We start from the raw sequence: 56,887 nt of genomic DNA, 5'->3' as shown, positions 1-56,887 counted from the left end.
AATGAAAGTCAAGACATGATTTACCTGGGCGAAATCGACTTCCGGCTCGGAGCCACGCCGATCGATAGCGTAGGTTATCCGTGGAATTCCAGGTACACGATCGCAAGCGGCAACCTGCTCGCCGACTTCCGAGCGAATCTGAATGCCGAATCGCAAAGCCGGCTGCAGGTCGTTCGACTGTATGAAGTTCCGAATTCGGAAGGGGCGCTACTTCAGCGCCCCGCACTCATAAGCGATGTCCATGGCACGTTGTCCGTTTTCCGGGCGGACGATGGCGGTTAAAATAATGTCCGTCCCCGAAACCATATTCCCGGGTCCCCCGGCGCTGAGTCCGCTTGCGCTGGCGCTCGCCGCGGCCAAGATGCCGGGGTCCCGGCTGAAGTCCCCGCCCAGCGTCAGCGATCCGAGGCTCGGAATATCGCCCGTAATCGGATTGCCCGGGTCGGCTCCGTCGCCGGGAACCCCGTCGAACCGGTCGATTCGGGCTTCAATGACTTCGAACTCGCTTTTCATTTTCTCCAAAGCTTCTTGAGCCTGTTCCGGGGTATTGAAGTATACGATAACCGCCTTTTCGTTTTCGGGCAGCATGTCTGGGCTCCTTTGCCGAAATTTTGCGTCGGGTTCATTGTGCCCTATTTCGGCAAATCTAACCAAGTCCGGAGAACGTCTGGAAAAGAACCGCCGATGAGCTCCCCCGAATCGCTGCTTCGATTCGGCCCTCCATCCCTTCCGGCGGAAGCCATGCGGCGAGCTCCTTCACTTTGGGGTTCCATCATCAGCATACCGTTTTTTTGAGCGCGGCATTTCTTGCGAATTGCGGGGTCGCGTCATCGAGCGGCCGTCCCCCCGACGGACTTACGCTTCCCGTCTTACGAAAGGTCCTGGGGAAAATAAAGCGTGACCGCCGTTCCCCGTCCCGAACGGCCGATCATGCGCAGCTTCGAATGGGGGCCGTATTTCAGCCCGAGCCGGCGATAGGTGTTCGCCAGCCCGACATGGGCGGAGGGGCCGTCGTCGGACGACAGCATCCCCTCGATCTCGGCCAGCCTTTCCGGGCCGATGCCGGGCCCGTTATCGATCACGGTGATTTTCAGCGTGCGCTCTTCCATCCGAAACCGGATCTTGACGGCAAGCCGTTCCGCATCGCCCTGCTCCAGGCCGTATTGAATGCTGTTTTCAATGAGCGGCTGCAGGCTCAGCTTCAGTACCCGGCAAGTTTCCAGCCCTTCGAACGATTCCCATACGACCGTCAGCCTGTCCGGGTGGCGCATCTGCTGGATATGGACGTAATTGCGGCAGTACAGCGCTTCTTCCTCGAGCGAGACGAGGTCTTCGGCCGTGCGAACCGCATAGTCGAGCATGTCGGACAGCTGTTCGATCATGCGGCTGACGGCGTTCGGCGATCGGGTCAGCTCGACGCTTTTCCAATACACCGAGTGCAGCGTGTTGGACAAAAAGTGAGGATTCATCTGCGATTGAAGCGCGCGCAGCTCGAGCACCTCCTCGCGGTATTTGCGCTCCGATAGCTGGATTTTCAAATAACGCTGCTGCAAAAACGCTTCCAAAATTCGCTGGACGATCAGCTCGTACAGATCGCGTATCCGTCCGCCTTCCTGCGGCAGCGTCTGCTGATCGGCGGAATTGAGCGTGCGGATAATGCCGTCCACTTGCCGGTAATGCTTGCGCGTCATCCCGAAGGCGAACAGGCAGCTGATGAGCACGGAAAACAGCGACAAAAGGACGGTAAACTCGGTCAACGTCCGCACGGGACCGTAAAGCGACCGGCTGGGCACTGACGTCGCCAGAAACCAGTCGAGCCGGGGAATCGGCATGACGGTGACATGCCGGCCGGCTTCCGCGAAGGAAACCGGCGAACCGCCGGCTGCCTCGGCGGAACCTTCGGCGGCTTGCTTCAGCCGGGCGGCCGCGGCGCCGGACAGCTCGGGGCCCGAAAGTAGAAACGGCCGGAAAGCTCCGTCCGTGACCAGCAGAGTCTGATCGGGGAATTGGCGTTGTTCTTCGAACGAACGCGCGAAATAGGAGGGATCGACGTTGATCGCGATCACCCCTTTGCCGGAGGCGATCGGTTTGGAAACCGTCACGATGTCGCGCGTCGCGCTCGCGAGGGCGAACTCCTGAATTTGCCTGGCATCGGTCCGCATTTCTCCCCGGAACGGGCGGCCGACCGTTTCGAGCCAGCCGCCGTCGAAGAACGAATCCGGGTGGGTCAATCCCTCGCGCGACGACAGGAACCGGCCGGCCGGGTTGTCGTAATAGACGTAGATCGAATGGATATAAGGCTTGGAATTGGCCGGCACTTCGATGACGTTCCGCAGGTAAAACAGCGCTTCCCGCTCATCGTAGCTGAACGATGGCTTCGTCAGTACCCGTTTGAGCATCATTAAAATTTTCGGGTCCTGGTCGAACGACAAGCTAAGCGAGTCCATCTCGCCGGCGACGATTTGCAGAAAATCGCCGTATTGCCGAAGCGTCTGCTCGTTGTCCGCTTCGATGCCTTCGCCGATGTACCGCTGCGTAATGAAAATCGACAGCGAGCCGAGAATCAGAACGGGAATAAGGCAGAACAGCAAAAAACGAAAAAATTGGATAAGAAAAAAACGGCGGCGCAGGGAAGGGCGGATGAACCGCCGGACGCTGCTACGCTCGTCGATACTGGCCAGGGGTTTTTCCGAAGTAGTCTTTGAAAGAGCGAATGAAGTTTTTGACATTGGCATACCCCACCATTTCGCTGACCTCGAACATTTTCCAATGCGGCTCCTGCAGCAATTCGGCCGCCTTTTCCATTTTGTAAGCGAGTACATATTCGGAGAAATTCATGCCGGTCGCCTTTTTGAAGTACGTACTGAGGTACGTCGGGTTCATATGAACGACGCCGGCCGCGTGCTCCAGCTTGACGGAGCGGTAATGGAGCGCCACGTAGTCCGTGATTTTGCGGATGATCGGGTCGTCCGCGTTGTTCAGCATGGCGTTCGCGTGACTTTCCCCGGGAGCGGCATCGGGTTGATCTTGCGAATGGCGTTCCCGATCCAGCGTCTCCTTCAGCTCGCGGAACACGTCCATCAATTCCCGGTACTTGGCCGGCTTGACCAAATATTGCCGCACGCCGTACGCCATCGCCTGGCGGGCGTATTCGAAATCGCGGAACGCGCTGAGCAGCACGATTTTCACCGGCAGGTTTCGCTGATGAATTTCCTTCGACAGCTCCAGCCCGGACATCCGCGGCATCCGAATGTCGCACAGCACCGCGTCGACCGGGTGCGTAAGCAGATAGCGCAGCGCATCCTGGCCGTTGTCCGCCTGTTCCGCGATTTCGAACGAGACTTGATCCCACGGAAACGAACTGCAGAGCGTCTTGCGGGTATCCGTGTTGTCGTCGACCACGAGCAGCTTGTACACCGTCATGCCCCCCTTTTTTCTACTTCATCATAATATAAAAGCGCACGGCTGTTAATCGCTTCAAAACGAGGACCCAAAGACGTCAGTGTTTTCCAAAGAAAAGAAACCGCTTTATTGGAAGCGCTTAATGTTCGGCCCCATTTCCAAACTTCCACCCCTTAGCAGAAAGAAAGCGCTATGATACGATGACGTTGGCGCCAAAAATCGACACGAATCAGGGGGAAGGATGCGAAAATGAAACGAAAACCTTGGGCTGCGCTCGCCGCGCTACTGGCCTTGATGCTCATGCTAGCCGCATGCGGGGGGCAATCGGGAGGCGGCGCGAACGGAGGCGACACGGTGCCGGCGGGCGAAGGCGGCGCGTCGGCGGAGGGCGGCAAAGCCGATCCGGTCACGATCCGCTTCTCTTGGTGGGGCAGCGGTCCCCGGCATGAGGCGACGCTCGCGGCGATCGAGAAATATATGGAGCTGAACCCGTATGTGAAGGTCGAAGCGGAGTACATGGGATTCGACGGCTATTCGAAAAAGCTGGCCACGCAGTTCGCGGGCGACTCCGCGCCGGACTTGTTTCAGTACGTGAACTCGTTCAACGACCAGCTCGGCGACTACTTGATGGATTTGAAGCAGGCGGAGATCGACACGTCGACGTTTCCCGAATCGGCGCTGCGCGATTTCGCCACGTACGAGGACAAGCTGATTTTCATCCCGACCGGCCAGGACACGTTCGGCGCGATTTACAACGAAGCTTTCTTCGAAAAGCACGGCATTCCGCAAGACAAGTCGTGGACGTGGGACAGCCTGATCGAAATCGGCAAAAAGGTTCACGAGACCGACCCGGACGACTACTTGCTGACGGCGGACATCGACGTGATCGAAAGGGAGATCATCATCCCGTACGTCACCCAGCGGACGGGGAAAATCTGGATCAACGACGACTTTACGCCGAACTTTACGGAGCAGGATCTGGAGGGCGCCTACAGCTACTTGCTGCAGCTCTATGAAAACGGCGTCATGGAGCCTTTTGGAAACAGCACCGCGTTCGTCGGCAAAATGGAGCAAAACCCGAAATGGGTCAACGGCGAAATCGGCATGCTGTTCGACTATGCGGGCGCGTTCGGCAAATACGAACAGTCGGTGAGCGGCGCCAGCATTTCGATCGGGCCGTTCCCGGAGCATCCGGACGCGAAGCAAAGCGCGAATCCGATCACGGCGGGGACCGGCTTCGCCATCAACGACTCGTCGAAGGTGAAGGAAGAGACGGCCAAGCTGCTCGACTGGCTCGTCAACGATCCGGAAGCGGCCGTGATCCTCAATACTCAGCGCGGCATCCCGGCTTCCGGCAAAGCGCTCGAAGCGCTCGGCGCCTCCGGGCAGCTCAAGCCGGAGATCAAGGCCGCCGTCGAATACGCGGGCACCCGGACCGCTCTGCCGATCACGGTGCTGAGCGACAACGCGAGCATCCGCGTGGCCCATGAAGACGCGATCCAAAAGGTCATCTACAAAAAGCTGACGCCGCAGCAAGGCGCGGCGGAAGCGATGGCCAACATCAAGGAAAAGCTGGAGGAGCTGAAGGCCGAAGCCCGTTAACGGGCGGCCGATCCCGGCTTCCGCGGCGGCGGCCCCGCGCTTCGGGCGCAGGAGCCGCCGGTTTTCTTCGCCGCGCGCAAGGACCAGCCGAAAGGAAGTGACCCGTCTCTTGAAAAACAGAACGATGCGGCATGCCCTGTGGGGGCTGCTGTTTATTTCGCCGTGGCTGCTCGGCTTTCTGGGCTTTCAGTTTTACCCGCTGGCGATGTCGTTTTACTATTCGCTGACCGATTCCAGTCTCGTGAAGACCGGCGATTTTATCGGGCTGGACAACTACGTCAAGCTGTTCTCGCAGGACAAGGATTTTTTCCCTTCCATGCGGGTCACGCTTCTGTACACGTTCGTCGCGGTGCCGATCAAGCTGGCGTTCGCCTTGCTCGTCGCCGTTCTCCTGAATCGGAACAGCAAGGTCATGCACGTTTACCGGACGGTTTATTACTTGCCGTCCATCCTGGGCGCAAGCGTGGCCATTTCGCTGCTTTGGCGGTTCCTGTTCATGAACGAAGGCGTCGTCAACAGCCTGCTCGGCAAGCTGGGGCTGCCCGGCGTCGACTGGCTCGGCGATCCGGACGTCGCGCTCTTTACGATTTCCCTGCTCGTCGTATGGCAGTTCGGCACCTCGATGGTGCTGTTTCTCGCCGGGCTGAAGGGTATTCCTTCGGAACTGTACGATGCCGCGAAGGTCGACGGCGCGGGCCGTTTCCGCACGTTCGGCGCGATTACGCTTCCGCTGCTGACGCCGATTCTGTTCTTCAATCTCGTCATGCAGCTGATCGGCGCGCTGCAGGAGTTTACGGCCGCTTTCGTCGTCACGAACGGCGGTCCGATGAAGGCGACCTACCTGATCGGCCTTAAAATCTATGACGAAGCGTTCCTGGAGATGCGCATGGGGTACGCTTCCGCCGTCTCCTGGGTGCTGTTTTTGTTCATCCTCCTGGTGACGCTGATCCTTTTCCGCAGCTCGAACCGGTGGGTGCATTACGAGGATGGGGGGCGAAAATGATGCCTACGGCTTCGCGCCGACTCGCCAAAGCAAGCCTTCGCCATCTGGGGCTGGCGCTGATCGGGCTCGTGATGGTGTACCCGTTGATCTGGCTTTTTTTCGCATCGTTCAAAACCAATACCGACCTGTTCGGATCGCTCGGACTTTGGCCGGAACGGTTCGTGTGGGATTCGTACGCCAAAGGGTGGCAGGGCACGGGCCAGTACACGTATACGACGTTTTTCCTCAATACGTTTCTGCTCGTCGTTCCGACGGTGCTGTTTACGGTCGCCTCCAGCCTGATCGTCGGCTACGGCTTCGCCCGGTTTTCGTTTCCGCTGCGCAACGTCCTGTTTGCCGTCATGGTCGCGACGCTGATGCTGCCGCAAACGGTCATTCTGATTCCGAGGTACCTGATCTTCCGCAACCTGGGCTGGCTCGACAGCTACTGGACGTTCATCGTGCCGGCAATGCTCGGCTGCTTTCCGTTTTTTATTTTCATGATGGTGCAGTTCATCCGCGGCCTGCCGCGCGAGCTGGACGAGTCGGCGGTTATGGACGGCTGCGGGCCGGCCGGCATTTTGTTCCGGATTCTGCTTCCGCTGACCGTGCCGGCGATCGTGTCGGGAACCATTTTTCAATTTATTTGGACTTGGAACGACTTCTTCAACCAGCTCGTTTTTATCAGCAGCGTCAAAAAGTATACGATTTCCCTCGCGCTTCGCATGACGATCGATTCGACGGGGGGAGCGACGGACTGGAATCAGGTGATCGCGATGGGGATTCTGTCGATCGTTCCGACCGTCCTGGTCTTTTTCCTGGCGCAGCGGTACTTTGTCGAAGGCATCGCCACGACGGGCATCAAAGGATAGAGAAAAATCGGACAAAAGACGGGGAGTTGAAAACGAATGGAACGAGAGGAAAGCGAATCCGGCGTTTCGCCCTGGATGCCGGATCCGGGGGACGGCACCTATCGCAATCCCGTCCTGCATGCCGATTATTCCGATCCGGACGTGATCGGCGTAAACGGCGACTTTTACATGACCTCGTCGAGCTTTCACCATATTCCGGGCTTGCCGATTTTGCATTCGCGCGACCTCGTCAATTGGCGTCTGATCGGTCACGCGCTGCGGAGGATGCCGCTTCCGGGGTACGGCCGGCCGCAGCACGGCAGGGGCGTATGGGCGCCGAGCATCCGGCATCACGCGGGGAAGTTCTGGATTTTTTACGGCGATCCGGACGTCGGCATCTTCATGACGACGGCGGAAGATCCGGCCGGCGAGTGGTCGCCCTTGCATCTCGTTCAGGCGGGAAAAGGGCTGATCGATCCTTGTCCGCTTTGGGACGAGGACGGGCGGGCTTACCTGGTGCATGCGTTCGCCGAAAGCCGCAGCGGCATTCGGGACAAGCTGCGCGTCTGCCCGATGGATCCCGACGGCCGCCGTATCGGCGAAGGACGGATCGTATTCGACGATCCGGTTAACCATCCGACGATCGAAGGCCCGAAGTTTTACAAGCGGAACGGTTATTATTACATTTTCGCCCCCGCGGGCGGGGTCCCTCAAGGCTGGCAAACCGTGCTTAGAGCCTCGAACCCGTACGGCCCTTACGAAGACAGGATCGTCCTGCGCCAGGGCGGCTCGCCGGTGAACGGCCCGCATCAGGGGGGCTGGGTGGAGCTGGAAAACGGCGAATCGTGGTTCCTTCATTTTCAGGACAAGGACGCGTACGGCCGCATCGTCCATCTGCAGCCGGTCGCGTGGGAGAACGATTGGCCGCGGATCGGCGAACCCGGGGCGGACGGCGTCGGAACCCCGGTTCTTCGGTTTCGCAAGCCGGCGGCCGGCGTTGGTTCGCCGGTTGCGGCGCCCGCCGCGACCGACGAATTCGCGGCGGGAAGGCCGGGCCTGCAATGGCAGTGGCAGGCGAACCCGTCGCCGGAGTGGACGCCGCCCGGACCGGCCGGCGGCCTGCGGCTGCGCGCGATGCCGCTTCCGGAAGGCGCCGCGACGCTTTACGACGCGCCGCATCTGCTGCTGCAAAAGTTTCCGGCCCCCGCGTTCGAGGCAACGGTCGAGCTGGATGTCGCCGCTTTGAAGCCGGGGGACGAAGCGGGGCTCGTCGTGTTCGGCTTCCGCCACGCCCGGCTTGCGGCGGGGCGGGCCCGCAGCGGGGACCGGTTCCTTGCCTATACGGAGGGCGATCCGGCGGACGAGCGCGTCCTTTGGCGCATGCCGCTTACGGACGACCGAATCGGGCTGCGGGTATCCGTGGCCGAAGGCGCCGTCTGCCGATTCGCCTATCGCTCGGCCGGCGGGCCGTTTCGCCCGGTTGACGCCGGGCCGTTCGAAGCCGCTCCCGGCCGGTGGGTGGGGGCGAAGGTCGGGCTGTTCGCGGCCGGCGCGGACGGCGATGCCGGTTATGCGGCGTTCGGGCCGTTCCGGGTGACGCCGTGATCCTTCGCCCTGCGGAGGAGAGCTTCTCGCTAGCGCCGAAACTTTGCGATACCCGAACGAAGGGGCTTCCCGAATGGTCGAAAATCGACCTGAGGGAGGCCCTTTCTATTTCATTTTAGGAGGGATGCTCCGGTCGAAACGATTTTGACAACCTTCGCGTCCTTCATGGATAATGGACCCATGAGAGCGGCCCGCGCGGCGGCTTCTAGATCGCAAGGAGAATGGAGCGTTGTCATGAAATCACTCGTACTGGCCGAGAAGCCGAGCGTCGCGAAGGAAATCGCCCGGGTGCTCGGCTGCGGGCAAAAGCATAAAAGCCATATGGAAGGTCCGAATTATGTCGTCACCTGGGCGCTCGGCCATCTCGTCACGCTGGCCGAACCGGAGGATTACGATACGAAATACAGGACATGGAACCTGGAGGAGCTGCCGATCCTCCCGGAGCGAATGAAGCTGAAAGTGCTGAAGGAGACGTCGGGCCAGTTTCGCGCGGTCGCCCAGCTGTGCAAACGGTCCGACCTTGGCGAGCTCATCATCGCGACGGACGCCGGCCGGGAAGGCGAACTGGTCGCGCGCTGGATTATGGAGCTTGTCGGTTGGCGCAAGCCGTTCAAGCGGCTGTGGATTTCTTCGCAAACCGACCAGGCGATCCGGGACGGTTTCCGCGATCTGAAGCCGGGCCGGCAGTACGACGCGCTCTACCGGTCGGCGGTATGCCGCGCGGAAGCGGACTGGCTTATCGGCCTGAACGTGACGCGCGCGCTGACGACAAAGTACGATGCGCAGCTGGCGGCCGGCCGCGTGCAGACGCCGACGCTGTCCGTTCTGATCGAGCGCGAGCGGGAGATCCGAGAATTCCAGCCGAAGCCGTACTGGACGGTGGCGGCCGATTTCGGCACGTTCCAGGCCGTATGGCGCGAGAAGGACGGCCACGACGGCCGAATATGGGACGAGGCGCAGGCGCGGGCGATCGCGGAGCGCGTCGGCGGCCGAACCGCCAAGGTAACGAAGCTGCGCACGACGGAGAAAAGCGAGCCGTTTCCGCAGGCGTACGATTTGACCGAGCTGCAGCGGGACGCGAACAAGCGGCTCGGCTTCTCGGCGAAAATGACGTCGAACGTGCTGCAGCGGCTGTACGAGCAGCATAAGCTGGTCACGTATCCGCGCACCGATTCCCGCTATATATCCAGCGATATCGTGCCGACGCTGAAGGGGCGGCTGGACAGCATCGCCATAGGGCCTTATGCGGCGCTGGCCCAGGGCCTCGTCAAAGTCAGACTAATGCGAGGCCCCACTTAACATTTTAAAGATCGCTGGCTTTTTCCTCGAAGAACCGATACAATGAGCTTAATACCCATTTTATCGGTTCCATAAGGGGCAAGTATGACGAAACAAATCGAGCTGACAGCGCTAATCGTTCGACCGATTCAATCTCACGAGGAAGCACAATGGAACACGCTTATGCGAACTCATCATTATCTTGGATTTCGCCAATTGGTCGGCGAGTCGATCAAATATGTTGCGGAAATCCAGGGAAGATGGGTCGCTTTGCTGGGCTGGGGAACGGCTGCATTCAAATGCAGCTGTCGGGATCAATGGATTGGCTGGTCCAAAGAGCAACAATGGAGCCGGTTGTTATTTATCGCCAACAACCTGCGCTTTCTCATACTTCCTGGCGTACACATTCCCAACCTTGCTTCCAAGGTACTTTCCTTGAACGTAAAACGGTTGTCGGCGGATTGGGTCGCGGTTCACGGACATCCGTTGATTCTGGTCGAAACGTTTGTCGATCATGCCCGGTTTGCAGGGACGTGCTATATCGCAGCGGGATGGTTGCGACTAGGACAAACCCGAGGCTACGGACGGAACGCCGGACAATACTACTATCATGGGACAACGAAAACCGTTTTGGTGTATCCGCTCCATCGGCACGCCCGCACGTGGTTGTCCGCTCCTTTTTTGGTGCCGGAATTGCGCGGAGGCGGAGTGCCTGTGGTGAATTTGAATGGCGTGAACCTGGATCAGAATGACGGGTTGCTGGAACGTTTGAAACAGCTCAAGGATCCACGCAAGCCCCGTGGAGTTCGCCACAGCGTGACATCCACCCTCGCAGTCGCAATCTGCGCAACCCTCTCGGGTGCCCGCAGTTTTCTGGCAATCGGCGAATGGGCGGCGGATTTGTCCCAAGATCTCTTGCGTCGCCTGGGGTGTCGGTACCATCCCGAGCAACGTCGGTATATCCCGCCCAGTGAACCGACCTTGCGACGACATCTGCAAAGCGCGGATGCGGAACAACTCGACCGCATCTTGAACGAGTGGCTGACAGCTCAGACGGATCCGGAAGCGATCGCGGTCGACGGAAAGACGGTGCGCGGTGCCAAAGATGGTGAAGGCAAAGCACTGCACTTGCTTTCCGCTTTGTTGCACAAGGAAGGCGTCGTCGTTGCGCAACGGGCGGTGGACAAGAAAACCAACGAGATTAGGGAATTTCAATCGGTATTGGACCCTCTGGACTTGCGAGGGAAAGGGGTCACCGCCGATGCGCTGCATACGCAAGTCGAGCACGCCCGGTATTTGGGGGAAGAAAAACAACCCGACCCCTTCTTCACCGCCAAAGGGAAGAAACCGAATTCGAAAACAGCGATTGAGGACCTCGACGACAAGGATTTTTCCCCCTGAATATGTGACACGCGATAAAGGGCACGGGCGCATCGAAGTGCGCAAGCTGCAAACGAGCACGAAGTTGAACGACTACGTGACGTTTCCGTATGCGGCGCAAGTTTGCCGAATCCACCGAATCACCTACAATTTGCAAGGGGAGTGGATGCGGGAAGAAACTGTCTTTGGCATCACCAGCCTATCGGTCGAACGGGCCGATCCCGCTCGATTGTTGAATTTGAATCGCGGACATTGGTCGATTGAAAATCGGCTCCATTGGGTACGCGACGTCACGTTTGACGAAGACCGTTCTCAGATTCGAACCAAAGAAGGGCCGCGAGTCATGGCCACCTTGCGCAATCTCGCAATTAGCTTGTTCCGCTTAGGAAATCAATCCAACATTGCGAAAGCGACCCGCCGTTGTGCCAGAAAACCAGAAAGGGCTTTGGAACTGATCGGAGCTTAAAGACGACAAAGGACATGTCTGAGCATTTATCAACCTGACTTTGACGAATCCCTGGGCGCTGGCCCGCAAGGCATTGCGGGGAACGCTTTCGGTGTCCAAGCGCTTGGTCGACGACAGCAAAGTAAGCGACCACCACGCGATCATTCCGACGGAGCAATACGTCAACCTGTCCGCGCTGTCCGGCGACGAGCGCCGCCTGTACGACTTGATCGTGCGCCGCTTTATCGCATTGTTTTACCCGCCGTACCGATACGACGAAACGTCGGTCGTCCTCTCGGTCGATGGCGATCATTTTCACGCCAAAGGCCGGATCGAGAAGGATGCCGGCTGGAAAGAGGCGTACGCCGCCGGAGCGGGGTTCTCGGCCGTCGACGACGGGGACGACGAGGACGAAGGCGCGGAGCGCGGCGACGCCCAGCCGGCGCAGCGATTGCCGGAGCTGGCTTCCGGGCAGACGTTTCCGGTGAAAGCTTGCCGCCCGAAGGAGCTGCGAACGCAGCCGCCGGCCCGCTACACCGAAGCGGCGCTGCTCGCCCGGATGGAAAAGCACGGGCTGGGGACGCCGGCTACCCGCGCCGACATTATCGAGAAGCTGCTGTCCACCGACACGATCGAAAGAACGCAGAACCGGCTTGCTCCGACCGGCAAAGGAAGCCAGCTCTACGAGCTTGTCGTGAACGAGCTGCGCAGCCCCGAGATGACGGCGGAGTGGGAGCGGGAGCTGGAACGGATCGCCAAGGGAAGCGGCAACCCGCAAGCGTTCATGGCGGGCATCCGGGAGCGGGCGCGGTTATGGGTCGAGGAAATCAAACGGGAGTCCAAGGAATACAAGCCGCACAACCTGACGGCGTATCGTTGTCCGTCCTGCGGCAAGCCGCTCAAGGAAGTGAAGGGCAAGCGCGGCAAATCGTACGTCTGCTCCGACCGCGAATGCGACTACCGCCGGGCGGCCGAACCCGCGCTGACGAATCGGCGCTGCCCGACTTGCCGCAAGAAGATGGAGCTTCGCGACGGCAAAGCCGGGAAGTTTTTTCACTGCCGGCCGTGCAACGTGATCGAGAAGCTCGGCGACAAGCAGGGCGGAGGCCGGGCTGCCAAGCACGAGCAGCACAAGCTGATCGAAAAGTACAGCGACAACGCCGCGGCGACAAACAGCTTGGGCGATGCCCTGCGGGCCGCCTTGGGGCAGAAAGAGGATTAATGTTTTTTCTCGCCTGAGATTTGCGATGGATCTTAACCAATTACAGTTAATTTTGCTTTTGACACCAGAACACCTGTTTGGTATAATTTGTCTATATAGGCCGAGCCTCCTTGCCCATGGAGGATATCACCTGACGTATAGCTGTTATTGGTGGGATTTATTTTGCGTGAGCGGGAGGCACGGACGATGAGCGAACGGTTATTGGAATCGATATTGGACGAGCTTAGAGGCGTGAATCGGCGATTTGACGGGATCGATCAGAGGCTTGACGGCATCGATCAGAGGCTTGACGGGATCGATCAGAGGCTTGATGGTATGGATCAGAGGTTTGACGGGATCGATCAGAGGCTTGATGGTATGGATCAACGTTTCGATGGTATCGATCGGCGGCTCGATCGAATGGAGGGAACGCTGAACGAAGTGAAGGTTGCGGTGCTGGAAACGCACAAATGGGTGGAAAATATCGCCGAAGTGCAGCAACAGCACGCGTCTGCGATCGAATCGTTAAAGACGGAGCAGCAACGGCATGGCAAGATCATCGAGGCTCTGGCCGTGAAGTCGTTTGAGCATGACTCGGATATTCGCGAGCTGAAGAGAGCGAGATAAGGTTTATGGAAGTTGCCATTGCGAAATTTAAGCAGCCCTCCGACAGGGGGCTGCTTTTACTATAGGCGGGTTGCGGGCGATAATCCGGCATTACGGGGCCGGACATTCGACTTCCGGGGCGAAGCTTTTCTACCGCGCAAAAAGACCCCTCAGGGGGTCTTAGGAGAGACGTTTGATTTTGCAGCCGGTTAGTTCAATCCCGCTTTCGTCAACCCGAACGCGGCATCAGCCGAGCCGGGAACGCCTCTGAAGCCGACGTTGAGGCGGTTCCAGGCATTGATCGCCAGGATCGAGAAAGTCAGATCCGAAATTTCTTTTTCGGAGAACTGTTCGCGAACGCGAAGATAGATGTCGTCGGACACGCCGTGTTCCGGCAATTTGGTCAACGTTTCGGTCCATTCGAGCGCGGCACGTTCGCGGGGACTGAACAGTTCCGATTCCCGCCAGATCGAAGTGTGATAGAGACGAAGTTCTCGTTCCCCGTGAATTTTGGCTTCTTTGACGTGCATGTCCAGGCAGAACGCGCACCCGTTGATTTGCGATGCCCGGATATGAACGAGATCGCGAAGCTTCTCTTCGATCGCGCTGTTTTTTTCGGCGTTGCTGAATTCCATCATTTTTTTGAAAAATTCGGGAGACTGCTGCATGTAATTTACGCGCTGCGCCATCATGTTTTCCCTCTCTTTGTTTTTTATTGGATTCCGCCGACTCGATCTCTTCCTTGTTCGTTCCGTCGCCTCCTCCCGAGATCGCGTTTCGTATGTACGACGATTCGGTGCATTATGTTGTGACCGAACGGAAGCCCGGGAGTGCGTTCAAATGAAAAATCGCAAAAAAAGCCCGGCCACAGGCCGAGCAGAGGAAGTTTAGGCCAATTTTTCGATCACGATCGATGCGCTGACTACAGGCGTTCCGCCTCCGATACTTGCCTGCAGCGTCTGTGCTCCGGTGTTGTCGATCCGATTCAGCGTCAGGACGCCGCCGGCTGTCAACTCAGCGATCACTTGGCCTTGGTAAGGATTGTTGCCCGCGCCCGAGCCGTAATTGCTGCACAAAACAAGAGACGCGGGAGTCGGACCGGCGGCGTCCGGATCAAAGAACATGCCGAACGCGCTGTTTCCGGCCGTCGGGAATACCTCCCAGCTAATATGATAGAATCCGGTTTCGTTCACGTTAACCGTGGAAGGGCTGGTAAACGTGAACGCAGTTCCGTTGATGAGGGAGTTATTGAACGTCACCGCGCCCCCCTGGCCTCCGGGGACGGGTGCGGGCGCGACGGTCTGGTTGACAGTGCTGCATAGAAACGAAAACGAAGAAATTCCGCCTGCCGGTCCCGCCGGGCCTTGAGGACCTGTAGCACCTTGAGGACCTGTAGCACCTTGAGGACCTGTAGCACCTTGAGGACCTGGTTCGCCTTGAGGACCTGGCTCGCCTTGAGGACCTGGTTCGCCTTGAGGACCTGACTCGCCTTGAGGACCTGGAGCGCCTTGAGGACCTTGAGGACCTGGAGCGCCTTGAGGACCTTGAGGACCTTGAGGACCTTGAGGACCTTGAGGACCTTGAGGACCTTGGGGACCGACTACTGTCGGCGTCGTAACGTTAACTTCGGGAGGGGGACAGTTTACTTTGACGATTTTTTTAAACACTTGCGGTTTTCTTTTTTTATCGACATGCGGTTTATTTTTTTGATCTCATGCGGCTTTTTGCTTTTAACCGTCGAACCGACCACTACCGTCTTTTTTTTGCAGTGTTTACGATCTGGACAACTCAAGACATACACCTCCTGTAAATTTGTCTACAGCGTATGTCCTTGGCGACGGGCTTGAATGGACGAACAACCAGAATATAGTAGACTATGGTCAAATTTGAGAAAAATAGGCAAAAACACAAGGTAGGCTAAAAGACATGAAAGCTTCTATGAATTGGGCGGTTTATACCGTTTCGAATAGTTGACAGGCAGGGGCGGCATCCGATGGCTCTAGGCCGCTTGTTTTTTCGGGCAACGGATCACGAACAAGGTTTCCTTGCCGGGAACGCTCGATACTTGCACGGTCCCTCCATGCGACTCGACGATCTGTTTGACGATCGATAGCCCCAGACCGAGCCCTTCCCCCTTTCTTCCGCCGTTTGCGCGATAGAAGCGTTCGAAGATTCGGTTGCCCTCCTCTTCCGGGATTCCTTTTCCTTTATCCTTGATTGCAATGAAAATATCATTCTCGTCTTCCAGAAGCCGGATCCCCAAATAGCCCCCTTCGTCTCCATAGCGGATGGCATTGTCGATCAGGTTGCGGATTGCCCGTTCGAAAAGCGCGGAATCGATGCTCGCCTCGACGTCCCGGTCGGGAATATCCACGTCGATCGTCATCTGTTGGCCGTCGAGGAACAGCATGTACTCGGCCACGATCTTTCTGAGCAGTTCGGACAGATTATGAGGAGCGAGATGAAACTCAAGCGTGTCCGAATCTTGCCGAGCGATGTCCAGCAGTTGGTCCAGCAAGCTATCCATGTAGCGGGAACGCTGCAGGATGATTTTTGCGCTGGCCTGCAGTTCGTCCTCGTTTTTGTATAGACCGTTGCGAATCGTCTCGGCGTAACCGAGCAGCATCGTCAGCGGTGTTCTCAAATCATGCGAGAGGTTGGATAGCAGCAGCTTGCGGCGATTTTCGAATTGCTGGATTTCGCTCGCCTGACTGCGAATCCGCTGAGCCATTGAATTGTAATGTCTCGTCAGTTGCCCGATCTCGTCCTTCGACGCATCCTCCAGACGGATCGCGTCGCTGCGAAGGTTGACTTTGTTCATTGCATCGTTTAATTTGCGAATGCGTCCGTTCATCGACGAAAAAAAACAGATGGACAGCAAATAGGGCACCAGTAAGGAGATCAGCAAGGGCAAAGCATAGGTAAACAGGACTTCGAACGTGCGCACGTAGAAGTAAAATTGCCCCGACTTCATCGCTTCGCTCGGCAGGCTAATGAATAAATAATAGGACGCATTTCCCCGATCGACAGGATAAGCGAATGAAATTGTTTCGCCGTCCGTCCACAAGTTTCTCGGCATATTGAGAAAGCGATCCGTTATCTGTTTAAAGTCATAGGATCTGCTCGTTCCGGACGTATCGTAAAGCACGGAGCCGTTTGAATCCACCCATTCGAACCGAAGGGACGGCTGCTCGAGATGAATCCGATCCAGTATCGGCTTAACGTCGGCCCCGCCGGGCTCGGGTTCCAGTCGTTCAATCGCATCGAGAGTTTGTTGCGAGATGGCGTTCAGCTTATTCAAATCGTAGCCTTTGTTCCAGACGGAGCTCGAGATGAAAGACAGAACGATAAAAAGCGTCAGGCTTCCGACGGCGCTGATCGACATGATCAGCCATAGCTTCGTCTGATTTCTCATCTTCCGTCTCCCGAGAATCGATAGCCGACGCCCCGAACGGTATGAAGATGATGCCTGGACCCGTCGGCGCTTTCCAGCATGGCTCGCAGCCGACTGATAAAAACGCTCAAATTGTTGTCGTCGTAATTTTCGTGCTGCCAAATTTGCCGGTAAATCTCCCGCTTGGTCAGCACGCGGTCGGAATTGCGCATGAACAGCTGCAGCAGCTCGCATTCGACAGGGGTGAGGTCGTGCCGGATTCCGTCATTGTGCAAAACGAAATTGTCCACGTCGAGAACGAGCTTGTTCAAACGGATAACTCCGGACGGAAGCGGCGACTGGGGGCGGTGTCTCCGCAATTGGGCTTGAACCCGGGCGAGCAGTTCCATCGGGCTGAACGGTTTCGTAACGTAATCGTCCGCGCCCAAGCCAAGCGCTGCAATCTTGTCCTCGACCTCCCTTCTTGCGCTGAGTGCGATAACAAGAGTCTCGGGATGATTTTCGCGCAATTGTTGAAGCACCTCGAAGCCGTTGCCGTCATCCATCATGATGTCCAGGATCATGATTTCGAAGCGTTCCTCCCGCATTCGCTCCATCGCCTGCCGTCCGGATTCGGCTTCGACGGTTTGGAAGCCTTCCCGTTCCATATGTATCCGGATCAGTCCGCGGATCTCGGGTTCATCATCGACGATAAGCATTCGGTACATGGCCGTTTGTTCCTCCAAAGGTAGCAGCGATTAAGATTATCATACATGAAGTGACGAAGAGCTTGCTATCCCGATCATTAAGATTCCGTTAAGAAAAGTGAAGCCGTCGGTCGCTAAAATGGGTTATAGGTCAGGGCTTGCTCGAAACCATATGACGGATTCCCCGAATCAAGTCCATGCATCGAACCCATGGGACGAAACGACGAAGTTGCGGGAGTGGCGGCGATGAGCGTTACGATTATTCTCTACGCGGAACAAGCAACGCGGCTTGATTTTTGTATCGAGAGCATTCAACGGCATACCGGGCCTCCGTACGAGTTGATTGTCATCGACGAGTTGGATGATCCCGCCGAGGCCGAGCGTTATGCGGAAAACCCCGGAGTTCGTCTAATGGGTTGGCCAGGGAAGCTTAGCGCTGCGGAGGGGTTCGGGATTGCGGCTTCCGTTGCCGAATTCGATACGCTGGTGTTCATGCATGATCATATCGCGGTAACCGGCGGGTGGCTTTCGGATCTGATCGAATGCTTGAACGCTGACAGAACGCTGGCATTAATCGCCCCCGTGATGAATGACGGAAAAGGAGAACAACTGCTGGATTGCGAATATTCGGGAATCGATTCGCTGTTTGCCCTCGCAAGGGGGAGGCGCGCCGTTCGGTCGCGAGGAATTCGAAAAGTCGGCGAGCTGGCGGGGGCGCTTTTTATGACGCGAAGAGAAGTTCTGGAGGAGATAGGCGGATTCGATTTTGAACGCGGCGGGATCGAAATCTCGCGTTTGTGCGAAAGGGCGCGCGATGCGGGGTACGGAATAGCGGTTGCGAAGGATTGCGTCGTCGTTAATCTGCTGCCTTTCGAAAGCGGGAAGGGGCCGGTTCCGGAAGCTTCTTCGGAAAAGCCTGACCGTTTGCCGACCGTGACTTTATGCATGATCGTCAAAAACGAAGAGCGGACGCTCGCGCGCTGTCTTTCCAGCGTCAGCGATGTCGTCGACGAGATCGTCATCGTCGATACCGGTTCGACGGACCGGACCAAGGACATTGCCCGCGAGTTCACGGACCGGATTTACGATTTCGAGTGGACGAACGATTTCGCCGCAGCCCGCAACCATGCGTTCAGTTTGGCGACTACGGACTACATCATGTGGTTGGATGCCGACGACGTGCTGCTCGCCGAAGATGCCGCCCGATTGAAAGCAACATTAAACGACCTGTCGGCGGGCATCGACGCGATATCCATGCCTTATCATCTGGCTTTCGACGAGGATGGGCGCTTGCTGAGCAGCCTGCGGCGGAATCGGATCGTCAAAAGGGAACGCGGGTTTCGTTGGATCGGCCAAGTTCACGAGTACTTGGAGGTTCGCGGCGAAATTCTCGAAGCGGAGGCTGCCGTCACCCATAGGCGCGTGCACACCGATACGAATCGCAATCTCTTGATCTATGAAGAGCGAGAACGGGCGGGCGAACGATTTTCGTCGCGAGATCTTTTCTATTACGGAAACGAGCTTAGCGATCACAAGCTTTGGGAACGGGCGATCGAGCAATACGAACGTTTTCTGACTCGGGACGACGGCTGGCGGGAAGACCAAATTGCCGCATGCGGCCGGTCCGCGGATGCGTATCATGCGTTGGGGAAACTCAAGGATGCGAGAAGGAAAGCGCTCCAGGCTTTCCAATATGATTCTCCCAAACCCGAGATCAGCTGCAGGTTGGGCTTTTATCATATGGAAGAAGGCGATTACGCGGGAGCGATCCCCTGGTATGAACAAGCGCTCCGCATCCCGTCCTTCGTGAAGACGAACGCGATGGTGCAGCATGGCTCTCGAACCTGGGTGCCGCATTTGCAGCTTTGCGTTTGTTATGACCGCCTGCAAATGTACGATTTGGCTCGCAAGCATAACGAGGAAGCTGCCAAATATGTTCCGAACCACCCGAGCGTTTTGCAGAATAGAGCTTATTTCAATCGTTTAGTCGAGGGAAGATTACAGGAAGCGAGGATTTGACCCATGAATGATCGGTACTTGAAAAAAGAACTCAGAAAATCTCGCAAGTCGGCCCGCCGGGATCATCGATCTTCCCGCGTATCCAAGCATTTCATGACGATCGGGGCTATCAGCTCCGTGGCCGGGCTGGTCCCGCCATGGGCGTTTTCCAACGCGCAAGCGGCGGCGGCCGGTCCTGTCGGATTCAGGGATGTTCCGCAAAACTTCTGGGCCTATCCGGACGTGATGAAGCTGGCTGCCATGGGAGTCGTCGGCGGCAATCAAGCAGGCGCGTTCAATCCGAACGGAACGACAACGCGTCAGGAAGCCATCGTCATGATTCTTCGGCTTCTTGGCGTGGATTCCCCGGAGAATAATCTTACGCAGACCGCGCTTTCTTCGGATCCGTGGGCTCGAGGCTGGATCGCCTTGGCTATCGAGCGCGGCCTAATTTTAACTGGCGAAGAGAATACCTCCTCGCCGAACTGGGGGAAGACGGAGGCTACCCGCGAGTGGATGATAAAAGCGATTATTCGGGCACTCGGCCAAGAGGACGAGGCAGGCCGATTAGCGGATCGCGCTTCTTCGTTTGCGGACGATTCGAAAATATCGGCTTCGGCTCGAGGCTACGTGAACGCAGCCATTAAACTGGGCCTGATTTCCGGTTTTGAAAGCAAAACCTTTCGTCCCGAATCCGTCCTCACGCGTTCGGAGGCGGCTGCCTTCGTATCGCGGGCCGAGCTGTATTTGGAGGGGACGGATCGGGTCGTCCGCGGGATGCTGGTTCGTTTATCGGCGAATGACGTGACGATCTTGTCCGACAGCGGCGAATCTCTGCGGTTCGATCTAGGGGCCGGAGCCGTCGTTCACGGGACGAATCTTCAGCCGGGCCAAATGATTGCTGTCGTACATCAAGAAGATACGGCGTTCTACATCGAACCCAGCGCGAGCTTGTCGTTTATCGCGCAGCAAAATAAAAATGCTCAGGAGAATTGGCTAAAGTCTATTTTCGAGGGAATCGTTGCATTTGACGCCGCTCAATCCGAGTCCTATGCCCAGTATCAAATGGTTACGTACGATGGAAGCACGTACATCGTGCTGAATGCATCGCCCAAAGGCCTGCCGAACGACTCGGCCGATTACCTGCTTATTGCCGCTGCCGGAGCGGATGGATCGCCGGGCTCTTCGGGAGCGGCCGGAGCTGCCGGCGCAACCGGGGCAACCGGAGCGGCCGGCGCAACCGGAGCGACGGGAGCAACCGGGGCGACGGGCGCAGCCGGAGCGGACGGGGCAACGGGAGCAACCGGAGCGACGGGCGCTATCGGGGCGACGGGAGCAACGGGCGCAACCGGGGCGACGGGCGCAGCCGGAGCGGACGGGGCAACGGGAGCAACGGGAGCAACCGGGGCGACGGGCGCAGCCGGAGCGGACGGGGCAACGGGAGCGACAGGCGCAACCGGGGCGACGGGCGCAGCCGGAGCGGACGGGGCAACGGGAGCAACGGGAGCAACCGGGGCAACGGGCGCAGCCGGAGCGGACGGGGCAACGGGAGCGACAGGCGCAACCGGGGCGACGGGAGCAACCGGGGCGACAGGTCCTGAAGGTCCAATGGGACCTCCGGGACCGATTGGACCTCCGGGGCCTCCTGGAGCAATCATTCCTTAAGGCAGGTCAGTCAACTGAATGCAAAGGCGGCGGTCGGTGTTGCCGGCCATGCCGCCTTTTTTTTCGATGTTTAGTTGTCGTAAGGATCGATCGTTTGAATGGTGCCGTCTTCGTTGTAGTTGAGCTCCGTATATTTCACGCAGCGTTTGTTGTCGGCGCCGCCGGACAGCGAACTGTCGTGATAAAACAAATACCATTTATCCTTGAACCGGACGATGGAGTGATGGGTGGTCCATCCGACGACGGGCGTCAAAATCGTTCCCTGGAAAACGAATGGCCCCGTCGGATTTTCGCCGACGGCGTAAACGATTTTATGGGTCGTGCCGGTCGAATAGGACAGGTAATAGAGTCCTTTATGCTTATGCACCCACGGCCCTTCGAAATACCGGCGGTCTTCGTCGCCGGCCGCAATCGGATGGCCTTCCCGATCGACGATGGATATTTCCCGGGGAGATTCCTTGAATGTCAGCATATCCTCGTTCAATTCGGCTACCCGGGGGCCGAGCGCGGGCTCCGATCCGGAAGGTTCCTTCCCTTCCGGATCGAACCGGCCGGTTTGCCATTTCTCCAGCTGTCCGCCCCACAGTCCTCCGAAATAGACATAGGCCTTTTCGTCGTCGTCGACGAGAACGGCGGGATCGATGCTGAAGCTTCCCGGAATATAGTTCGGTTCGGGCTTGAACGGGCCGGACGGAGAAGAGCTCGTCGCGACGCCGATCCGGAAAATATCGTCTTTATCCCGCGCGGGGAAAAACAAGTAGTAAGTACCGTTTTTGTAAGCGGCGTCCGGCGCCCACAGCTGCTGCTTGGCCCAAGGGATATCTCGCAAATGAAGCGCTTCCCCGTGATCGATGCAAGGGGAGCCTTCGTCCTCCATCGATAAAACGTGATAATCCTCCATGTCGTACTGGTCGCCGTTGTCGTTCGAAACTTTTTCGTGATCGAGGTCGTGGGATGGATAAATGTAAAGCTTTCCTTCGAATACGTGAGCGGAAGGGTCCGCCGTATAAATATGGGTGACCAGCGGTTCGTTGCGTTTGGTCGAATCGGCCATCTCAAATCCTCCCCGGTTAACTCCTTTATTCAGATCCTCTACCTATTTTAACAAAGAACAGACGAGTGAAAACCGTTGCTTCTTTCAAATTTCACCGAATTTATTCACAGGATTCTTTTTTTTCGCGTCCGATTTTTTCAATGCAAAAAAGAAAGAGTATGCGATGATATAAAGCGGGTATCAATTTACGGATATGGGAGTGACTCTTATGGCGAAGCTTCTCGAGCCGTCGCGTTTCGAGGCGGCCCGGCAGTTCATGAAGCGGCGGGCAAGGCCGCTTGAACGGGCCGTTTATGAGCATGAATTCGAATCGGGCTCCGAAAGCGAGGTGCTCAAGGAACTCGCCGAATTTCAAAACCCGGACGGCGGGTTCGGCTGCGGGCTGGAGCCGGATCTGCGGTGCAAGGAATCGTCCGCCCTGGCCACGACGCGCGCGCTGGACATCCTCGAAGGGATGCCTCCTTCGGACGAAAAGCTTGCGACGGCCCGCAAGGCGCTCGGCTATCTTATTCGAACGTACCGCGAGGATCGCAACGGATGGGACATCATTCCGCCGGAAGCGGAAAACGCCCCTCGCGCGGTTTGGTGGACGTACGGCGTTTTCGCCGATCATTGGGGCAATCCGAATGCCGATATCGTCGCCTTCTTTCTGGATTACCGGGCGCACGTCCCGTTCGGAAAGCTGGAGGAGCTTGTTTGCTACGCCCTTGACTATGTGCAGCATCGCTGCGACCTTACGGAAATGCACGAGATGTTTTGCTTCCTGCGTTTGATCGAGCGTCTGGACGAGGCGCAGCGCGGGGCCGTCGACGAAACCATGCGCCGGTTCCTCGACCATTGCGTCGTTTCGGACCCGCAGAAACGCGAAGGCTACGGCGCGGAACCGCTTCAAGTCGCGGACAAGCCGGAAGCCCGCTACTACGGGAAGTACGCCGGCAGCATTTCCCGCGAACTCGACGCCTTGATCGACGGCCAGAGGGAGGGCGGAGCTTGGGCGCCGAACTGGACCTGGCACCAGTATGAAGAAGAGTGGCCGCAAGCGATGCAAGAATGGAAAGGCATCCTCACGCTGCAATCGCTCCGCACGCTGCGGAACTACAGGCGTCTTTGACGGAATCGGATGAATCCGTTTTGCTGACCGCGGCGCGGGAGAATCCGTTCCAGGGTAGCTCGATGAACTCCAAGCCGTTGCAGATGACCGTTCTTGACATCCTAAGCGTGTCCGTATCGCTGGCGATGAAGGGCGAAGCCTCCGAGTATCGGGAGGTCACCGCTAAGGCGATTATCAACAAGATGGACTGATCAACGGACGACAGTCGGCGTTTCTCATGGCGATGAAGCTCCGAGAAGGGAGGGGGCTCGCTAGGAGGTGCGTTTTTTTCGGCAACCAACAAATCATAGTTTACAAATGGGAATTCATGTGTTAATTTTATTTCACGACAAAAATATTCTTTAACGAAATATAATAATCGAGCCTTCCGGACAGCCGGCGGCTCCCGAACTTGCAGCTCTTCCGCATTTTGGAGACGGGGTTGCTTCGGGAGCCTTTTTTGCGTCCGGAGGAAGGAGGCGGGACAGCATTTCTCTCTATACGGAGCTTGACGATACCTTTCGAAAGATGATCCGTAAGTTCGTGGTCGAACGTGACAAAGTGGTAGTAGCAGGCGAGCTTAGCCTGCCCCAACTCGTCGTACTCGGCACGTTGAATAACAAGGGGCCGCACAAAGCGGGGGAACTGGCGGAAGTTACCGACTTCTCCCCGAGCATGCTCACCGCTTTATGCAACAAGCTGGCGGACGGCGGCTACATCGAACGAACGAGACCGGAAGAGGATCGGCGCACGGTGCTGCTCGCCATATCGGCGAAAGGCAAGGAGTTCATTGAGACCTTATCGCGAAGCAAGCGCAAAGATAAGGCTCCCTATTTATTCGAAGAGTTTAATGAAGAGGAATTGAAGCTTCTGCTGAACTTCAGCGGTAGAATTCTGAAGAGGCTTGACGGCTTTTCGGAAGCCATCATGGCCGAAATCGGGCAAGCGCTGACGCCGGAAGGGCCGGCCGACCCATGAGTTCGCCGTTCTCTCGAACGAGGGGAGGGCGGGCTAAACGCGAACTTCTAATTTCCAGTGAACAATCGGAGGGTCTCTTATGTCCAAATTCATGAAAATCCGCAGTGCCGCATCCGTCGTCGTTTTGACGACCGCGTTCTCGCTCGCGTTGGCCGGATGCGGTTCAGACAACGGAAGCAACTCGAACGCGGGAACGGCATCTTCGGCAGCCCCGGCATCCGAGTCCGTATCCCCGGCGGCTTCCCCGTCCGCATCCCAATCCGCCTCTCCCGCCGCGGAGGCTTCTAAAGAGAAGGTCAAGGTCCGCATCGCGCTGGACACGGCCGCTGGCGGGTCGCTGCAATTCCGTCTCGCGGAGGAGAAAGGCCTGTTCGACAAATACGGAATCGACGCGGAGATCTCCAACTTCCCGTATGGGATCGACACGCTGAACGCGCTGCTGGTCGGACGCGCGGATACGGGAACCGCAGCGGATTATGCGCTCCTCAATTCCTTGAACAAGGGCGACTTCAAAGTCGCCAGCACGCTGTCCCGCGAGACGCCGGAGTCGGCGACCTCCACGGTCGTTATCGCCAAGGGAGACGAGATTCAGACGCCGCAAGACCTGAAGGGCAAGAGGCTCGGCGTCGTCAAAGGAACCGTCTACGAATATGTATGGTCGAAGTACCTCGAGCACCTAGGAATCGACGAGAAGGACGTGAAGTTCGTTCCTTATTCCACGCCGGACGAAGGGATGGTCGGTCTCCAGAAAGGGCAGTTGGACGTCGTGTTCGGAAGCGGGGTATTCATCGACAAGTTCCTTAGCATCAAGGGCACGAAGGTGATCGGGGATCTCGCGGACGCGGGAACGGACATCACGGCTTATTTTGCGGTCACTTCCGATTTCCTTAAGAAGCATCCGGATGCGGTCGGAGGCATTCTGAAGGCGCTCGACGAAGCCATCGCCTATATCCCCGGCCACGAGGAAGAACTCGCCGAGATCGCGTTCAAGGAGCTAAAGCTGCCTAAGGACGGCGTGCTCAAGACGATCGATCAGCAGGGCTATGCGGTTGGTTTCACTCAAGAGGATTACGACCATTTGAAGACCATGAAGCAGTTCATCGTGGATAGAGGAATTCTGAAGGACGATTACGATCTGAACGCCAAGCTCGATCTCGAGCCGGCCAAACGAGCGCTGCCGAATCTGGTCACCTACCAACCGTAATTAAAGCAATGGAGAGGAGAACGTCCATGACCGCCCTTTCGCAATCGCAATCCGGAACGATCCGAATCGAGAATCTGCGCAAGTCGTTCGCGGCCGCCCCGACGGGCCAAGAGCCGCACTACATCATCAAGGATGTCAACCTGACCATCCGAGGCGGGGAGTTCTTCATCCTGCTCGGGCCGAGCGGCTGCGGCAAGTCGACACTCCTCAACATCATCGCCGGGTTTATCGGCAAGACCGAAGGCAAAGTAGCCCTGGGGGAGAAGGAGATCGTTCGTCCGGGCAGCGAGAGAGCGATGGTGTTCCAGCAGGCGGATTCCTCCCTGTTCCCATGGCTGACCGTGCGGGAGAACGTGGAATTCGGGCTCCGGATGCGAAAGGTGCCGAAAGCGGAGAGACGCCGGAGCTCGGATCATTATATCCGCCTGGTCGGCCTTGCCGGTCACGAGGACAAATTCCCGGAGGAGCTGTCCGGCGGCATGAAGCAGAGGGTGCAGCTCGCCCGCGTCCTCGCGAACGATCCTGCCATCCTGCTCATGGACGAACCGTTCGGAGCACTCGACGCGATGACGAGAAGGACGATGCAGAAGGAGCTTATCCGCATCTGGCGGGAGACGAACAGGACGGTTATTTTCGTCACGCACGACATTCAGGAGGCTCTTCTGCTCGGCCAGCGAATCGGCATCATGTCCGTCGGCCCCTCCTCTCAGATTACCGACCTTTACGACAATCCGCTCCCATACCCGAGGAACGTGACGGATCCGAAGCTTATCGGGCTTCTCGATACGATTCAGTCGCATTTCGACGAGTAGGAACGGACAGGAACAGGAGTTGAACAACCATGAATCGATGGAAGCATTGGCTTCTGCACGGCGTCGTGCCTTGGCTCGGAGTTCTGGTCGTCTGGCAGTTGGTCGCGCTGGCGTCCGATCCTCAGTTTTTTCCCGGCCCGTACTTGACGCTTAAGGGAGCGATCGAGCTGTCTGAGGACGGCTCGCTCTTCACTTACATCGGATACAGCTTCGCCCGCGTGCTTAGCGGCTGGCTGCTCGGCAGCCTGATTGCGATTCCGGTCGGCCTCGTTATGGGACGGTTCAAGTTCATTCGGGCGATCACGGACCCCATCCTGAACTTCATCCGTTTCATTCCCGCGCTCGCGTTCGTGACGCTGTTCATGCTCTGGTTCGGAATCGGCGAGCAGTCGAAGATCATCCTGATCATGTACGGCACGATCTTCACCGTCATCATGAACACGATGACAGGCGTGCTCTCCATTGAGGAAGACAAGATTCGTTCGGCACGCAGCATGGGGGCTTCCGAATGGCAAATCCTGCTGCACGTCATTGTTCCGGCTACAGTGCCGTTCATCTTCACCGGGGTTCGCATCGCGATGAGCATGTCTTACCTCGCGATTCTCGGAGCGGAGATGGTCGCGGCGAACGAAGGCGTCGGCTTTCTGATCTGGAACGCCCGCTTGTATTTCAAGACGGACTGGATCTTCGTCGGGCTGTTTGCGCTCGGCATTATGGGCTTTACGACGGACCGCCTGCTCGGCTTCGTCGGGCGCAGGCTGCTCGGGCGCTACGGCGTCGTTCATTCGAACGCTGCGGGGCAGCGGGAACGCAAGTCTCGCCGAACGGCTCAAGCGAATACCGTAACCGGAGGGGATACCTATGGGAAAGTGGGCTAAAGACACGTTTCAAGGAGAGATCGGAACGACGGTAGCGGAGTCGATTCCACACTGGCCGAGGCCCGATCAAGCGAAGGCGGGAGCGCCGAACGTCGTCATCATCCTGCTCGACGACCTCGGTTTCGCGCAGCTCGGCTGCTACGGCTCCGACATCGCGACGCCGTATATCGACGCGCTGGCGTCCGGCGGCTTGCGCTACAACAACTTCCATACGACGGCGGTCTGCTCGCCGACCCGCGCGGCGCTGCTGACCGGACGCAACCCGCACGCCGCCGGCGTTTCGTTCGTGTCCGGCTTCGACAACGGTTTCCCGAACACCCGGGGCAAGGTGTCGAAGGAGACCGCGCTGCTGAGCGAGATTCTAGTCGAGAACGGCTACAACACGCTCGGCATCGGTAAGTGGCATCTTGTACCGTCCTCGGAGCATTCCGCCGCGGGTCCGTTCGACAACTGGCCGCTCGGACGAGGCTTCGAACGGTACTACGGCTTCCTCGAGGGAGCGACCAATCAATGGAACCCCGATCTCGTAGAAGACAACCGCGCGATTCCGCAGCCGAAATCGGCCGAAGAAGGCTATCACTTGACGGAGGACTTGACCGACAAGGCGATCCAGTACATTCGGGACCAGAAGTCGGCCGCTCCGGACAAACCGTTCTTCGCTTATGTCGCCTATGGCGCAACTCACGCGCCCCATCATGCGCCGCAGGAATATATCGATCGCTATAAGGGCAAGTACGACAAGGGCTGGGATGTCGTCCGCGAGGAATGGTTCGCCCGCCAGAAGGAGCTCGGCATCATTCCGCCCGATGCGGTGCTTCCTCCGCGCAATCCGGGCGTGAAGGCGTGGGCCAGCCTGTCCGACGCCGAGCGCCGCCTGTTCGCCCGCCAGCAGGAAGCGTTCGCCGGCTTCCTGGAGCATACCGACTACCATATCGGGCGCCTTGTCGGCTTCCTGCGGGAAATCGGCCAGCTGGACAACACGCTGCTCGTGCTCCTGTCCGATAACGGCGCTTGCGCGATGGGCGGACAGGAAGGCACCGCCCAGAGCTGGGCGGAAGGCTTTGGGCCGAAGGAGACGTTCGAGGAGAAGCTGGCCCGGATCGATGAGATCGGAACCCCGTTCGCGAACAACCATTATGCGATCGGCTGGGCCCAGGCGGGCAACACGCCGCTCAAATGGTACAAATCGTTCGTCCATGCGGGCGGCGTGCGAGATCCGCTGATCATTCATTATCCGAACCGGATCAAGGGCGCCGGAGAGGTGCGCAGCCAGTTCCATTACGTCACGGATATCGTTCCGACGGTGTTGGAGCTTCTCGGCATCGAGGCGCCGGAGACGTACAAAGGCGTCCCGCAGCTGCCGATTCACGGCACGAGCCTCGCTTACACGTTTGAGGAGAAAGATGGGCCTTCGCGCAAAAGAACGCAGTATTTCGAAATGATCGGCAATCGCGGCATCTGGCACCAAGGGTGGAAGGCCGTCGCCGTCCACGCGCCGGACACTCCGTTCTCCCAAGATCAATGGGAGCTTTACCACGCCGATAAGGATTTCTCGGAGGCGAACGACCTTGCGGCGGAGCGGCCGGAGAAGCTGATGGAGCTCGTCGACCTGTGGTGGGCGGAAGCGGGACGATACGGAGTGCTGCCGCTCGACGGCCGTTCCATGGCCAAGAAGGTGCAGAGCGTTCAGGCGGCTCATCCGATCCCGCAAGAGGTCAAGACTCGCGTTTTCTACCCGACCTCGTTCGGCCTGCCGTTCGCGAACGCGCCGGACGTGCGCAACAAGCCGTTCGAGATCAAGGCGGAGGTCGTTCGCGGCAGCACGTCGGACGAAGGGACGATCGTCGCCCACGGCGGCCGGTTCGGCGGCTATGCGCTGTTCGTGCAGGATAACAAGCTGCATTTCCATTTCAACCATTCCTACAAGATTCGCTACTCAGTCGTTTCGGACTCCGATCTCCCGGCGGGTCCGCTCGTCCTCGGGTTCCGGTTCGTCAAGACGGGAGAGCGCGAAGGCGTCGGCAGTCTTTACGCGGGAGGCCGAAAAATCGGCGAGGGCGTGATCGGGCATACGGGCCTGCTGGGCTACACGCAGGACTCCTTCTTCGTCGGGGAGAACGGGCCGACGCCGGTCAGCGAGAGCTACGCGGCCCCGTTCCGCTTCGGCGGCACGCTCAAGTCGGTTACCTACACGCTTGGGGGCTTCGCGCCGGACATCGAGTCCCGGCTGGCTCTGGAGCTGGCGACGGAATAAACGAAATCGTACGTCTGCTTTTAGATGTAGAAGCCCGTAGGCAGGTTCTCCTTGGTCGGAGCCATGGCGTTGCCCGCTGCGAGCACGTTCGGATGGATGCATCCGCGAAGCTGCTCGGCGAACTTCTCTGCAGAATTTCGCCCCCGGACGGAACGGAAACAGGCAGTCCTTCGACGATGAAGGAACTGCCTGTTCGTTTATCCTGCGATCAGCTGCAAGCGCAGTTGAGGACCGGCTTGCGGGCGGCGGTCGTCTCGTCGAGACGGCGCACGACGGTGTCGTAAGGAGCGTTCAGGACAATCTCCGGATTTGTGCGGGCCTCTTCGGCGATCCGGATCATCGTGTCGATGAAGCCGTCGAGCGTCTCCTTGCTCTCCGTCTCGGTCGGCTCGATCATGATGCACTCCTCGACGTTAAGCGGGAAGTAGATGGTCGGCGGATGGTAGCCGAAGTCCAGCAGCCGTTTGGCGACGTCGAGCGTGCGGACGCCGTATGGCTTGAGACCTCGTCCCGACATGACGAACTCGTGCTTGCACACGCCCGGATACGGGATTTCGTAGTAAGGGGCGAGGCGTGCCATCATGTAGTTGGCGTTCAGCACCGCGCACTCGGAGACGCGGCGCAGCCCTTCCGGCCCGTAGGTCCGGATGTACGTGTACGCGCGGACGAGGATGCCGAAGTTGCCGTAGTACGCCTTCACGCGGCCGATCGATTGCGGACGGTCGTAGTGGAAGTAGTACGTGCCGTCCTCGCGGCGGGCGACGATCGGCTTCGGCAGGAACGGGATCAGCTTGGCTTTGACGCCGACCGGACCGGCGCCGGGGCCGCCGCCGCCGTGAGGCGTGCTCATCGTCTTGTGCAGGTTGAGGTGCACGACGTCGAAGCCCATGTCGCCCGGGCGGGTAATGCCCATGATGGCGTTGGAATTCGCTCCGTCGTAGTACAGCAGGCCGCCCGCTTCGTGGATGATCTTCGCGATCTCGACGATTTGCACCTCGAACAGGCCGAGCGTGCTCGGATTCGTGAGCATGAGCGCCGCGGTGTCGCTGCCGACGGCCGCGCGCAGAGCGTCCAGGTCGACCATGCCGCGTTCGTCGGACTTGATCGTAATCGTCTCGAAGCCGGCGACGGTCGCGCTGGCCGGGTTCGTTCCGTGCGAGGAGTCCGGCACGATCACCTTCGTGCGGGTTTCGCCGCGGCTCTCGTGGTACGCGCGGATCATCATGAGGCCGGTCCATTCGCCGTGAGCGCCGGCGGCCGGCTGAAGCGTCACTTGATCCATGCCGGTCAGGGCGGCGAGGTCGTTCTGCAGCGTGTACATCAGCTCAAGAGCGCCTTGGATGCTCTCTTCCGGCTGATACGGGTGAATCTTCGCGAAGCCGGCGAAGCGGGCCGTGTCTTCGTTGATCTTCGGGTTGTACTTCATCGTACAGGAGCCGAGCGGGTAGAAGCCGTTGTCGACGCCGAAGTTGCGGCGGGACAGCTCGGTGTAGTGGCGGATGACGTCCACTTCGTACACTTCCGGAAGCTGGGCCGGAGTCTCGCGCAGCATGGAAGCCGGAATCAGCTCGGATGCCGGAACTTCAGGGACGTCGCACGGCGGCAGCGAATAGGCGACGCGGCCCGGCTTGCTCAGCTCGAAGATCAGCGATTTTTCCGGTTTCGAAGAGACGTTCTGGAATCCGCCCGTCGCCGTCTGGGCGGCAGCCGTCGTACTCTCGTTTATCGACGTGTTCATGCTACCGCTTCCCCCAATCTGCTAGCGAAGCTGTCGATTTCGGTGCGCGTGCGTTTCTCGGTAACGGCGATCAGCATGTGGCCTTGAAGCTCCGGATAAGCGATTCCCAGGTCGTAGCCGCCGAGGAAGCCGGCTTCGAGAAGCTTCAGGTTCGTTTCCTTGACGGAGGCTCCCTCCGGAAGCTTCACGACGAATTCGTTGAAGAACGGGGCGCCGAAAGGCAGCTCGAAGCCGCGCTTCTTCAGTTCGCTTGCCGCGTAATGAGCTTTCTGCAGGTTCAGGTTGGCGGCGTCGATCAGCCCTTGCTTGCCCATCGTGGACAGATAGATCGATGCGCACAGGGCGAGCAGCGCTTGGTTGGAGCAGATGTTGGACGTCGCTTTCTCGCGGCGGATGTGCTGCTCGCGGGCTTGCAGCGTCAGCACGAAGCCGCGCTTGCCGCCTTGGTCGGTCGTCTGGCCGACGATCCGGCCCGGCATCCGGCGCATGAGCGGCTCGGCGACGGCGAAGAAGCCGCAGGTCGGGCCGCCGAGCGATTGCGAGATGCCGAGCGGCTGCGCATCGCCGACGCAGATGTCGGCGCCGAGCTTGCCCGGCGTCTCGAGCAGGCCGAGCGCCATCGGGTTGGCGCTGACGACGAACAGGCCCTTCGCGCCGTGGACGATCGGCTCGATGGCAGCAAGGTCCTCTACCGCGCCGAAGAAGTTCGGCGACTGCACAAGCACGGCGGCCGTGTCGGTCGTAACCGCGGCGCGAAGAGCGTCCAGGTCGGTCACGCCGTTCGCGCAGCCGATTTCCGCGATCTCAAGGTTAAGTCCATGAGCCATCGTTTTAAGAGCTTGGCGCGCCTCCGGATGGACGGAGCGGGAGACGACGAGCCGCTTGCGCTTCGTCGCGCCGGCGGCGAGGGCTCCGGCTTCGGACAGCGCCGTTACTCCGTCGTACATGCTCGCGTTGGCGACCTTCATGCCGGTCAGCTCGCAGATGTAGGATTGGAATTCGAAGATGGCCTGCAGCTCGCCTTGGCTGATCTCCGGCTGATACGGGGTATAGGCGGTATAAAATTCCGAACGGGAAATCATATGGTTGATGACGACCGGAAGGTGATGGTCGTAGATGCCGGCGCCGAGGAAGCTCTTGTAGCGGTCGGTGTCGGCGTTGCGTCCGGCCAGCTCCTTCATGTGCTCGAGCAGGGAATATTCGTCGAGCGCGGAGGACATCGGCATCGTGCCCTTGTAGCGGATCGCTTCCGGGATGTCGCGGAACAGGTCCTCCGCCGAGGAGACGCCGATCGTCGCGAGCATCTCGTCTTGATCCTGCTCGGTCATCGGAATGTAGCGGTGCAGATTAGCCATGTCGGCGGATCACTCCTTGGAAAGTTTCTTGTAGAATGGGGTTTTGACGACTTCGGCTTTCCGTTTCTTGCCGCGAATCTCGACTTCCACCACGGTGCCGAGCGCGGAATATTCGGCGTCGATCAGAGCGAGTCCAAGGTTGCGCTTAAGCGTAGGGGATTGGGTTCCGGTCGTCACTTCGCCAATCCGAATGTCTCCGGCGTAGACCGGATAATGGGAGCGAGGAATTCCGCGGTCAATCATCTCGAGGCCGACCAGCTTCCGCGGCAAGCCTTCTTCCTTCTGCCTGACGAGCGCATCCTTGCCGATGAAGTCTTCTTTGTTCAGTTTGACGAAGAAGCCGACTCCCGCCTCGAGCGGAGTGATCGTGCTCGACAGCTCTTGGCCATATAGCGGCAGGCGGGCTTCAAAGCGGAGCGTGTCGCGCGCGCCGAGTCCGGCGGGCACCACGCCCAGCGGCTCTCCGGCGGCCAGAAGCGCGTTCCACACCGTGCCGGCTTGCTCGGAAGGAACATAAATCTCGAAACCGTCTTCGCCCGTATACCCTGTCCGGGAGACGATCGTGCGGGCGCCCGCCAGAACGATGTCCTTCTTGAAATGGAACGAAGGCAACTCCAGCACATTCGACTCCGCTCCGGCCGCCTGAAGAATCTCAACCGCCAGTGGGCCTTGAAGCGCGAGCAAGGCGTATTTGTCGGAGACATTTTCAAGCAATACGTCCCCGATCAGGTGCTCCCTCAGCCAGTCGAAATCCTTGTCGATGTTGGACGCGTTCACGACGACCAAGTACTGATCCGCCGAGATCCGGTAGACGAGCAGATCGTCCACGACGCCTCCGTCCGGATAACACATCAGCGTGTATTGCGCCTGCCCGTCGGCCAGCTTCGAGACGTCGTTCGTCGTCATGCGGTTCAGGAAGCTCTCCGCGAACCTGCCCGTCACCATGAACTCGCCCATATGCGAAACGTCGAACAGGCCGGCCTGCTGCCGCACCGCGTCGTGTTCCCTCTGAATTCCGGTGAAGTGGACGGGAAGCTCCCAGCCGCCGAAGTCGATGCAGCGGACGCCGGGGAGCTCGGAGTAGAGCGGGTACAGCGGGGTTCTTTTCAGTTCGGTCATCCTTGTGATCCGCCTCCTCGGTTCTTCTCAACGCACGCCAAAAAGGACAGTCGCAAAAAGAAGCGCGTCCCCGGCCGAAGCCGTCTGCGTCTTCACTTTGCTCTGTCCTTTGTACCTGAGAGTTACCTTAGATCCGGGTGGATTTAAGTTTCCCCGTGGGTGATTCCGCCGCCGTCCCGAGCAATGGCGGAATGCTCTCCAGAGTCGCGTCCGGCAAAGGTCCTTTTGCCTGAGAGATTCTCCTCGAACCCGAGGGTTACTCCTTCGGCGCCGCCTCCGTGGTGCGTGCGGGCGGTCTCTCCCGTTGCCATCATCCGCTCGTTTTCATTTGTCATAGTCTATTCATACACGAGAAGGGGAGGGAGTGTCAATGACCAAACGCGCGATTTTTTATTTTTTGTCAGGTATCTTGACACTGCCCTTGTTTCTGAATTAATCTAAGCGTGTCACACCAGCACAGAAATCGAATAAAGCGGATGACGATGGTAGGGAGAGACCGCCGGAGCGACAAGGCACCGGGCGGCACCGAAGGAGCAAGTCTGCGGCCAGCCAGCCGACGATTAATCTCTCAGGTAAAAGTACCGCCATCCGACGCGACTCTGGAGAGAGCGAATAGCCACCAAAGGGGTAACAACGGTCTTAAGCGACTGTTTTAAACTCTCAGGTACCCGGGACAGAGAACTTGGCGTTAGCCGGTTCGCTGTCCCTTTTTACTTGTCTACCAAACCCTTCGGAGGTGCCTTTCCTTGAGTCTGCTTACTTACGATCCCGACATTCACGCCGCAATCGAACGAGAACGCGACAGGCAACTGAAGACGCTGGAGCTGATCGCTTCCGAGAACATCGTCAGTCCGGAAGTGATGGAGGCGATGGAAGCGATGGGAACCGTCCTGACGAACAAATATGCCGAAGGCTACCCTGGCAAAAGATATTACGGAGGCTGCGGGCACGTAGACGAAGCGGAAATCCTTGCGATCGAGAGAGCGAAGTCGCTGTTCGGAGCCGCCTATGCCAACGTACAGCCGCATTCCGGCGCCCAGGCCAACACGGCCGTGCTGTTCCACCTTCTCAAACCGGGCGATAAGCTGATGGGAATGAACCTGTCGAGGGCGGGCATCTCACCCATGGCAGTCCGGTCAGCCTATCGGGCAAATGGTTCGACGTCGTCTCCTACGGGGTAGAAGAACAGACTCATCGGATCGACTACGATCAGGTAGAGGCGCTCGCCAGGAAAGAGAAGCCGGCCCTGATCATTGCCGGAGCCAGCGCGTATCCGCGCTTGATCGACTTCGCGAAGTTCAGGGAGATCGCGGACCTCGTCGGTGCCAGGCTCATGGTCGATATGGCGCACATTGCGGGACTCGTCGCGGCCGGGCTTCATCCGTCTCCGGTGCCATACGCCGACGTTACGACGAGCACGACGCACAAAACGCTGCGCGGACCGCGAGGCGGTCTCTTGCTCGCGAACGACGAAGAGACGGCCAAGGGACTGAACAAATCGATTTTCCCCGGTATCCAGGGCGGTCCGTATGCGAAGCGGGTCGTCGGCAACGCCGAGACGCTTGCGAATATACTGAAGGAAGAAGGAGCGACGCTCGTTTCCGGGGGCACGGATAATCATCTGATACTGATCGACGTTCGTCCGTTGGGACTGACCGGCGAGGGAATGGAAAGATTAGGACGCTGCATCGCCGACGCGCTGAAGAATCGCGACGATCCGGCAGCAATCGCCAGGGTCAGGGAGCAGACCGCGGAACTCGCGGGAGGTTTTCCTCTGTTTTCGCGCGGGTAAGGATCTCAGGGCGACAGGAATAAATCAAATTCGAGAGGAAGCTGACAAATGAGCGAAGTTAAAGCGGGACTCGGTTATACGGAAGAGCATGAGTGGGCGAAGGCGCAAGGCGCCAACGTCGTGCGCATCGGCATTACGGATTTCGCGCAAAGCCAGCTTGGCGACATCGTGTTCGTGGAGCTGCCGGAAGTGGGCGCGACGCTTGAAGCGAACGAGACGATGGGCACGATCGAATCGGTCAAGACCGTCTCCGACCTGTTCAGCCCGGTCAGCGGCACGGTGACGAAGGTCAATGAAGAGCTGCTGGACGCTCCGCAAAAGGTGAATGAGGATCCGTACGGAGAAGGTTGGATCGTCGAGGTGGAAGTGAGCGGCGACGCGGCGGAAGCGGTAGCGGCTCTGCTCGGCGCCGACAAGTACGCGGAATTCATCGCGAACACCTAAACGCCGAGCTCGGGAGAGGGGCGCAAAATGCGGACGCCGGGGAACAGGTAGTCATCATTACCGGGTTTATCCGTACCCGCGCCCGCCTCTTCCGCGCGATCGCTCCGCGATGACCGGCTGAAAAGGAAGCGGCATCGGCATACATAGTCCTGGGAGGGAATTCGGGCATGCGATTCAAGCACGTTTTCTCCATTATCGGACCGGTGATGGTCGGCCCGTCAAGCTCGCACACCGCGGGTGCGGTGCGGATCGGACGAGTGGCCCGGCAGCTGCTTGGGCGCCAGCCGGAAGAAGCCGAGATTACGTTGTACGGATCTTTCGCGGAGACGTACTCCGGACACGGCACGGATCTTGCCCTTGTCGGCGGGCTGCTCGACTTCGATGCCGACGACGAGAGAATTCCGGAGGCGTTCGCCGAGGCGGAACGGCTTGGCCTGCGCTTTATCCTAAAGCCGGGATCCGCCGGCACGATGCCGCATCCGAATTTCGCGAAGATTACGGCGAGAGCCGGGGGGCTTGAAGTGTCCGTCCAAGGCGCGTCCATCGGAGGCGGCAACATCGAGATTTATTCCTTGAATGGATTTGACACCGGATGTTCGGGCTACTACCCGACCATCGCGATCTCCCATGAGGATCGGGTCGGCGTGCTGGCCTCCATTACGGGAACGGTGAGCCGCTCGGGGCTGAATATCGGCTTCATGAAATTGTCTCGCAAAGAGAGAAGCGGAGCGGCGATGACGGTCGTCGAGAGCGATCGGAGGCCGGACGAGGAGCTGCTTGAGGCGCTTCGGCAGCTGGCTCACGTCGAAAAGGTATCGGTTATAGACGTTACGTAACCTCGGAGATGATGCCCGAAATCAGAAAATTGGCATAACTGCTTTCCGCATTTCGCATAAGGAGAGGGTATCGATGCGATTTCGAACGCTGAACGACATTGCGGAGATTTGCAGGGAAGAATCGCTGACGATCTCCGAGCTTATGATCTTGGAGCAGGAGAAGGAGACCGGCCAGCCCAAAGAAGAGATCGTAGCCCGGATGGCCGGTTATTACCGGGTCATGAAGGAAGCGGTTCGCAAGGGGCTGGAGACGGAGACGAAGTCCCGCAGCGGACTCGTTGGCGGCGACGGCCGCAAGGTGAACGAATATGCGTCGGTGCGCGAGCCGTCCGTCGGGGATTGGGCAGGCAAAGCGATGGCGTACGCGCTCTCCGTCTCCGAGGTCAACGCCTCGATGGGGCGGATTGTGGCGACGCCGACCGCCGGCTCCTGCGGCATCGTTCCCGGCGTATTCGTCAGCTCGCAGGAGCGGTTCGGCTGGGTCGACGGGAAGCTGGTGCAAGGGTTGTTCAGCGCGGGCGCGATCGGCTACGTCATCGCGAACAATTCGTTCATCTCCGGAGCGGAGGGGGGCTGCCAGGCGGAGGTCGGCTCCGCGATCGGCATGGCGGCCGGAGCCCTGGTCGAGCTTCGCGGAGGAACGCCCGAGCAGGCGGTGCATGCGGTCGGGCTAGCGCTTAAAAATACGCTCGGCCTCATTTGCGACCCGGTCGCCGGACTGGTCGAGGTTCCGTGCATCGTCCGCAACGGGCTTGGCGCGGTGAACGCGCTGGCGGCGGCCGATATGGCCATGGCGGGAGTAAGGAGCGTCATTCCGTCCGACGAAGTCATCGGCGTCATGCTGGAAATCGGCGCGAAGATGCCGAGCGAGCATCGCGAGACGGCGCTCGGGGGCCTGGCGCAGTCGCCGACGGGACGCAAGCTGACGGAGCGGATCAAGGCGGCCAAGTCATCCGAGCGCACTTCTGGCTAATAATGAGACGTAAGGGAGATGATCCATCCGCATCCTGCGCTGTCCGAGATCAAGAGCTTGCCTGATATGTATGAAATTTCGACTATATGGATGAAAATGGCGCTATCGATTGAAACAATCGGCAATCGACGGAAAAGAACAATGGCGACGAAGGGATAGCCTTACTGTCGTCATTGTTCATTTAATCCATTTTTTCTTGAATTAGAACCGGACGACGAAAACCTCGCGATCCGCGGGCACGGAACGGGTTGCCAACAGCGTATTGTCCGCGTTTCTGACCCGCAACGTATAGGATACGGTAGTCAGGGTGGCAATCGTAGTGAATACCGCAACGCCGAATTCATCGAAGTTGGCCGTGATATCGGCAGTTCCCGGTCTCGACAGCGTCGCCGTCCACCCGGTCGTTTGTCTGGGGATATTGTTCAGGTCCGTTGCGATTACCGTGAAGTTGGGCAGCACCTGTTTAATTTTTCTTCTTTGATTTTTCGGGGCTGCGGCTCTGACGCGTTGCACTATAATCGCTTTTTTGATCATCATCAGTTTTTTTCGGTTCGCCAATCGACTCGCCTCCAATCTGTTGAGATAGAATAGTTAATGACGATTCGGCTTGGCTTGTACCTTACGTTAACCTAGCTTTCGCGAAAAAGGGTAGAATCCTAGATTTATAGGTAACTTTTACGGCGGCAATAGTTTATAGAGAGCAGGCGGAACGTGCGGTTTGGGATAACCGCTTGCTTGCGTATCGCGCTCCTGCCGTTCCAAATACCTCCGAAGAAGCATCGGCCCCGCCACGCTGCCGGCGAAGGGGATCAAGCTTGGCGCATGGAGCTTCGTCAATCCCTGGTAGAAAAGCCAACTGAAAAAAACGTCGTAGACGACGAACCGGACCACATGCTCGCGGGTGATGACGACGACGACGATTTCGCCGCGCTTCCTTTTCGCCATAAGCTTCCCCTCCTCTGGTCAAGGGACAACTAAGCTTATGCGGACCGGGCTGTCCATCATGAACAAAAAGACTCGTTCGCCCGAACGGGTCTATTCCCGTTTTGGAAATTGCGAATTTTGTCGTATTTTGAAAGAAATAATGGAATTAAATTACTTGAAATTCCACTTTTATATAGTAATAAAGGATTATTTATAGGTTCTGATATAACAAGCATAGTTCCGAAGTTCGATATTAGGGGATCATAGGCTATTACAACAATGAGGGATTCTATGGCAGACTACCCGATCAACGATCAAATGGTCGAAATGTTCATCTATGAAACATCGCAAAATATCGAACAATTGGAGCAGTCTGTCGTCATGAGCGAAGCGGAAGGCTTTACTCCCGTCGCCGTGAACGAAATCATGCGGAACATGCACACGATCAAAGGCTCCGCCGCCATGATGATGTATACGGCCGTATCAACGCTTGCCCATGCGATGGAGGACCTCTTTTTCTATTTGCGAGAGCGGAGGCCGGAAAGGGTGGATTACTCCGTTCTGTCCGATCTTGTGCTGGACGGCATCGACTTTATCAAGGTTGAGCTGCACAAGATCAAGGCCGGCGAGGAAGCGGACGGAGACGCTTCCTTGCTGATCGCAACGATTCACGAGTTTCTTGCTTACGTGAAGCAGACAAACGAAACGAACGAGACAAACGAAGCGTCGGCTGCGGAGGCTCCGACGGCCCGGCCGAGCCCGTATACGAAGCCGTCGCGTTTTTCCAGGACGGATGCGAGATGGAGAACGTTCGGGCGTTCGGGATCGTTCACGGGTTAAGCGAGCTGGCGACCGTCCTCTCCCACGAGCCGAAGGATCTCGTCGGCGACGAGACAAGCGCCGAAGCCATTCGGAAAGGCGGATTTCGTTTAAGGTTCGCATCGGCTAAACCGGTCGAAGAGCTTCGGGCGTTTTTGGACGGAACGTTGTTTCTGCAAAGCCTTGAGCTCTTTCGAGCGGACGGCGAAGCTCCTCCCGCCCCGGAGGCGACCCTCGGGATGCCGCAACCCGCCGACCGGCAGGCGGCGAAGGCGCTGCCTAAGGATTCGGCGGAATACGGCCAGCCCGCCCAGAGCATGATCAGCGTCAACGTCGACAAGCTGGACCGGTTAATGGATCTGGTCGGCGAGATGGTGATCGCGGAAGCGATGGTCACGCAGAACCCCGATTTAAAGGGGCTTCAATTGGACCGGTTCAACAAGGCGGCGCAGCTTCTGCATAAAATTACAAGCGAGCTGCAGGACGCCGTCATGTCGATCCGGATGGTGCCGCTGACCGCGACCTTCCAGAAGATGCACCGGATCGTCCGGGACATGAGCCGGAATCTCGGCAAGGAAGTCCGGCTGCGGCTCGTCGGCGAGGAGACGGAGGTGGACAAGAACGTGATCCAGCACATTTCGGATCCGCTCATGCACTTGATCCGGAACGCGATCGATCACGGAATCGAGCCGCCCGCCGACCGGCAGAAAGCGGGGAAGCCGGCATTCGGTACGGTCACGCTGGAAGCGAAAAACGCCGGGGGCGACGTGTACGTGCTGATCAAGGACGACGGGAGGGGACTATCGAAGGCCAAGCTGCTGGCGAAGGCGCGGGAGAACGGACTGCTCGCGAAGCCGGAGAGCGAAATGAGCGACAAGGAGATTTTCGGCCTGATCTTCCTCCCGGGTTTTTCCACCAAGGACAGCATTTCCGAGTACAGCGGCCGCGGAGTCGGCATGGACGTCGTATCCTCCAATCTTTCGCAGATCGGCGGTGTCATATCCGTCGACAGCGAGGAAGGAAGCGGGACGACGATCATGCTGAAAATCCCGCTCACGCTGGCCATTATCGACGGGATGACGATCCGGGTCGGCTCTTCGCGATACACGGTTCCGACCGCCTCGATCGTTCAATCGTTCCGCCCGGCGGGGACGGACATCATCCGCGATCCGGACGGCAACGAGATGATTCTCGTCCGCGGCAGGTGCTATTCGATCGTTCGTCTTCACGAATTGTACGGCGTTCGGTCGGATACGTCTTCCTTCACGGAAGGGATCCTTGTCATGGTCGAGCATGACGGCGCGGCATACTGCCTGTTTGCGGACGAGCTGCTTGGCCAGCAGCAGGTGGTCGTGAAGGCGTTGCCCGAATACATCAAGAGGATGGGCAACATTCGGGGGCTTGCCGGATGCACGCTGCTCGGCGACGGCAGCATCAGCCTGATTTTGGACACCGGGGCCCTGAACGGAGCGATCCGGTAAATCGGCATTGCGGAAAAGGAGGCGGATTCGAGCATGAGTCAACTGGAAGAGCGGTTGTCCGAACCTTACGAAGAGGACACGCTGCAAGGGAAATACCTGATTTTCAAGCTCGGCGACGAGTCGTACGGCATCGAAATCAGGTTCGTTATCGAAATTATCGGGCTGCAGCCGATTACGGTCGTGCCGGAGCTTCCCGAATACATTCAGGGAATCATCAATCTGAGAGGCAAAATCATTCCGGTGATGGACGTAAGGCTTCGGTTCAAGAAGCCGTTTCGGGAATATAACGACCGCACCTGCGTCATCGTGACCGATATCGAGGAAATGACCATCGGCCTGATCGTCGACAGCGTGTCGGAGGTGCTCGCGATTTCCGAGGCGGAAATCGTCTCCCCGACCGAAATGAACAAACTGTACAGCAGCCGGTACATTAAAGGAATCGGCAGCGTCGGCGAAGACGTAAAGCTTCTTCTGGATTGCGACAAGCTGCTGCAGGATAAGGACCTGGCTTTGCTCGAATCGCTTTGACCGCAACATGACGGATGCAACCGAACCGACTGGGAGGCAACAACATGATGAACAAAATGACCATTAAAAGCAGGCTGTTTACGATTTTCGGATTTCTGATCGCCGTCATCGTCGGTCTTGGCGTTTTCGCGGTCGTATCGCTTGGCAACGTGAATCGCCAATCCACGGTCATCAGCGACAAATGGCTGCCGGACACGAATAGCGCAAACGTGCTGAATACGATGACCTCCGACTACCGAATTTTGGAGTATCGCCACATTCTCGCCTCCTCGGCCGAGGAAATGGAGCAGCTGTCCGGAGAAATGGCGGAAGCCGAGCGGCAAATCGAGGCCGAATTGAACGCCTATCGGACAAGAACGAACGACGCCGAAAGCGGCCGCATGCTGGATGACGTTCTCTCCGGCTGGAACAGCTACAAAGCGATTCGCGAGCAAGTCGAGGCGTTCAGCATCGGACTGGAAACCGATGCCGCGATGAATTTGATGCGGGGAGATTCGCAAGCGCTGTTCGACGAATTTTCCGCGAATCTGGTCGAACTGGTCGACTATAATCAAAATCATGCCAAGATCGCGAGCGACGAAGGAGATGCCGTTTACGCCAGCACGAGAAACCTGATGATCATCGTCATCGCTGTCGTCGCGCTGATCAGCGTCATCGTCGCCGTGCTGCTGATCAACAGCATCGTTCGTCCCCTTCGCCTGCTGACCGACACGGCGGACAAGCTGGCCGTCGGCGACGTGAGCGTTCAGGTTTCGTCGAACTCCAAGGACGAAATCGGAACGCTGATGGAAGCCTTCGGCCGGATGATTGAAGGAATTCGCGGGCAGGCGCAGGCCGCCGAGAGGATCGCGGAGGGAGATTTGACGGTCGAAATCGAAGTCCGGTCGGACCGGGATCTGCTGGGCCGCAAGCTGAAGCAGATGGTCGAGAGCAACAATGAAGTGCTGACGAACATCAACGCGGCCGCGGAACAGGTCGCCTCCGGCGCCAGCCAGGTGTCGGCCTCCAGCATTTCCTTGTCCCAAGGTGCCACCGAGCAAGCCAGCGTCGTCGAGCAGCTCTCCGCCTCGCTCGAGGAAATATCGGCGCAAACGAACCAGAACGCGGTCAACGCGGGACAGGCGAACGAGCTGGCCGAGTCGGTCAAGGCCAACGCCATGCTCGGCAACCGGCAGATGAAAGAGATGCTGGAAGCGATGGAGGAAATCAACGAAGCTTCCGCGAACATTTCGAAAATCATCAAGGTGATCGACGAGATCGCCTTCCAAACGAACATTCTGGCGCTGAACGCGGCGGTGGAAGCCGCTCGCGCCGGACAGCACGGCAAGGGATTCGCCGTCGTCGCGGAGGAAGTGCGCAATTTGGCCGCCCGCTCGGCCGGAGCCGCCAAGGAAACGACGGACATGATCGAAGGCTCGATCAAAAAGGCGGAAGCCGGAACGAAAATCGCCAACGATACGGCCCAGGCGCTGCGGGATATGGTCAGCGGCATCGAGAAGGTCGCGGAGCTGGTCGGCGAAATCGCGATCGCCTCGAACGAGCAGGCTTCGGGCGTCGCCCAAATCAACCAGGGCATCATGCAAGTGTCGCAGGTCGTGCAGACGAACTCTTCGACGAGCGAGGAGAGCGCGGCCGCCAGCGAAGAGCTGTCCAGCCAGGCGACGATGCTGAAGCAGCTCGTCGCGCGCTTCAACCTGAAGCCGGCGGGATCGGCTTATGCGAAATACGACGAGTTCAGTCCGGCCGTGCTCCGCATGATCGAATCGATGGCGGCCGACAAGCGCCTTGCCCGCGCTCCGTCCGACGAGCCCGCTCCGGAGTCCGGATATCCGGCCAAAATCGCCCTCAGCGACAACGAATTCGGCAAATATTGACGGGTGGCGGCCGTGTTGGGAATTACGGACAACGAATTCAGGCGCCTGGCCGAATACGTGAAGGCGCATTACGGCATACATCTGAGGGAGGAGAAGCGTCCGCTTGTCGTCGGCAGGCTCCAGCACGTCGTTGCGGACCGGGGAATGAGCTCCTTTACCGAATACATGGACGAAGTCGAAGCGGACAAAACGGGGATGGCGTCGCGTCAGCTCGTCGACCGGATTACGACGAACCATACGTTTTTCATGCGGGAGACCGAGCATTTCCGTTTTTTCAAGGAGCAGGCGCTTCCCTTTCTTTACGGCTCGATCAAGGACAAGGATTTGCGGATTTGGAGCGCGGGCTGCTCCAGCGGCGAGGAGCCGTATACGCTGGCCATGCTGGTCGACGAGTTTTTCGGTCCCCGGAAGGCGGGATGGGATACGAAAATATTGGCGACGGACATTTCCGCCCGGGTGCTGGAGACGGCCAAACGGGGCCTTTACGCCAACGAGGCGATCGCGCCTCTTCCCGCAGCATGGCGGTCGCGCTATTTCCGGAAGGCGGGGGAGGGCCGGTCGGCCATCGATCCGAAGCTGGCGGAAGAGGTCATTTTCCGCAAATTCAATTTGATGGATCCGGTATTCCCGTTCAAGCGCAAATTTCACGTCATCTTTTGCCGCAACGTTATGATTTACTTCGACAACGCGACGAAGGAAAAGCTGGTCGACAAGTTTTACGGCATGCTGGAGCCCGGAGGCTATTTGTTTATCGGCCAGTCCGAATCGATCAGCCGCGATTCGACGCGCTTCCGGTACGTCATGCCTTCGGTTTATCGAAAATAGAGAGCGGAATGCAAACGGAAAAGGGGGCCGCTTGGGGTGAACCGAGCGATTAAAGTGCTTATCGTCGACGATTCGCTCATGTTCCGGGAGGTGATCGCCAAAGCGATCTCCACGGATCCTAGGATCGAAGTCGTCGGCACGGCGGCCGACCCGTTCGAGGCGAGGGACAAAATCGTCGCCCTGCGCCCGGATGTCATGACCTGCGACGTCGAAATGCCCAAAATGAACGGCATCGAGTTCATTCGCAGGCTGCTGCCGCAGTATCCGATTCCCGTCGTCGTCGTAAGCGGCGCCGCCGGAGCGGGTGTCGACGCCATGGTGGCGGGCGCCGTCGACGTGGTGAAAAAGCCGGACACGCAATCGCCCGGCAGCGTGGAAGCGTTCATTCGGACGCTGATCGCGACGATCAAAGTCGCGTCCGCCGCCAAAGTGGGGGCCGCTCTCCAAAAGCCGCCGGAGCCTGCCGCTCCGGCCGCCGAAGGGCAGCGAAACGGAAACGGCCGGTTCAAGGTGATCGCGGTCGGGGCGTCCACCGGCGGAACGGAAGCGGTGCTGCAGCTGCTGAAGCGGCTTCCGAACACCGTTCCCGGACTCGTCGTCGTGCAGCATATCCCGGTCGGGTTCTCCCGCATGTTCGCGGACCGGCTGAACCAGTCGACGGCTTTTCGCGTGAAGGAAGCGCAGTCCGGGGACGAGGTCGTGCCCGGCAGCGTGCTGATCGCGCCGGGCGACCGGCATATGAAGCTCAAGAAGAGCGGCGACGGCTTCAAGGTCGAATGCTTCGAGGGAGATAAGGTGAACGGACATTGTCCTTCGGTCGACGTGCTGTTCGATTCGGCGGCGAAGGAATGCGGCGGCGCGGCGATCGGCGTCCTGCTGACGGGCATGGGGTATGACGGCGCAAGAGGGCTGCTCGCGATGCGGCGAAAAGGGGCGAGGACGTTCGGTCAGGACGAAAAAACGTCGGTCGTCTACGGGATGCCGAGAGTGGCCTATGAACTGGGGGCCGTCGAGAAGCAGCTCCCGATCGAGCGGATCCCGCAGGCCGTCGTGGCGCAGTTATAGGTATAGATCGTATTCCATCATTCATTTGGGGCGTCCCAGATGGCTGCATGCTGCCGCCAGGGACGCCTTTTCGCATGCGCCGGGCTACATCGCTTTGGTGGAGCCGGCAATCCGTTTCCGGTATTCGCCCGGCGTCACGCCGGAGCTGCGCTTGAACATGCGGATGAAGGAGTTGACGTTTTGATACCCGACCGCGGCCGCCACGTCCTGAATGCGCAGCTCCGGATTCAGGAGCAGCTCCTTCGCCCGGCCGATCCGCAGCTCGTTCAGATAATCGCTGAAGTTCGTGCCCGTTTTCTCTTTGAAGTAGCTGGAAAGATACCCCGGCGTAATATGCAGCTTGTCGGCCACGATGTCCAGATTGATGTCCTCGGAATATTAAAAACGCGTAAGCGCCATCGGTTTTTCCAGCAACAGGTGGCACCCCGCCTCCGCGGCGAAGCAGGCCGCCTCCAGATGAAGAAAATGGGGAAGGGCGACGATAACGACGTCCGGCGCCGCCTCGCGGATCATCTTCTTGTAATCGGCATAAACGCTCAGCCTTCCGCCGTACCGTTCGGCCGCCGTGTGCGCGCGGGAAAGATTCGTATCGGCGACGGCAACGGCGCATGCGCGGCCGCCGGACTGCTCCCATTGCTTAAGCGCCGCCAGGTGCCGGTCGGAAATTCCGCCGCACCCGGCGATGGCAACCCGGTAAGTCATTCTGCATCCTCCGTTCGTTGGATTCGCGTTGATCGGGAAACCTTTCCCTGGCTTGCGGCGATCGGACGCAAACCGCCCAGCCCGGGATCGTCCAAATTCAGCTTACCATGACGAGGACGCGGAGCCTATCGGCTTGTTTTCCGTTTTATATGCAGTTTTTACGATCCGATGGCTTGCGAGATCCCGAAGCGATGCCGCCGAGCGCAAAGCGAGCCGCCCGCTTTGCGCGGGCGGCTCCTCTCGCTTGCGATATTCGATTATCCTTTTACCGCGCCGGCTGTCAGGCCTCCGATAATATACTTTTGCGCGAACAAATACAGGATGAAGACCGGCAAGGAGGTCAGCACGAGCACGGCGAAAATCAGGTTCCAGTCCCGGCTGTACAGGCCGTAGAAGTTGTATACCGCGAGCGGCATCGTCCAGTCGGTGCTGTCGGTCAAAAAGTAAATCGGAATCGTGATGTCGTTCCATACCGACATGAACACCATAATGAGGACGGTGGCATTGACCGGGACGATGAGCGGAATGATAATCCGGAAAAAGACGTTGAACATGCCGGCCCCTTCGAGGAACGCGACCTCGTCGAGAACTCTCGGAATCGACTTGATGAAGCCGTTGTACAGAAAGACGCTGAATGCCGTATTAAGCGCCGCGTAAATGAGAATGACGCTCGTGACGCTGCCGTAGAAGCCGAACCATTGCACGACCCGAATCGTCGTAATGGTGGACATCGGGGCGATCAGACCCATGAAGAAAAACAGATAAAGGAAGTTCGACATACGCGATTCTCTCCGTACGAGGACGAAGGAAGCCGCGGATGTGGTCACGATATTGATAATCGAAGAGATGCCGGTAATCAGGATCCCGTTCAGAAACGACCGCAGCAGGTTTCCTTGCTCATAGACGAGCTTGTAGTTGCTGAATAGCCATTCCTGCGGAAGCTTGAGCGAGAAGTCGAGCACTTCCACGTTGTTTTTGAACGATCCGAACACCATGACCAGCAGCGGAAGCAAAATGATCAGACAGCTCAGCAGCATGATCGCTTCCACGATATAATTGCGCAAGGCGTGACGCAAACGCATGCTCATTATTCGCTAACCTCCTTGCGCCGCATGAAGTACAACAATGGAATGGAAATGGCGGTGACGACGACGAACAGCAGCGTGTTCATGGCCGTGCCCAGTCCCCAGTTTCCTTCGCCGAACGAGCGCATAATGATCGTGCCGACGACCTGGGACGCATTGCCGGGGCCGCCTCCCGTAAGCACGAACACTTCGGAAAATACTTTCAGCCCGCCGATCAGCGTGAGCATGAGATTGATGTTGATGGCCGGCAGCAGCAGCGGAAGCGTAATATGGACGAAGCTTTTCCACGAGCCTGCGCCGTCGATCGTCGCGGCTTCGTAGTATTCCTTGGAAATCGACTGCAGGCCGGCGAGATAAATCGCCATTTGAAAGCCGGCGGACTGCCAGATCGAGATGGCGCACACCGTAAAAATAACGATGGCCGGATCGGTCAGCCAGGCTTGGGACAGCGACCCGAGTCCCACGGACTCGAACAGCTTGTTGATGACGCCGTCGGATCGCAGCATCGGAGTAAATACGATACTGATGACCAGAATGCTCAGAATGGAAGGGGAGTAGAAAATCGCCCGCAGCAGGTTTCTGGTCTTCAGTTTCATATTTAATGCGACGGCAAGCACGATCCCGATGACGTTTTTGCCGATGACGGTGACGACCGCGAAGATGACCGTGTTTTTAAGCGCCAGGATCAGCGTTTCGTCCGTGAAAATCGTCTTGAAGTTCGTCCATCCGTTGAAGCTGATCGTCTCCCGATCCAGGCGCCAGTCGGTGAAGGAATAGTAGAATCCGATGATGGCGGGAAGGACGAAAAAGAGGACGTAGATGAGCAGCGCGGGCATAACCATGTAGTACGAGTACAGTTTTTTGGCTATTTTCATGGTTCACTCTCCGTAACGGACGGGGCAGGGCGAAGCCCGTCAAGCTCGAGCCTGCCCCTTTTCCGCCTTTATATTTAGAAGCCTTCGACGCCCTTGTCTTTCATCAGCTGGTTAAACTTCGTATCCCACGCTCCCAGCACTTCCTTCGCCGTCTTGCCGCCCGCGAACACGTCCTGCAAGTTCCGGTACAGTTCGCTCAGGTCGATGGACATGTAGGCTTCCATCGTCGTGACCGTTTTTTGCGGGGTAATGTACAAGTCGACGATTTCCTGCTTGTATTCCGGAAGCTCCGGGGTCGTGACATCGTTAAAGTTGGATACGTATTCCTGTTCGTTGACGATCTCCTGCGCGACTTCCGGAGAAGCGAGGAACTCCAGGAACTTTTTCGCTTCTTCGATGTGCTTCGCCTGTTTCGGAATGAACAGCTGTCCGCCGAGCGGGCTGGCGCCGACGAGCGCGTCTTGCGCGTACGGGATCGGGAACAGGCCGAGGCGCATGTTCGGATCTTTGTTTTCGACGTCCTGGATGAGCCAGTCGCCCATGAACATCATGGCCACTTCCTTGTTCAGGAATTTGCCTACCGCCATATCGTAGCTGTCGCTCAGCACGTCGGTGTTCGTGAGGCCTTTATCATACAGATCGTATTGCTGCTGAATGATCGTTTCGAAAGCCGGAATGTCGGTCCATTTTTTCTTGTTGGCGTTCAAATCTTCCCACAGCGTCGGCTCGTTTTTGGCGGCATAGTCGGCGAAAGCGGCCGACGTCCAAATGTTCGTTGCCCAGTGGTCCTTGAACGGCATGAAGATCGGGGTGATGCCGGCCGCTTTGATCTTTTCGGCCGCCGCGATGAATTCGTCGTAGTTGGCCGGAATGGATAGGCCAAGCTCTTCGAAAATTTCCTTGTTGTACACGACGCCCTGCATCCCGGTGTCCTGGCTGACGTGGAAGCTGTAAATATGGCCGCCCGACGAAAGTACTTCCTTGTTCAGCAGGCGGCTCGCCCAGGACTCGTTGTCGAGAATTTCGAAATTGCGCTCCAGATTCAAATCGGACACGGCGCTTGCCAGGTTGTATTGAATGATGTCCGGCGTTTCGCCGACGGCAAGCTTCGTTTGCAGCACGGTCGTCACTTGTTCGGAAGGAAGCTGCTGGATATTGACTTTGATGTTCGTTTGTTCCTCGAACTTCTTGAGCAGTTCCGCGTCGACGAAGGCGGAATCCTGCGAGGCTTTGGAGATGGCCAGCTCGATTGTCACTTTTTGGCCCGAGCCCGCGGATCCGCCGGACGCTTCCGACGAACCGGACGAACCCGAGTTGGAACCGCAGGCGGCCAGGGCGACGGTCAAGGCCGACAAGAGCAAAAGCTTCGACGTTCGTTTCATTTTTTTGGTCATGCGAATTTCCCCCAATGTTCGGTATTGGTTGTAACTTGTACTGAATCCGATTACAATTACGATTATAAATTTCGGGATCGGCGGGGTACATGTTTGTCGTTTCCTGTTGATGTGTAATATTCTGAACCGGAGAGGATGAAAGGATGATCCGGCTGCGCCTAAAAAACAACCCCTTCCAAAACCGGACCAGCTTGCAAACGAGGCTCTTCCTGACGTTTTTTCCGTTGCTGATCGTCATTCTCGGCTGTTTCTTGATTTACGTGAATTCGTACGTCATCCCGCCGCTCCGGGAAAAAACGATCAACGAAAGGCTGATGACGGCAACGCAGGTTTCCGACCAGTTGGAAGAATACATCGATGTGCAGAATCAGCTGTCGCAGCGCATATTATCCAACAAAAATCTGTTCGAATCGCTCAATTTCGGCCCGAATTCCCCCATTCAGGGGCTGCAGCGGGTCCGGCTTCTGAAGGATATGATGTTTCAGGCTTTGGGGCCGAGTCTGGACATACAGGACATGGGCATCTACAGTCTCGAGGGCACGCTGGTCTCGTCCTACTTCGGAACCTCGGTTCCCTCGAGCCTCAAGCCCGTCGTCGAAGACGAACGGTACGAAACCAAATTGAACGAAAGCAGCTTCATCCTGCATGCGGACGAGCCCGGTACCCTCGATTTCATTCGGCCGATCATGGATGTGGACGGAAAAGTATTCGGCTATTTGAACATCCGGCTCGATTACGCGTATTTGCAAAAAGTGGTCGACGCGGTCGTCGGCTCGCGCGTGTATGTCGTCGATTCCGAAAACCGGACCATCGTCAAATCCGCGGGGGCGGCCGGCGAAGCGAACGAGGAGTACAAGCGGCCGCTGCCGTCGGACAGGGGCATCTACACGGACAGTTCGCGCAATTATATCGCCTACCAGCAATCGGAACCGAGCGGCTGGACGACCGTGATCGTCACGTCCAAGGAATCGGTGCTCGGTTCCGTCAATTCGGTCCGGAACGTTTCGATCCTGTTGATCGTTTCGCTCACTTTGTTTTCGTTCGTCTACGTTTACGTTTTCGCCCGGAATTTCGTCGTGCCGATTCGGAAATTGCGCGGCCAGATCATGCGCATGAATTACAGCAACCTGATCCTGCGAACGGACGGCAAGCTGCACAACAACGACCTGCAGCTGCTCAACGAGGCGTTCGGCGAGCTGCTCGAACGGCTGCAGACGTCGATCGAGAGAGAAAAGCTGGCCGTTCACGAGGAAGCCATGGCGAGAAACACCGCGCTCCAAGCGCAAATCGCGCCCCATTTTATCCATAACGCGTTGTATTTGATCAGCATTGCGGCCCAGGAGGGCAAAAACGAGGCCGTATCCGATATGTGCAAGCAGCTGTCGGAAAGCTTGAGATACATTGTATCATCGCCGTACAAGCATGCGAGTATGCGGGAGGAAATCGAGCATACGAAAAGATACTTGTCGCTGGTAGAACGCAATTACGAGGATGACCTCGATTGGGAAATCGAAATGGATCCTTCGGCGGACGACATTCAGCTGCCGCGCCTCGTCATCCAGCCGTTCGTCGAAAATTGCATCGAGCACGCCTTCGAAAATACGGCACCGCCATGGAAAATCCATATCAACATCAAACTGTTCAACGGTCTCTGGGCCATAGAAATCAGCGATAACGGCAAAGGGATCGACCGGGCGAAAATCAAGGAAATCGTGAACAAAATCCAGGAATCCGACCACGGCATCCAGGAGCTCAAAAACAGCTCGCTCGGCATCGGCAACATGGGCATCATCAATACGGTGAACCGGCTGAAGCTGATGTACAAAAACCGCCTGTTTTTCAACGTGTTCAACAACGCCGACAGCGGAACGACCATCCAGATCATCGCTTCCCTCAAACGGGATTTCTACTAAGGAAGGGAGCACGCATCCATGTATAACGTTCTCATCGCGGAAGACAGCAAGCCGATCTTGCGAAACATCAAGGGGCTGGTCGAATCGTCGGGACTGCCGGTGCGTGTCGTGGCGACGGCGGCGAACGGCGAGGAGGCGCTCGCCGCCTTCGGCCTCCATGCGATCGATATTATGCTGACGGATATCCGAATGCCGAAAATGGACGGTCTTGCGCTTATCGATCAGGCCAAAAAGCTTCATCCGAAGCTGAAAGCCGTCTTGATCAGCGGCTACAACGACTTCGAGTACACGCGAAAAGCGATCAATTTGCAGGTCAACGACTACTTGCTGAAGCCGGTCGAGAAAAGCCAGCTGACGGAAGTGATGAAAAATCTGCTGGCGCAGCTTGCGGAGGAGCAGGATCATTCGCTATCCGGCTTTCACGAAATTTTGGATCGGGACGCTGTCCGGGAATGGAGGCCCGGGCCTGAATTTTACCGGGAACCGAAAATTTTTTTCGTGATTCGGAAACAGCCCTTCGCCGCGGCGATGCCGGTATCGGGAACTCCGTTCGAGGCTGCCGTTCCGGATGCCGCCATCCCTTCGTGGGCCCTGCCGACGATCGAGCGGGACCAGCTGCTGCTGATCGCCGACGCTTCCTGGCTTAAGCGCAGCGAATCGTCCGCGGACCTGATCGAAGACGTGCGCTCGCGCCTTCTGGACGACGGCGCCCAGGCTTCGCTCGTGGGCTGCCTGACGCCGACGGAATGGACGCAAATTCCGGAAAAATACCGGGAAGCCGCGCGCCTTCTGGACGACCGGCAGCTTGTCTTCAAGCCGGTCGCGCTCGATTTCGCGTTGTACCGGGACGATCCCGAGCCGTCGTTCGAGGAAGTCGACCGGCTCGGCGGCGCTTTCGCCGCGATGATCGAGCAGATGAACAAAGACCGGTTCATGCTGATGCTGTCCGAGCAGGTGGCGAAATGGAAGCGGGGCAACGTCCGGTTCGCCGAATTGAAGCGCTTTGTCCGGTCGATCGAGAGCGCTTTCGAATCGCTTCTGGAGGAGGGCGACGGGGCGGATGCCGCCGGGATGCACAAGCGGCGGGAGGACCTGTTCGGCCGGCCGAGCTACGAGGAATTCGGCTCGGGGCTGCTCGAATGGGCGGAGGAATGCTTTTCCCGGGTAAAATCGTCGAACCGGAAAAGCGGAGACGAACTGTTCGAGCAAATGGACGGCTACTTGCGGACCAACCTCTATTCCAGCGTGTCCATCCCCGATCTCGTCCGCCTGTTCCATGTCAGCCCGTCCTATATCAGCCGAATCATCAAACGCTTCTCGGGGAAAACGTTCGTTCACTACTACACGGAGATGAAAATAAACGAAGCCTGCAAGCTTATGGAGACGAAGCCGGAAATGAAAATCAGGGAAATCGCGGAAGCGCTCTGCTTCGCCGACCAGCATTATTTTTCCAAGGTTTTCAAGGAACGCGTCGGCGTAAGCCCGCTGGAATACAAGATGAGCCGGACCGGCCGCTCCGACACGGAATGAGGGACGAATTCGCGGCGTCTCTTGATTTTGGAAAGCCGACGCGCTATGGTGGGAAAGCAATGATCCGTTTGTCGAGGTGAATGGAAAATGACGACGAAGCAAGGATTCACGGTATTGTTTCAAGGCGATTCGATTACGGACGGAGGCCGGGGGAGAAGCGAGGACCTGAACCATATTTTGGGCCACAGCTATCCGTACCTCATTGCCGCCAGGCTCGGGGAGCGGCTTGCCGCGAGCCGGCCGCATTTTATCAACCGCGGCATCAGCGGGAATCGCGTGTCGGACCTGTACGCGAGATGGAACGAGGACGCGATCGCCTTGAAGCCGGATTTGATCAGCATTTTGATCGGCGTCAACGATTTGTGGCGGATCATGTCGAACGAACCGAGCGGGGCGACGGACCGGTTCGAGCGGGCCTACCGCCATTTGCTCGAGGAGACGAGGGAAGTGCTTCCGGATGCCGTCCTCGTGCTGCTTGAACCTTTTATCCTCAAGACCGGCGCGACGCTGGAAAAATGGGACGAATGGAACCGCCGGATGGCCGTCTACCGGCAAACGGTCAAAGCGCTGGCCGAGCAGTACGGCGCCCTGTTCGTTCCGCTGCAGGAGCCGTTCGACCGCGCCGCGGAAAAAGCCGACCCCGCCTACTGGATTTGGGACGGCGTCCATCCGACGGCGGCCGGCCATCACCTGATCGCCGAGCAGTGGCTGAGCGTCGTGCAAAAGGGCTGCGCCGCTTTGGCGAAGTAGATGAAGGCTGAAACAAGAGGCGTTCTCGCGGGCCCGTTCGGACCCGCGAGAACGCCTCTTTTGTCTTTTATTGCTGCGCGTGCCACTCCGAAAATTGCTTCTGATACTCCGCCACGTACTTGTCAATGCCCGCTTCCTTCAGTTTCTCCAGCGCTTTCGGGAAGTTCGCCGCGTATTCGACGAAACCGTTGCCGACCGGCGCCATATATTCGGAAAACACGCCGTTGATTTTCGCTTTCGAAACCGGCAGGAGGACAAGTAATGTTAAAAATGAAGCAAAATAAGCATCAAAAATACAACAAATCGTCCTTGGCATGAACTATACTGAAGGCGTTTCCTTGATGACGTCCGCGTTCGAATAGGTTCCCGGCGTTCCGATTTTCCACGCCGCGATTTGGTAAACTGGCGGCAGCTCCGTCAGTCGCGGGCGCTCCGCTTGCGATATTGAAGCGGCGTGATCCCGGCGATGCGCTTGAACGTCCGGTTGAAGTGGGACATATGCTCGAACCCCATTTTCCCGGCGACTTCCTGCACTTGCAACTGCGTTTCCGCAAGCAGCCTTTGCGCTTCGCGAATGCGGACGACGGTCACGTATTCCCGAAAATGAAAGCCGGTAAACCGATAAAAGATGCGGCTTAAATAAGACGCGCTAATATAGGGCTTGCTGAACGCTTGAAAAACCGACAAAAACCGCATAACCACAAGGATTTTGAGGCCGATTTGTCGAAATCATATGCAAAGGAAATGTTCGAAAGCAGCCCAAAACCCTTGCAGATGGAGTGACGAAAATGTTCAAGCCGACCGCGCACCTCGAAAATCAATTGCTCCTGCCCGGCGATTTCTTTCTGCCCTTCGGCGGAAAGCTGGACGAAGAGAATCGCTGGGTCCGGTTGGCGCGATTGGTGCCGTGGGCGGCGGCGGAGCAGAAATACGGTCAGTTCTTCAAAAACACCTTTCGCGGCCAACAAACGATCAGTCTGCGAACGGGGCTCGGCGCGCTCCTCATTCAGGAGCGCATGCAACTGACCGACAGAGAGACGGTGGAGTCGATCAGCGAAAATCCCTACATGCAATACTTCATCGGTCTGTCCGGCTTCACAATGAAGCCGCCGTTTCATCCTTCGATGATGACGCATTTCCGTAAGCGTCTGACAGACGTGCTGGCCGAGCTGAACGAGATCGTCGCCATCGAAGGCGCGAATGAAACGAAAGACGATGACAACGATGGTCCCGGCATAAGCGGCGGCGGGAAACGCAAGCGGAAGGCGCCTCATCAAACGACGGACACGGCCAAGATCGAGCAACAAGTGCTGTTCGGAGACACGCCGATGGAATCGACCGCGCAACGGTCTGCTACGGCGCAGACCGTTGAAAGGGCAGCGCCACTTGAAGCGACCGAACGGGATGTTTATGAGGCGGAGGCTTCCGCCGCCGTGTCGGAAGCGCCGGAGCAACCGAATCAAGGAACGATGCTGGCGGACGCCACCTGCGCGCCAGCGGATGTAGCGTATCCGACCGATCTGAATCTGTTGAACGAAGCGCGGGAGAAACTCGAAGCGATCATCGATACGCTGCATGAACGGGTGATCGGACAAACGGCGAAACCGCGTACCTACCGGGAGAAAGCGCGAAAGCAGTTTCTGGCGGTATCCAAGCAGCGCCGGCCGGGACCGAAGGTGATCCGCCGCGCGATCCGCCGGCAACTGGGATTTGTGGGACGGAACCTTGCCATCATCGCCGAGCAAGTGAAGACGCAGCCGCTTACGCGTTTGAGCCGCAAAGCGTATCGCGATCTACTGGTGATTCAGGAACTGTACCGTCAGCAGCTTCACATGTACCAGAGGCGATCGCACCAGATCGACGGCCGGATCGTGAGCATCCATCAGCCGCATGTAAGGCCGATCGTGCGCGGGAAAGCGAAGGCGCGGGTAGAGTTCGGTGCGAAGCTCGCCGTCAGCATGACGAAGGGCTACGCATTCCTGGATCGGGCGTCCTGGGACAACTTCAACGAGAGTACCACGCTCATCGAGACGATCGAGAACTACCGCCGACGCCTCGGCTATTATCCGGCCGTCGTGCAGGCGGATCAAATCTATCGCACACGCGAGAACCGGAACTTCTGCAAGCAGCATGGCATTCGGCTCAGCGGTCCGGCTTTAGGACGGCCGCGGAAGGACGGTTCGACGAACGAGCAACGGAACCAGGACAAACGGGATGCCGGCGAACGCAACGCCATCGAAGGTAAATTTGGAGAAGGCAAGCGCAAATATGGGCTTGGCCGTATTCGCGCGCGTCTCGCGCAGACGAGCCTGTCCGCCATCACGCTGCAACTGCTGGTGATGAACCTGGAACGCAGGCTGCGCGTTCTTTTTGGCTTCCTATTTGCCATCCTGCTCCGCCGACGCCTCAGCCTGAATTTCGGGTAAAGTATCGTTCAGCAAACCCTAATATAGAAGCGGTTTGCCGTCGCTTCGAGCGTCAACGGCTCTCGCGCATGCTCGCGCAAGTAGTTCGCGATTTCGGAAATTTTCGCGAAAAGGGGATGCCGGTCGGCCGGTTCCGCGCGCTGCGGTTCGGTCCGATGGAGCAGAATCAGGAGCTCGGCGAGCAGCGACCGGACGCAGAGCTCGTAATGAAGGCGGCCCAGCCGGCATTCATCCTGCATTTGCGCGAGAAGACGCCGGACTTCATCCTGCTCCTTGAAGGAAAGGCGAATAAGCCGAAAGCGTCCCGAGGGGGCGAGCAGCGGCTCGACCGACAGCGACGGATCGAGAAATTCGGGCTCGACATGAAGCAGGAAGCGCTCGAATTCGGCGACCTGGGAGCTGGCCGTCGCATGAAGCTCTCCCGGGGCGATCACGATCAGATCGCCTTCCCGAACGGTCACGACCTGATCTTCGATAAAATAAATGCGTTCCCCGGAAATGAGGTAATAAAGTTCGATCGACCGGTGGCTGTGCGGCCGCGGCATCGCCGTGACGCCTTTTCGCTTCATGAGCTGGATGCCGAAGCTGCCGCCGCCGATCGCGTATTTCGGACTTTCCGCTTCCTGCACGCCGTCCCCCCCTTGATCGGGTCCTGTACGGTTACCATTATAGAACGATGAAGAACCGAACGAAAGGTGCTGAAATAAATGAATGAAAACGAGGAGACCGCGTTGCGGCAATATTTTCGCCGGCTTGCGGGAGAACTCGAAGGCTCGGGCGCGTTCAGCCCGGGCATGAATTGGGCGGAGTGGAGAAGCGGCCTGCTGGCCGGATTTCGGCGTCGGCTCGGCCCGTTTCCCTCGCGGGCGGCTGAGCTCGATCCCGTCTTGCTGGAACGGACGCCGTGCGACGGATACGTGCGCGAACGGGTCGAGATCACGACGTTCGACGGATTGCGGATGCCGCTGTACGTGCTGCTCCCGGAAGGAGCGGGAAACCGGCGCGGCCCCGCCGTACTCGCCATTCACGGCCACGGCTACGGAAGCCGGGAAATTTGCGGCCTGGAGCCCGACG

52 protein-coding genes, 4 pseudogenes and 4 riboswitches (1 of these 60 running past the window's edge) are annotated in these 56,887 nt (G+C 58.1%); of the genes and pseudogenes, 34 read left to right on the top strand and 22 right to left on the bottom strand.

Translation table 11 applies throughout. From position 1 onward, the window contains the following. Window positions 1–45: 45 nt before the first annotated feature. Window positions 46–204 (top strand): annotated as a pseudogene (locus B7E11_RS28620) (manganese catalase family protein); the annotation flags it as partial. Between the two features lie 3 nt (window positions 205–207). Here the strand turns inward: B7E11_RS28620 and B7E11_RS28615 are convergent. The 3 genes from B7E11_RS28615 to B7E11_RS28605 all read right to left on the bottom strand — a co-directional run bounded on the left by B7E11_RS28615 (window position 208) and on the right by B7E11_RS28605 (window position 3,417). Continuing rightward, complete coding sequence (locus B7E11_RS28615; protein ID WP_080840815.1) at window positions 208–588, bottom strand: hypothetical protein; 381 nt, start codon at window positions 586–588, stop codon at window positions 208–210. A 281-nt stretch (window positions 589–869) separates the two neighbouring features. Beyond that, window positions 870–2,729, bottom strand: coding sequence for a cache domain-containing sensor histidine kinase (locus B7E11_RS28610; RefSeq protein ID WP_176220938.1), 1,860 nt, complete (start codon window positions 2,727–2,729; stop codon window positions 870–872). Next, window positions 2,659–3,417, bottom strand: a complete 759-nt coding sequence (locus B7E11_RS28605) for a response regulator transcription factor (RefSeq protein WP_080841109.1) — start codon at window positions 3,415–3,417, stop codon at window positions 2,659–2,661. Before B7E11_RS28605 ends, B7E11_RS28610 begins: the two co-directional genes overlap by 71 nt. Before the next feature lie 234 nt (window positions 3,418–3,651). On the opposite strand from B7E11_RS28605, the gene B7E11_RS28600 reads away from it, so the two are divergent. The 9 genes and pseudogenes from B7E11_RS28600 to B7E11_RS28560 all read left to right on the top strand — a co-directional run bounded on the left by B7E11_RS28600 (window position 3,652) and on the right by B7E11_RS28560 (window position 13,373). After that, window positions 3,652–5,004 carry an ABC transporter substrate-binding protein gene (locus tag B7E11_RS28600; protein WP_080840813.1) on the top strand — a complete coding sequence of 451 codons (1,353 nt, stop codon included), beginning with the start codon at window positions 3,652–3,654 and terminating at the stop codon, window positions 5,002–5,004. Window positions 5,005–5,113: 109 nt separating this feature from the next. Further along, window positions 5,114–6,007, top strand: a complete 894-nt coding sequence (locus tag B7E11_RS28595) for a carbohydrate ABC transporter permease (protein WP_281256560.1) — start codon at window positions 5,114–5,116, stop codon at window positions 6,005–6,007. Further along, on the top strand, window positions 6,007–6,858 hold the full coding sequence (locus tag B7E11_RS28590; RefSeq protein WP_342744492.1) for a carbohydrate ABC transporter permease: 852 nt from the start codon (window positions 6,007–6,009) through the stop codon (window positions 6,856–6,858). Before B7E11_RS28595 ends, B7E11_RS28590 begins: the two co-directional genes overlap by 1 nt. A gap of 36 nt (window positions 6,859–6,894) precedes the next feature. After that, on the top strand, window positions 6,895–8,442 hold the full coding sequence (locus B7E11_RS28585; RefSeq protein WP_080840811.1) for a glycoside hydrolase family 43 protein: 1,548 nt from the start codon (window positions 6,895–6,897) through the stop codon (window positions 8,440–8,442). Between the two features lie 234 nt (window positions 8,443–8,676). Then, window positions 8,677–9,714: pseudogene (locus B7E11_RS28580) on the top strand (DNA topoisomerase); the annotation flags it as partial. A 111-nt stretch (window positions 9,715–9,825) separates the two neighbouring features. Further along, entirely contained in the window at window positions 9,826–11,121 is a 1,296-nt protein-coding gene (locus tag B7E11_RS28575) for an ISAs1 family transposase (RefSeq protein WP_080840809.1), read from the top strand. Window positions 11,122–11,125: 4 nt separating this feature from the next. Then, window positions 11,126–11,566 carry an ISAs1 family transposase gene (locus B7E11_RS30730; protein WP_281256566.1) on the top strand — a complete coding sequence of 147 codons (441 nt, stop codon included), beginning with the start codon at window positions 11,126–11,128 and terminating at the stop codon, window positions 11,564–11,566. Window positions 11,567–11,657: 91 nt separating this feature from the next. Next, the gene (locus B7E11_RS28565) at window positions 11,658–12,767 is read left to right on the top strand and encodes a DNA topoisomerase (protein WP_342744491.1); all 1,110 of its coding nucleotides are present in this window, start codon (window positions 11,658–11,660) and stop codon (window positions 12,765–12,767) included. 186 nt (window positions 12,768–12,953) lie between these two features. Next, window positions 12,954–13,373, top strand: a complete 420-nt coding sequence (locus B7E11_RS28560) for a hypothetical protein (protein ID WP_080840807.1) — start codon at window positions 12,954–12,956, stop codon at window positions 13,371–13,373. Between the two features lie 188 nt (window positions 13,374–13,561). Here the strand turns inward: B7E11_RS28560 and B7E11_RS28555 are convergent, their stop codons facing one another. From B7E11_RS28555 to B7E11_RS31120, 5 genes and pseudogenes are all read right to left on the bottom strand, one after another. Then, complete coding sequence (locus tag B7E11_RS28555; RefSeq protein WP_080841103.1) at window positions 13,562–14,041, bottom strand: carboxymuconolactone decarboxylase family protein; 480 nt, start codon at window positions 14,039–14,041, stop codon at window positions 13,562–13,564. Between the two features lie 198 nt (window positions 14,042–14,239). Beyond that, window positions 14,240–14,611 carry a hypothetical protein gene (locus B7E11_RS30530; protein WP_240353325.1) on the bottom strand — a complete coding sequence of 124 codons (372 nt, stop codon included), beginning with the start codon at window positions 14,609–14,611 and terminating at the stop codon, window positions 14,240–14,242. Between the two features lie 740 nt (window positions 14,612–15,351). Continuing rightward, on the bottom strand, window positions 15,352–16,767 hold the full coding sequence (locus tag B7E11_RS28545) for a sensor histidine kinase (protein WP_080840806.1): 1,416 nt from the start codon (window positions 16,765–16,767) through the stop codon (window positions 15,352–15,354). Continuing rightward, window positions 16,764–17,036: a winged helix-turn-helix domain-containing protein gene (locus B7E11_RS31125; protein WP_420830690.1), complete on the bottom strand. Its 273-nt coding sequence runs from the start codon at window positions 17,034–17,036 to the stop codon at window positions 16,764–16,766. The genes B7E11_RS28545 and B7E11_RS31125 overlap by 4 nt, the downstream gene beginning before the upstream one ends. Window positions 17,037–17,171: 135 nt before the next feature. Then, a pseudogene (locus B7E11_RS31120) lies at window positions 17,172–17,393 on the bottom strand (response regulator); the annotation flags it as partial. Window positions 17,394–17,678: 285 nt separating this feature from the next. Here B7E11_RS31120 and B7E11_RS28535 point away from each other — a divergent pair. Beyond that, window positions 17,679–19,451: a glycosyltransferase gene (locus B7E11_RS28535; protein ID WP_176220936.1), complete on the top strand. Its 1,773-nt coding sequence runs from the start codon at window positions 17,679–17,681 to the stop codon at window positions 19,449–19,451. A gap of 3 nt (window positions 19,452–19,454) precedes the next feature. Then, the gene (locus B7E11_RS30725) at window positions 19,455–21,095 is read left to right on the top strand and encodes an S-layer homology domain-containing protein (protein ID WP_080840803.1); all 1,641 of its coding nucleotides are present in this window, start codon (window positions 19,455–19,457) and stop codon (window positions 21,093–21,095) included. A 70-nt stretch (window positions 21,096–21,165) separates the two neighbouring features. Here B7E11_RS30725 and B7E11_RS28525 read toward each other — a convergent pair whose 3' ends face one another. Then, window positions 21,166–22,149 carry a glycoside hydrolase family 43 protein gene (locus B7E11_RS28525; RefSeq protein WP_080840802.1) on the bottom strand — a complete coding sequence of 328 codons (984 nt, stop codon included), beginning with the start codon at window positions 22,147–22,149 and terminating at the stop codon, window positions 21,166–21,168. 208 nt (window positions 22,150–22,357) lie between these two features. Between B7E11_RS28525 and B7E11_RS28520 the strand changes: the two genes are divergently transcribed. The 7 genes from B7E11_RS28520 (at window position 22,358) to B7E11_RS28490 (ending at window position 29,365) form a co-directional block, all read left to right on the top strand. Beyond that, window positions 22,358–23,260, top strand: coding sequence for a hypothetical protein (locus B7E11_RS28520; protein WP_080840801.1), 903 nt, complete (start codon window positions 22,358–22,360; stop codon window positions 23,258–23,260). Beyond that, window positions 23,257–23,451: a hypothetical protein gene (locus tag B7E11_RS28515; protein WP_080840800.1), complete on the top strand. Its 195-nt coding sequence runs from the start codon at window positions 23,257–23,259 to the stop codon at window positions 23,449–23,451. Before B7E11_RS28520 ends, B7E11_RS28515 begins: the two co-directional genes overlap by 4 nt. A gap of 316 nt (window positions 23,452–23,767) precedes the next feature. Then, window positions 23,768–24,217 (top strand): MarR family transcriptional regulator, encoded by a 450-nt coding sequence (locus tag B7E11_RS28510; protein ID WP_080840799.1) that lies wholly within the window; start codon window positions 23,768–23,770, stop codon window positions 24,215–24,217. Between the two features lie 79 nt (window positions 24,218–24,296). Further along, window positions 24,297–25,421, top strand: a complete 1,125-nt coding sequence (locus B7E11_RS28505; protein ID WP_245809842.1) for an ABC transporter substrate-binding protein — start codon at window positions 24,297–24,299, stop codon at window positions 25,419–25,421. A gap of 26 nt (window positions 25,422–25,447) precedes the next feature. Then, a complete protein-coding gene (locus B7E11_RS28500; protein WP_080840798.1) occupies window positions 25,448–26,233 on the top strand; it encodes an ABC transporter ATP-binding protein in 786 nt (261 codons plus the stop codon). Between the two features lie 29 nt (window positions 26,234–26,262). Next, on the top strand, window positions 26,263–27,111 hold the full coding sequence (locus B7E11_RS28495) for an ABC transporter permease (RefSeq protein ID WP_080840797.1): 849 nt from the start codon (window positions 26,263–26,265) through the stop codon (window positions 27,109–27,111). After that, window positions 27,095–29,365, top strand: a complete 2,271-nt coding sequence (locus B7E11_RS28490; protein WP_080840796.1) for an arylsulfatase — start codon at window positions 27,095–27,097, stop codon at window positions 29,363–29,365. The genes B7E11_RS28495 and B7E11_RS28490 overlap by 17 nt, the downstream gene beginning before the upstream one ends. 208 nt (window positions 29,366–29,573) lie before the next feature. Here the strand turns inward: B7E11_RS28490 and gcvPB are convergent, their stop codons facing one another. From gcvPB to gcvT, 3 genes are read right to left on the bottom strand one after another with little or no spacing between them, the layout of a single operon-like run. Further along, entirely contained in the window at window positions 29,574–31,103 is a 1,530-nt protein-coding gene (gene gcvPB / locus B7E11_RS28485) for an aminomethyl-transferring glycine dehydrogenase subunit GcvPB (RefSeq protein ID WP_080840795.1), read from the bottom strand. After that, the gene (gcvPA, locus tag B7E11_RS28480) at window positions 31,100–32,458 is read right to left on the bottom strand and encodes an aminomethyl-transferring glycine dehydrogenase subunit GcvPA (protein WP_080840794.1); all 1,359 of its coding nucleotides are present in this window, start codon (window positions 32,456–32,458) and stop codon (window positions 31,100–31,102) included. Before gcvPA ends, gcvPB begins: the two co-directional genes overlap by 4 nt. Window positions 32,459–32,467: 9 nt before the next feature. Further along, the gene (gene gcvT / locus B7E11_RS28475; RefSeq protein ID WP_080840793.1) at window positions 32,468–33,577 is read right to left on the bottom strand and encodes a glycine cleavage system aminomethyltransferase GcvT; all 1,110 of its coding nucleotides are present in this window, start codon (window positions 33,575–33,577) and stop codon (window positions 32,468–32,470) included. Between the two features lie 100 nt (window positions 33,578–33,677). After that, a riboswitch (glycine riboswitch) is annotated at window positions 33,678–33,781 on the bottom strand. A gap of 3 nt (window positions 33,782–33,784) precedes the next feature. Continuing rightward, a riboswitch (glycine riboswitch) is annotated at window positions 33,785–33,891 on the bottom strand. Between the two features lie 163 nt (window positions 33,892–34,054). Continuing rightward, a riboswitch (glycine riboswitch) is annotated at window positions 34,055–34,170 on the top strand. Window positions 34,171–34,174: 4 nt separating this feature from the next. After that, window positions 34,175–34,256, top strand: a riboswitch (glycine riboswitch). A gap of 67 nt (window positions 34,257–34,323) precedes the next feature. Between gcvT and glyA the strand changes: the two are divergent. The 4 genes and pseudogenes from glyA to sdaAA all read left to right on the top strand — a co-directional run bounded on the left by glyA (window position 34,324) and on the right by sdaAA (window position 37,622). After that, window positions 34,324–35,369, top strand: a pseudogene (gene glyA, locus B7E11_RS28470) (serine hydroxymethyltransferase). Between the two features lie 48 nt (window positions 35,370–35,417). Next, window positions 35,418–35,813: a glycine cleavage system protein GcvH gene (gene gcvH / locus B7E11_RS28465; protein WP_080840792.1), complete on the top strand. Its 396-nt coding sequence runs from the start codon at window positions 35,418–35,420 to the stop codon at window positions 35,811–35,813. 167 nt (window positions 35,814–35,980) lie between these two features. Further along, the gene (sdaAB, locus tag B7E11_RS28460; RefSeq protein WP_080840791.1) at window positions 35,981–36,649 is read left to right on the top strand and encodes an L-serine ammonia-lyase, iron-sulfur-dependent subunit beta; all 669 of its coding nucleotides are present in this window, start codon (window positions 35,981–35,983) and stop codon (window positions 36,647–36,649) included. Window positions 36,650–36,722: 73 nt separating this feature from the next. Continuing rightward, window positions 36,723–37,622 carry an L-serine ammonia-lyase, iron-sulfur-dependent, subunit alpha gene (sdaAA, locus tag B7E11_RS28455; protein WP_080840790.1) on the top strand — a complete coding sequence of 300 codons (900 nt, stop codon included), beginning with the start codon at window positions 36,723–36,725 and terminating at the stop codon, window positions 37,620–37,622. Between the two features lie 201 nt (window positions 37,623–37,823). Here sdaAA and B7E11_RS28450 read toward each other — a convergent pair whose 3' ends face one another. Together B7E11_RS28450 and B7E11_RS28445 are read right to left on the bottom strand one after the other, a co-directional pair. Beyond that, the gene (locus B7E11_RS28450; RefSeq protein ID WP_080840789.1) at window positions 37,824–38,180 is read right to left on the bottom strand and encodes a hypothetical protein; all 357 of its coding nucleotides are present in this window, start codon (window positions 38,178–38,180) and stop codon (window positions 37,824–37,826) included. 117 nt (window positions 38,181–38,297) lie between these two features. Beyond that, on the bottom strand, window positions 38,298–38,567 hold the full coding sequence (locus tag B7E11_RS28445) for a hypothetical protein (RefSeq protein ID WP_080840788.1): 270 nt from the start codon (window positions 38,565–38,567) through the stop codon (window positions 38,298–38,300). Between the two features lie 270 nt (window positions 38,568–38,837). Here B7E11_RS28445 and B7E11_RS30005 point away from each other — a divergent pair, with 270 nt between their 5' ends. From B7E11_RS30005 to B7E11_RS28420, 6 genes are read left to right on the top strand one after another with little or no spacing between them, the layout of a single operon-like run. After that, window positions 38,838–39,386, top strand: coding sequence for an Hpt domain-containing protein (locus B7E11_RS30005; protein WP_213084158.1), 549 nt, complete (start codon window positions 38,838–38,840; stop codon window positions 39,384–39,386). After that, the gene (locus B7E11_RS28440; RefSeq protein WP_213084157.1) at window positions 39,347–40,846 is read left to right on the top strand and encodes a chemotaxis protein CheA; all 1,500 of its coding nucleotides are present in this window, start codon (window positions 39,347–39,349) and stop codon (window positions 40,844–40,846) included. The genes B7E11_RS30005 and B7E11_RS28440 overlap by 40 nt, the downstream gene beginning before the upstream one ends. A gap of 33 nt (window positions 40,847–40,879) precedes the next feature. Then, entirely contained in the window at window positions 40,880–41,374 is a 495-nt protein-coding gene (locus B7E11_RS28435; protein ID WP_080840787.1) for a chemotaxis protein CheW, read from the top strand. Window positions 41,375–41,418: 44 nt separating this feature from the next. Continuing rightward, window positions 41,419–43,248, top strand: coding sequence for a methyl-accepting chemotaxis protein (locus tag B7E11_RS28430; RefSeq protein WP_080840786.1), 1,830 nt, complete (start codon window positions 41,419–41,421; stop codon window positions 43,246–43,248). 12 nt (window positions 43,249–43,260) lie between these two features. After that, entirely contained in the window at window positions 43,261–44,073 is an 813-nt protein-coding gene (locus B7E11_RS28425) for a CheR family methyltransferase (protein ID WP_080841097.1), read from the top strand. A gap of 36 nt (window positions 44,074–44,109) precedes the next feature. Continuing rightward, window positions 44,110–45,138: a protein-glutamate methylesterase/protein-glutamine glutaminase gene (locus B7E11_RS28420; RefSeq protein WP_080840785.1), complete on the top strand. Its 1,029-nt coding sequence runs from the start codon at window positions 44,110–44,112 to the stop codon at window positions 45,136–45,138. An 84-nt stretch (window positions 45,139–45,222) separates the two neighbouring features. Here B7E11_RS28420 and B7E11_RS28415 read toward each other — a convergent pair whose 3' ends face one another. The 5 genes from B7E11_RS28415 to B7E11_RS28395 form a co-directional block, all read right to left on the bottom strand. Continuing rightward, entirely contained in the window at window positions 45,223–45,489 is a 267-nt protein-coding gene (locus B7E11_RS28415; protein ID WP_176220935.1) for a helix-turn-helix domain-containing protein, read from the bottom strand. A gap of 27 nt (window positions 45,490–45,516) precedes the next feature. Further along, the gene (locus B7E11_RS28410; RefSeq protein ID WP_080840783.1) at window positions 45,517–45,840 is read right to left on the bottom strand and encodes a Gfo/Idh/MocA family protein; all 324 of its coding nucleotides are present in this window, start codon (window positions 45,838–45,840) and stop codon (window positions 45,517–45,519) included. A 257-nt stretch (window positions 45,841–46,097) separates the two neighbouring features. Beyond that, on the bottom strand, window positions 46,098–46,928 hold the full coding sequence (locus B7E11_RS28405) for a carbohydrate ABC transporter permease (RefSeq protein WP_080840782.1): 831 nt from the start codon (window positions 46,926–46,928) through the stop codon (window positions 46,098–46,100). After that, window positions 46,928–47,800 (bottom strand): carbohydrate ABC transporter permease, encoded by an 873-nt coding sequence (locus tag B7E11_RS28400; RefSeq protein ID WP_080840781.1) that lies wholly within the window; start codon window positions 47,798–47,800, stop codon window positions 46,928–46,930. The genes B7E11_RS28405 and B7E11_RS28400 overlap by 1 nt, the downstream gene beginning before the upstream one ends. Before the next feature lie 74 nt (window positions 47,801–47,874). Beyond that, window positions 47,875–49,194: an ABC transporter substrate-binding protein gene (locus B7E11_RS28395; protein ID WP_080840780.1), complete on the bottom strand. Its 1,320-nt coding sequence runs from the start codon at window positions 49,192–49,194 to the stop codon at window positions 47,875–47,877. A gap of 143 nt (window positions 49,195–49,337) precedes the next feature. Between B7E11_RS28395 and B7E11_RS28390 the strand changes: the two genes are divergently transcribed. The 3 genes from B7E11_RS28390 (at window position 49,338) to B7E11_RS28380 (ending at window position 53,387) form a co-directional block, all read left to right on the top strand. Further along, window positions 49,338–51,107, top strand: coding sequence for a sensor histidine kinase (locus B7E11_RS28390; protein WP_080840779.1), 1,770 nt, complete (start codon window positions 49,338–49,340; stop codon window positions 51,105–51,107). Window positions 51,108–51,125: 18 nt separating this feature from the next. Further along, window positions 51,126–52,637: a response regulator transcription factor gene (locus tag B7E11_RS28385; protein ID WP_080840778.1), complete on the top strand. Its 1,512-nt coding sequence runs from the start codon at window positions 51,126–51,128 to the stop codon at window positions 52,635–52,637. 87 nt (window positions 52,638–52,724) lie between these two features. Continuing rightward, entirely contained in the window at window positions 52,725–53,387 is a 663-nt protein-coding gene (locus B7E11_RS28380) for an SGNH/GDSL hydrolase family protein (RefSeq protein ID WP_080840777.1), read from the top strand. 67 nt (window positions 53,388–53,454) lie between these two features. Here B7E11_RS28380 and B7E11_RS30720 read toward each other — a convergent pair whose 3' ends face one another. Then, window positions 53,455–53,703, bottom strand: coding sequence for a DUF3502 domain-containing protein (locus B7E11_RS30720; protein ID WP_139787344.1), 249 nt, complete (start codon window positions 53,701–53,703; stop codon window positions 53,455–53,457). A 101-nt stretch (window positions 53,704–53,804) separates the two neighbouring features. Continuing rightward, on the bottom strand, window positions 53,805–54,074 hold the full coding sequence (locus B7E11_RS28375; RefSeq protein ID WP_245809841.1) for a helix-turn-helix transcriptional regulator: 270 nt from the start codon (window positions 54,072–54,074) through the stop codon (window positions 53,805–53,807). Between the two features lie 101 nt (window positions 54,075–54,175). On the opposite strand from B7E11_RS28375, the gene B7E11_RS28370 reads away from it, so the two are divergent. Next, a complete protein-coding gene (locus B7E11_RS28370) occupies window positions 54,176–55,813 on the top strand; it encodes an IS5 family transposase (protein ID WP_080840775.1) in 1,638 nt (545 codons plus the stop codon). An 8-nt stretch (window positions 55,814–55,821) separates the two neighbouring features. Here B7E11_RS28370 and B7E11_RS28365 read toward each other — a convergent pair whose 3' ends face one another. Next, a complete protein-coding gene (locus tag B7E11_RS28365) occupies window positions 55,822–56,442 on the bottom strand; it encodes an AraC family ligand binding domain-containing protein (RefSeq protein ID WP_080840774.1) in 621 nt (206 codons plus the stop codon). Between the two features lie 78 nt (window positions 56,443–56,520). On the opposite strand from B7E11_RS28365, the gene B7E11_RS28360 reads away from it, so the two are divergent. Then, window positions 56,521–56,887, top strand: partial view of an alpha/beta hydrolase family protein gene (locus tag B7E11_RS28360; protein ID WP_080840773.1) — the start only. 671 nt of this gene lie beyond the right edge of the window; 367 of the gene's 1,038 nt are visible here — the first part of the coding sequence; the start codon lies at window positions 56,521–56,523; its stop codon lies beyond the right edge, outside the window.

It is taken from the genome of Cohnella massiliensis (genome assembly GCF_900169535.1).
In the GTDB taxonomy this organism is placed as follows: domain Bacteria; phylum Bacillota; class Bacilli; order Paenibacillales; family Paenibacillaceae; genus Cohnella; species Cohnella algarum.
This window is presented reverse-complemented; position numbering and strand designations above follow the sequence as displayed.

What these genes read in the sequence shown, in the direction of transcription:
- B7E11_RS28390 (WP_080840779.1), top strand. Translation starts at nt 49,338, where the DNA reads ATGATCCGGCTGCGCCTAAAAAACAACCCCTTCCAAAACCGGACCAGC.
- B7E11_RS30725 (WP_080840803.1), top strand. Translation starts at nt 19,455, where the DNA reads ATGAATGATCGGTACTTGAAAAAAGAACTCAGAAAATCTCGCAAGTCG.
- B7E11_RS28525 (WP_080840802.1), bottom strand. Translation starts at nt 22,149, where the DNA reads ATGGCCGATTCGACCAAACGCAACGAACCGCTGGTCACCCATATTTAT.
- B7E11_RS28435 (WP_080840787.1), top strand. Translation starts at nt 40,880, where the DNA reads ATGAGTCAACTGGAAGAGCGGTTGTCCGAACCTTACGAAGAGGACACG.
- gcvT (WP_080840793.1), bottom strand. Translation starts at nt 33,577, where the DNA reads ATGACCGAACTGAAAAGAACCCCGCTGTACCCGCTCTACTCCGAGCTC.
- B7E11_RS28395 (WP_080840780.1), bottom strand. Translation starts at nt 49,194, where the DNA reads ATGACCAAAAAAATGAAACGAACGTCGAAGCTTTTGCTCTTGTCGGCC.
- B7E11_RS28405 (WP_080840782.1), bottom strand. Translation starts at nt 46,928, where the DNA reads ATGAGCATGCGTTTGCGTCACGCCTTGCGCAATTATATCGTGGAAGCG.
- B7E11_RS28600 (WP_080840813.1), top strand. Translation starts at nt 3,652, where the DNA reads ATGAAACGAAAACCTTGGGCTGCGCTCGCCGCGCTACTGGCCTTGATG.
- B7E11_RS30005 (WP_213084158.1), top strand. Translation starts at nt 38,838, where the DNA reads ATGGCAGACTACCCGATCAACGATCAAATGGTCGAAATGTTCATCTAT.
- B7E11_RS28545 (WP_080840806.1), bottom strand. Translation starts at nt 16,767, where the DNA reads ATGAGAAATCAGACGAAGCTATGGCTGATCATGTCGATCAGCGCCGTC.
- gcvPB (WP_080840795.1), bottom strand. Translation starts at nt 31,103, where the DNA reads ATGAACACGTCGATAAACGAGAGTACGACGGCTGCCGCCCAGACGGCG.
- B7E11_RS28505 (WP_245809842.1), top strand. Translation starts at nt 24,297, where the DNA reads ATGTCCAAATTCATGAAAATCCGCAGTGCCGCATCCGTCGTCGTTTTG.
- B7E11_RS28440 (WP_213084157.1), top strand. Translation starts at nt 39,347, where the DNA reads ATGGAGAACGTTCGGGCGTTCGGGATCGTTCACGGGTTAAGCGAGCTG.
- B7E11_RS28430 (WP_080840786.1), top strand. Translation starts at nt 41,419, where the DNA reads ATGATGAACAAAATGACCATTAAAAGCAGGCTGTTTACGATTTTCGGA.
- B7E11_RS28410 (WP_080840783.1), bottom strand. Translation starts at nt 45,840, where the DNA reads ATGACTTACCGGGTTGCCATCGCCGGGTGCGGCGGAATTTCCGACCGG.
- B7E11_RS28400 (WP_080840781.1), bottom strand. Translation starts at nt 47,800, where the DNA reads ATGAAAATAGCCAAAAAACTGTACTCGTACTACATGGTTATGCCCGCG.
- B7E11_RS28575 (WP_080840809.1), top strand. Translation starts at nt 9,826, where the DNA reads ATGACGAAACAAATCGAGCTGACAGCGCTAATCGTTCGACCGATTCAA.
- sdaAB (WP_080840791.1), top strand. Translation starts at nt 35,981, where the DNA reads ATGCGATTCAAGCACGTTTTCTCCATTATCGGACCGGTGATGGTCGGC.
- sdaAA (WP_080840790.1), top strand. Translation starts at nt 36,723, where the DNA reads ATGCGATTTCGAACGCTGAACGACATTGCGGAGATTTGCAGGGAAGAA.
- B7E11_RS28385 (WP_080840778.1), top strand. Translation starts at nt 51,126, where the DNA reads ATGTATAACGTTCTCATCGCGGAAGACAGCAAGCCGATCTTGCGAAAC.
- B7E11_RS28490 (WP_080840796.1), top strand. Translation starts at nt 27,095, where the DNA reads ATGGGAAAGTGGGCTAAAGACACGTTTCAAGGAGAGATCGGAACGACG.
- B7E11_RS28535 (WP_176220936.1), top strand. Translation starts at nt 17,679, where the DNA reads ATGAGCGTTACGATTATTCTCTACGCGGAACAAGCAACGCGGCTTGAT.
- B7E11_RS28370 (WP_080840775.1), top strand. Translation starts at nt 54,176, where the DNA reads ATGTTCAAGCCGACCGCGCACCTCGAAAATCAATTGCTCCTGCCCGGC.
- B7E11_RS28510 (WP_080840799.1), top strand. Translation starts at nt 23,768, where the DNA reads ATGATCCGTAAGTTCGTGGTCGAACGTGACAAAGTGGTAGTAGCAGGC.
- B7E11_RS28590 (WP_342744492.1), top strand. Translation starts at nt 6,007, where the DNA reads ATGCCTACGGCTTCGCGCCGACTCGCCAAAGCAAGCCTTCGCCATCTG.
- B7E11_RS28500 (WP_080840798.1), top strand. Translation starts at nt 25,448, where the DNA reads ATGACCGCCCTTTCGCAATCGCAATCCGGAACGATCCGAATCGAGAAT.
- B7E11_RS28585 (WP_080840811.1), top strand. Translation starts at nt 6,895, where the DNA reads ATGGAACGAGAGGAAAGCGAATCCGGCGTTTCGCCCTGGATGCCGGAT.
- B7E11_RS28560 (WP_080840807.1), top strand. Translation starts at nt 12,954, where the DNA reads ATGAGCGAACGGTTATTGGAATCGATATTGGACGAGCTTAGAGGCGTG.
- B7E11_RS28555 (WP_080841103.1), bottom strand. Translation starts at nt 14,041, where the DNA reads ATGGCGCAGCGCGTAAATTACATGCAGCAGTCTCCCGAATTTTTCAAA.
- B7E11_RS28520 (WP_080840801.1), top strand. Translation starts at nt 22,358, where the DNA reads ATGGCGAAGCTTCTCGAGCCGTCGCGTTTCGAGGCGGCCCGGCAGTTC.
- B7E11_RS28615 (WP_080840815.1), bottom strand. Translation starts at nt 588, where the DNA reads ATGCTGCCCGAAAACGAAAAGGCGGTTATCGTATACTTCAATACCCCG.
- gcvPA (WP_080840794.1), bottom strand. Translation starts at nt 32,458, where the DNA reads ATGGCTAATCTGCACCGCTACATTCCGATGACCGAGCAGGATCAAGAC.
- B7E11_RS28610 (WP_176220938.1), bottom strand. Translation starts at nt 2,729, where the DNA reads ATGTCAAAAACTTCATTCGCTCTTTCAAAGACTACTTCGGAAAAACCC.
- B7E11_RS28445 (WP_080840788.1), bottom strand. Translation starts at nt 38,567, where the DNA reads ATGGCGAAAAGGAAGCGCGGCGAAATCGTCGTCGTCGTCATCACCCGC.
- B7E11_RS30720 (WP_139787344.1), bottom strand. Translation starts at nt 53,703, where the DNA reads ATGCCAAGGACGATTTGTTGTATTTTTGATGCTTATTTTGCTTCATTT.
- gcvH (WP_080840792.1), top strand. Translation starts at nt 35,418, where the DNA reads ATGAGCGAAGTTAAAGCGGGACTCGGTTATACGGAAGAGCATGAGTGG.
- B7E11_RS28495 (WP_080840797.1), top strand. Translation starts at nt 26,263, where the DNA reads ATGAATCGATGGAAGCATTGGCTTCTGCACGGCGTCGTGCCTTGGCTC.
- B7E11_RS28380 (WP_080840777.1), top strand. Translation starts at nt 52,725, where the DNA reads ATGACGACGAAGCAAGGATTCACGGTATTGTTTCAAGGCGATTCGATT.